Origin of the sequence: Campylobacter geochelonis (assembly GCF_013201685.1) — a bacterium.
GTDB classification, from domain to species: domain Bacteria; phylum Campylobacterota; class Campylobacteria; order Campylobacterales; family Campylobacteraceae; genus Campylobacter_B; species Campylobacter_B geochelonis.
Genome location: NZ_CP053844.1, coordinates 1,787,614 through 1,845,284, shown reverse-complemented (window position 1 = coordinate 1,845,284; position 57,671 = coordinate 1,787,614). Strand labels below are relative to the sequence as shown.

At 34.8% G+C, this 57,671-nt stretch carries 43 protein-coding genes, 1 tRNA gene and 1 pseudogene (1 of these 45 running past the window's edge); 27 read left to right on the top strand and 18 right to left on the bottom strand.

Annotation, left to right across the window (positions count from 1 at the left end; translation table 11 throughout):
* The 9 genes from CGEO_RS08460 to CGEO_RS08420 form a co-directional block, all read left to right on the top strand.
* On the top strand, positions 1–1,474 hold the 3' portion of the coding sequence (locus CGEO_RS08460; protein ID WP_075540229.1) for a proton-conducting transporter transmembrane domain-containing protein. The gene continues 494 nt to the left of window position 1, outside the view; the window shows 1,474 of its 1,968 coding nt (coding positions 495–1,968); its start codon lies off the left edge, out of view; its stop codon occupies positions 1,472–1,474.
* Between the two features lie 10 nt (positions 1,475–1,484).
* The gene (locus CGEO_RS08455; protein WP_075540230.1) at positions 1,485–2,405 is read left to right on the top strand and encodes a respiratory chain complex I subunit 1 family protein; all 921 of its coding nucleotides are present in this window, start codon (positions 1,485–1,487) and stop codon (positions 2,403–2,405) included.
* Between the two features lies 1 nt (position 2,406).
* A complete protein-coding gene (gene hyfE, locus CGEO_RS08450; RefSeq protein WP_172658133.1) occupies positions 2,407–3,051 on the top strand; it encodes a hydrogenase 4 membrane subunit in 645 nt (214 codons plus the stop codon).
* A 2-nt stretch (positions 3,052–3,053) separates the two neighbouring features.
* Positions 3,054–4,529: a hydrogenase 4 subunit F gene (locus CGEO_RS08445; protein ID WP_075540231.1), complete on the top strand. Its 1,476-nt coding sequence runs from the start codon at positions 3,054–3,056 to the stop codon at positions 4,527–4,529.
* A 1-nt stretch (position 4,530) separates the two neighbouring features.
* Positions 4,531–6,267: a hydrogenase large subunit gene (locus CGEO_RS08440; protein WP_075540232.1), complete on the top strand. Its 1,737-nt coding sequence runs from the start codon at positions 4,531–4,533 to the stop codon at positions 6,265–6,267.
* The gene (locus CGEO_RS08435; protein ID WP_075540233.1) at positions 6,264–6,803 is read left to right on the top strand and encodes a formate hydrogenlyase complex iron-sulfur subunit; all 540 of its coding nucleotides are present in this window, start codon (positions 6,264–6,266) and stop codon (positions 6,801–6,803) included. Before CGEO_RS08440 ends, CGEO_RS08435 begins: the two co-directional genes overlap by 4 nt.
* Positions 6,800–7,639, top strand: a complete 840-nt coding sequence (locus CGEO_RS08430) for an NADH-quinone oxidoreductase subunit B family protein (protein ID WP_075540234.1) — start codon at positions 6,800–6,802, stop codon at positions 7,637–7,639. The genes CGEO_RS08435 and CGEO_RS08430 overlap by 4 nt, the downstream gene beginning before the upstream one ends.
* The gene (locus tag CGEO_RS08425; RefSeq protein WP_075540254.1) at positions 7,623–7,967 is read left to right on the top strand and encodes a formate hydrogenlyase maturation HycH family protein; all 345 of its coding nucleotides are present in this window, start codon (positions 7,623–7,625) and stop codon (positions 7,965–7,967) included. The genes CGEO_RS08430 and CGEO_RS08425 overlap by 17 nt, the downstream gene beginning before the upstream one ends.
* A 158-nt stretch (positions 7,968–8,125) precedes the next feature.
* Complete coding sequence (locus tag CGEO_RS08420; RefSeq protein ID WP_075540235.1) at positions 8,126–8,986, top strand: formate/nitrite transporter family protein; 861 nt, start codon at positions 8,126–8,128, stop codon at positions 8,984–8,986.
* A 167-nt stretch (positions 8,987–9,153) separates the two neighbouring features.
* Here the strand turns inward: CGEO_RS08420 and CGEO_RS08415 are convergent, their stop codons facing one another.
* A complete protein-coding gene (locus CGEO_RS08415; protein ID WP_075540236.1) occupies positions 9,154–9,792 on the bottom strand; it encodes a Crp/Fnr family transcriptional regulator in 639 nt (212 codons plus the stop codon).
* 267 nt (positions 9,793–10,059) lie between these two features.
* On the opposite strand from CGEO_RS08415, the gene CGEO_RS08405 reads away from it, so the two are divergent.
* Together CGEO_RS08405 and CGEO_RS08400 are read left to right on the top strand one after the other, a co-directional pair.
* Positions 10,060–12,300 carry a molybdopterin oxidoreductase family protein gene (locus CGEO_RS08405; protein WP_254062600.1) on the top strand — a complete coding sequence of 747 codons (2,241 nt, stop codon included), beginning with the start codon at positions 10,060–10,062 and terminating at the stop codon, positions 12,298–12,300.
* A gap of 171 nt (positions 12,301–12,471) precedes the next feature.
* Positions 12,472–15,603, top strand: coding sequence for a PBECR3 domain-containing polyvalent protein (locus CGEO_RS08400; RefSeq protein ID WP_075540239.1), 3,132 nt, complete (start codon positions 12,472–12,474; stop codon positions 15,601–15,603).
* 739 nt (positions 15,604–16,342) lie between these two features.
* Here CGEO_RS08400 and CGEO_RS08395 read toward each other — a convergent pair.
* The 9 genes from CGEO_RS08395 to CGEO_RS08355 all read right to left on the bottom strand — a co-directional run bounded on the left by CGEO_RS08395 (position 16,343) and on the right by CGEO_RS08355 (position 32,750).
* Positions 16,343–18,223, bottom strand: a complete 1,881-nt coding sequence (locus CGEO_RS08395; protein ID WP_172658132.1) for a hypothetical protein — start codon at positions 18,221–18,223, stop codon at positions 16,343–16,345.
* Between the two features lie 161 nt (positions 18,224–18,384).
* Positions 18,385–18,591, bottom strand: coding sequence for a hypothetical protein (locus CGEO_RS08390; protein WP_075540241.1), 207 nt, complete (start codon positions 18,589–18,591; stop codon positions 18,385–18,387).
* A 163-nt stretch (positions 18,592–18,754) separates the two neighbouring features.
* The gene (locus CGEO_RS08385) at positions 18,755–20,113 is read right to left on the bottom strand and encodes a hypothetical protein (RefSeq protein ID WP_075540242.1); all 1,359 of its coding nucleotides are present in this window, start codon (positions 20,111–20,113) and stop codon (positions 18,755–18,757) included.
* A 117-nt stretch (positions 20,114–20,230) separates the two neighbouring features.
* Positions 20,231–21,469, bottom strand: a complete 1,239-nt coding sequence (locus CGEO_RS08380; protein WP_075540243.1) for a tyrosine-type recombinase/integrase — start codon at positions 21,467–21,469, stop codon at positions 20,231–20,233.
* A 236-nt stretch (positions 21,470–21,705) separates the two neighbouring features.
* A tRNA-Phe gene (locus tag CGEO_RS08375) sits at positions 21,706–21,781 on the bottom strand.
* Positions 21,782–22,354: 573 nt separating this feature from the next.
* Positions 22,355–23,548, bottom strand: a complete 1,194-nt coding sequence (murD, locus tag CGEO_RS08370; RefSeq protein ID WP_075493206.1) for a UDP-N-acetylmuramoyl-L-alanine--D-glutamate ligase — start codon at positions 23,546–23,548, stop codon at positions 22,355–22,357.
* Between the two features lie 10 nt (positions 23,549–23,558).
* The gene (mraY, locus tag CGEO_RS08365; RefSeq protein WP_075493207.1) at positions 23,559–24,623 is read right to left on the bottom strand and encodes a phospho-N-acetylmuramoyl-pentapeptide-transferase; all 1,065 of its coding nucleotides are present in this window, start codon (positions 24,621–24,623) and stop codon (positions 23,559–23,561) included.
* Between the two features lie 823 nt (positions 24,624–25,446).
* A complete protein-coding gene (locus CGEO_RS08360; RefSeq protein ID WP_075493208.1) occupies positions 25,447–25,860 on the bottom strand; it encodes an outer membrane protein assembly factor BamE in 414 nt (137 codons plus the stop codon).
* A 50-nt stretch (positions 25,861–25,910) separates the two neighbouring features.
* Entirely contained in the window at positions 25,911–32,750 is a 6,840-nt protein-coding gene (locus tag CGEO_RS08355) for a YadA-like family protein (RefSeq protein WP_075540244.1), read from the bottom strand.
* A 121-nt stretch (positions 32,751–32,871) separates the two neighbouring features.
* Between CGEO_RS08355 and gpmI the strand changes: the two genes are divergently transcribed.
* Positions 32,872–34,335, top strand: a complete 1,464-nt coding sequence (gene gpmI, locus CGEO_RS08350; RefSeq protein ID WP_075494583.1) for a 2,3-bisphosphoglycerate-independent phosphoglycerate mutase — start codon at positions 32,872–32,874, stop codon at positions 34,333–34,335.
* Between the two features lie 27 nt (positions 34,336–34,362).
* On the opposite strand, the gene CGEO_RS08345 is transcribed toward gpmI, so the two are convergent.
* Positions 34,363–35,202 carry a hypothetical protein gene (locus tag CGEO_RS08345; RefSeq protein WP_075540245.1) on the bottom strand — a complete coding sequence of 280 codons (840 nt, stop codon included), beginning with the start codon at positions 35,200–35,202 and terminating at the stop codon, positions 34,363–34,365.
* A 180-nt stretch (positions 35,203–35,382) separates the two neighbouring features.
* Here CGEO_RS08345 and CGEO_RS08340 point away from each other — a divergent pair, with 180 nt between their 5' ends.
* The 6 genes from CGEO_RS08340 (at position 35,383) to CGEO_RS08315 (ending at position 40,358) form a co-directional block, all read left to right on the top strand.
* Positions 35,383–36,330: an AEC family transporter gene (locus CGEO_RS08340; protein ID WP_075494581.1), complete on the top strand. Its 948-nt coding sequence runs from the start codon at positions 35,383–35,385 to the stop codon at positions 36,328–36,330.
* Between the two features lie 39 nt (positions 36,331–36,369).
* Positions 36,370–37,113, top strand: coding sequence for a 3-oxoacyl-ACP reductase FabG (fabG, locus tag CGEO_RS08335; RefSeq protein ID WP_075540246.1), 744 nt, complete (start codon positions 36,370–36,372; stop codon positions 37,111–37,113).
* Between the two features lie 214 nt (positions 37,114–37,327).
* Positions 37,328–37,555, top strand: coding sequence for an acyl carrier protein (acpP, locus tag CGEO_RS08330; protein ID WP_075494579.1), 228 nt, complete (start codon positions 37,328–37,330; stop codon positions 37,553–37,555).
* 25 nt (positions 37,556–37,580) lie between these two features.
* Entirely contained in the window at positions 37,581–38,795 is a 1,215-nt protein-coding gene (locus CGEO_RS08325; protein WP_075540247.1) for a beta-ketoacyl-ACP synthase II, read from the top strand.
* 3 nt (positions 38,796–38,798) lie between these two features.
* Positions 38,799–39,737, top strand: a complete 939-nt coding sequence (gene accA, locus CGEO_RS08320; RefSeq protein WP_075494577.1) for an acetyl-CoA carboxylase carboxyl transferase subunit alpha — start codon at positions 38,799–38,801, stop codon at positions 39,735–39,737.
* Between the two features lie 315 nt (positions 39,738–40,052).
* A complete protein-coding gene (locus CGEO_RS08315) occupies positions 40,053–40,358 on the top strand; it encodes a c-type cytochrome (protein WP_075494576.1) in 306 nt (101 codons plus the stop codon).
* A 1,059-nt stretch (positions 40,359–41,417) separates the two neighbouring features.
* On the opposite strand, the gene ccoS is transcribed toward CGEO_RS08315, so the two are convergent.
* On the bottom strand, positions 41,418–41,654 hold the full coding sequence (ccoS, locus tag CGEO_RS08310) for a cbb3-type cytochrome oxidase assembly protein CcoS (RefSeq protein WP_075540248.1): 237 nt from the start codon (positions 41,652–41,654) through the stop codon (positions 41,418–41,420).
* On the bottom strand, positions 41,651–44,041 hold the full coding sequence (locus tag CGEO_RS08305) for a heavy metal translocating P-type ATPase (protein ID WP_075540249.1): 2,391 nt from the start codon (positions 44,039–44,041) through the stop codon (positions 41,651–41,653). Before CGEO_RS08305 ends, ccoS begins: the two co-directional genes overlap by 4 nt.
* Positions 44,042–44,180: 139 nt before the next feature.
* On the opposite strand from CGEO_RS08305, the gene CGEO_RS08300 reads away from it, so the two are divergent.
* The 3 genes from CGEO_RS08300 (at position 44,181) to CGEO_RS08290 (ending at position 47,597) form a co-directional block, all read left to right on the top strand.
* Positions 44,181–44,564: a hypothetical protein gene (locus CGEO_RS08300; protein ID WP_075540250.1), complete on the top strand. Its 384-nt coding sequence runs from the start codon at positions 44,181–44,183 to the stop codon at positions 44,562–44,564.
* 103 nt (positions 44,565–44,667) lie between these two features.
* Positions 44,668–45,966, top strand: a complete 1,299-nt coding sequence (rho, locus tag CGEO_RS08295; protein ID WP_075494572.1) for a transcription termination factor Rho — start codon at positions 44,668–44,670, stop codon at positions 45,964–45,966.
* A gap of 8 nt (positions 45,967–45,974) precedes the next feature.
* On the top strand, positions 45,975–47,597 hold the full coding sequence (locus CGEO_RS08290) for a DNA polymerase III subunit gamma/tau (RefSeq protein WP_075540251.1): 1,623 nt from the start codon (positions 45,975–45,977) through the stop codon (positions 47,595–47,597).
* Here CGEO_RS08290 and nusA read toward each other — a convergent pair.
* Positions 47,594–48,697 carry a transcription termination factor NusA gene (gene nusA / locus CGEO_RS08285; RefSeq protein WP_075494570.1) on the bottom strand — a complete coding sequence of 368 codons (1,104 nt, stop codon included), beginning with the start codon at positions 48,695–48,697 and terminating at the stop codon, positions 47,594–47,596. The two genes, CGEO_RS08290 and nusA, sit on opposite strands and share 4 nt — an antisense overlap.
* A gap of 158 nt (positions 48,698–48,855) precedes the next feature.
* Here nusA and CGEO_RS08280 point away from each other — a divergent pair, with 158 nt between their 5' ends.
* The 5 genes and pseudogenes from CGEO_RS08280 to CGEO_RS08260 all read left to right on the top strand — a co-directional run bounded on the left by CGEO_RS08280 (position 48,856) and on the right by CGEO_RS08260 (position 52,325).
* Positions 48,856–49,098, top strand: a complete 243-nt coding sequence (locus CGEO_RS08280) for an HP0268 family nuclease (RefSeq protein WP_075494569.1) — start codon at positions 48,856–48,858, stop codon at positions 49,096–49,098.
* A complete protein-coding gene (gene miaB, locus CGEO_RS08275; protein WP_082255645.1) occupies positions 49,095–50,390 on the top strand; it encodes a tRNA (N6-isopentenyl adenosine(37)-C2)-methylthiotransferase MiaB in 1,296 nt (431 codons plus the stop codon). Before CGEO_RS08280 ends, miaB begins: the two co-directional genes overlap by 4 nt.
* A 106-nt stretch (positions 50,391–50,496) precedes the next feature.
* Positions 50,497–50,664, top strand: coding sequence for a hypothetical protein (locus CGEO_RS08270; protein ID WP_165589833.1), 168 nt, complete (start codon positions 50,497–50,499; stop codon positions 50,662–50,664).
* Positions 50,654–51,310: a lysophospholipid acyltransferase family protein gene (locus tag CGEO_RS08265; protein ID WP_075531444.1), complete on the top strand. Its 657-nt coding sequence runs from the start codon at positions 50,654–50,656 to the stop codon at positions 51,308–51,310. The genes CGEO_RS08270 and CGEO_RS08265 overlap by 11 nt, the downstream gene beginning before the upstream one ends.
* A 300-nt stretch (positions 51,311–51,610) precedes the next feature.
* Positions 51,611–52,325, top strand: a pseudogene (locus CGEO_RS08260) (IS1595 family transposase).
* A gap of 505 nt (positions 52,326–52,830) precedes the next feature.
* On the opposite strand, the gene CGEO_RS08255 reads toward CGEO_RS08260, so the two are convergent.
* Positions 52,831–53,547 carry a nitrous oxide reductase accessory protein NosL gene (locus CGEO_RS08255; protein WP_075540130.1) on the bottom strand — a complete coding sequence of 239 codons (717 nt, stop codon included), beginning with the start codon at positions 53,545–53,547 and terminating at the stop codon, positions 52,831–52,833.
* Positions 53,548–53,695: 148 nt separating this feature from the next.
* Between CGEO_RS08255 and CGEO_RS08250 the strand changes: the two genes are divergently transcribed.
* Positions 53,696–54,478 (top strand): DUF8341 domain-containing protein, encoded by a 783-nt coding sequence (locus CGEO_RS08250; protein ID WP_075540131.1) that lies wholly within the window; start codon positions 53,696–53,698, stop codon positions 54,476–54,478.
* Here CGEO_RS08250 and tilS read toward each other — a convergent pair.
* From tilS to panC, 3 genes are read right to left on the bottom strand one after another with little or no spacing between them, the layout of a single operon-like run.
* Entirely contained in the window at positions 54,475–55,440 is a 966-nt protein-coding gene (gene tilS, locus CGEO_RS08245; RefSeq protein ID WP_075540132.1) for a tRNA lysidine(34) synthetase TilS, read from the bottom strand. The genes CGEO_RS08250 and tilS overlap by 4 nt on opposite strands.
* Positions 55,433–56,734, bottom strand: coding sequence for a 30S ribosomal protein S12 methylthiotransferase RimO (gene rimO / locus CGEO_RS08240; RefSeq protein ID WP_075531441.1), 1,302 nt, complete (start codon positions 56,732–56,734; stop codon positions 55,433–55,435). Before rimO ends, tilS begins: the two co-directional genes overlap by 8 nt.
* Position 56,735: 1 nt before the next feature.
* Positions 56,736–57,557: a pantoate--beta-alanine ligase gene (panC, locus tag CGEO_RS08235; protein ID WP_075540133.1), complete on the bottom strand. Its 822-nt coding sequence runs from the start codon at positions 57,555–57,557 to the stop codon at positions 56,736–56,738.
* Between the last annotated feature and the right edge of the window lie 114 nt (positions 57,558–57,671).

Here is a 57,671-nt window from a genome sequence, read left to right as displayed (position 1 = left end):
TGGAGCATTTTGCATTACTTGTGGGTTGCTTTTAATGGCATATTATGCCGGTAGTGCAGAATTTAGCGCATTTGCAAATCTTGCCATGCCACTACCTGTTTGTGTGGCGATTTTTATTTTATTTTTGGTTGGATTTGGTAGCAAGGCTGGTATGTGGCCATTTCATGTGTGGCTTCCTCTAGCTCACCCAGCAGCACCTTCAAATGTATCTGCCTTGATGAGTGGAGTTATGATAAAGGTTGCTTTGTTTGCGCTGGTTAAATTTACGCTATTTTTACCAATAAGTATATATTTTGGGCTTGCTATATTAATCCTTGGTGCTGCAAGTTCGCTTTTTGGTGTTTTATATGCACTTTGTCAGCATGATTATAAAGCACTTCTTGCTTATCACTCAGTTGAGAATATAGGTATTATTTTGCTTGGTTTTGGAACTGGAATTTATGGCGTTGCGGCTGGAAATGCTACTCTTGGTGCAATCGGCTTTTTAGCTGGATGCTATCATGTGGTAAATCATGCGATATTTAAAGGATTGTTGTTTTTATGTGCTGGTTCGGTTTTACACGCGACTCATACAAGAGATATGGACGTGCTTGGCGGACTTGCTAAAAAAATGCCATGGACTTCGGTTGGTATGTTTATAGGAATTATGGGAATAGCAGCTCTTCCTCCGGTTAATGGCTTTGTCTCTGAGTGGTTTACATATCAAGGCATGCTTCAAGGTGCGATGAGTGAAGGAATTTTTACAAGATATATATTTACTTTATCAGTAGTTGCGCTTGCTTTAACCGGAGTTTTAGTTGGAATGCACTTAAAGCTATATGCGGTAATTTTTGCAGGAACTCCACGAGATAAGAAAATTTGGGAAAATGCAAAAGAAAGTCCAGTGGGTATGATTTTAGGAATGCTTATCTTGATGATAGGTTGTGTTGGTTTTGGTATAGGAGCAAATTTTATAGTTTCTTATATAATGCAAGCTGTAAATTCAATCACTCCAAGCACTTACTCTGCAAATTTAGGCGCTACTTTAGTGACTTCACCATTAGGTAGTGCTATCTCTACACCGCTTATTGCTATTGTGCTTTGTTCAACTATGATTTTGCCTTTTTTGATTTTAGCTGTAATGAAAGCAAACAGAACAAAACCTAGAGAGACTGATCCGTGGGCTTGCGGATTTAAGTATAGTTCGCGTATGCAGATGACTGGCGGACCTTTTACTGGTGATTTAAGAAAGGTGGTTGATTGGCTATTTAAAGGACATAAAAAAATAGTGACAAATGGGTACTTTAGCCCAGTAGAGTATCATAACCACCCACAAGATATATGGTGGAGTTTGATATATAAACCGATAATAGAATTTATTAAAATGCTAGCTCAAAAGATAGGTGTTTTTCAAAATGGATATGCAAATGTATATACGCTTTATATCTTAATCTATCTTTGCGTAATCCTTGCAGTTAGCTACTTTGTGATTTAGGAGGCTAGTTATGCAAACCATACTTTTAATGATATTTCAAGTCGTTGTTATAGTTTTAATCGCACCTTTGTTTGATGGAATGGCAAGAAAGCTAAGAGCTAAGCTTCAGTCAAAGCAAGGAAGTGATTTTTTCCAGACATATCGCGATATTATAAAGCTTTTCAAAAGAAACAGAACTGTGCCAAAATGCTCCCATTGGGTCTTTAGGCTAGCACCATTTCTTTTATTTGCTACATCATCTGCGATTTTAGCTGCTATTCCTATAACTTATAGCAGCAATATGGCTTTTGGAGCTTACTCAGATATATTTGTTATCCTTTATTTGGGTGCACTTTTAAGATTTGTCTTTGGCTCAGCATCGATGGATAGTGGTAACCCGTTTGCTGCAACTGGTGGAAGTAGAGAGCAAATGATAGGTGTTTATGTAGAGCCAGTTATGATTATGTGTCTTATAGTTGTTATGCTAGCTGCTAAGACCTCAAATTTAGTCCAAATTCAGCAAATGGTAAAAGATGGAATAATCGGATATCAAATTCCTAGTTTTGCTGTCGCGTCAATAGCCTTTTTATGGTGTATGTATGTAGAAACTGGAAGAAAGCCATATGACTTAGCAGAAGCAGAACAAGAGCTTCAAGAGGGGGTTTTAGGAGAGTATGCAGGAGCTGATTTGGGATTAGTTCAAGCAGCACTTATCTTAAAACAGTTTGCGATGATAGGGCTGTTTTTAACCATATTTGAACCGTGGAATTTCTCAAATCCATTTTTAGCAATTATTGTATTTGTTTTAAAAGCTGGAGTTTTTTATGTAGCTGCTGTGTTTATCGATAACTTTGGTCCTAGATTTAAAATCGCATCCAGTCTTCGCAAAAACGCCCTTGCTGCATTGGCTATATCTTTTGTAGCTTTAACACTTTATGTAGTAGGAGTTTGAAATGGAAATGATAGATATTTTAGCTATATGTATGATAGTTACATCTTTGGCTGTGTTTGGGCTAAGAAATTTAAAGCTTTCGGTTGGAATTTACGCACTTCAAACAATGATTTTAGTAAGTATATTTACCATGCTTTCTGTTAAATTTAGTGCTCATCAGCTTGGAATGTGGGCTGTGGTGGCATTTTTTACAAAAGTTGTATTAGTTCCTACAATTCTTTTTTGTCTTATTAAAAAACTTAGCGTTATATCTGAAGATGAACCAGTTGGTGGGTTTTTTGTAAGTCCGGTTATTGCGATGGGATTTTCTTTGGCTATTGCTATGAGTATTTATCCTATATTTTTGGAATTTTCATTAATAAAAGAAAAAATTGTGCTAATAGCTGCTGTGACTGTTTTCATGATGGGGGTTTTTGGGTTTATGCTTAGAAACTCTTTTATAAAACAGATTTTAGCATACTGTTTGTTTGAAAATGGCATCCACTTAACTCTTGCTTTAATGGCTTATAACTCACATGAGCTTGTTGAGCTTGGAATTTTAACCGATGCAATTTTTGCTGTTATTATCATGAGTATTTTAGCGATTAGATTTTATAAGGCCTATGATAGCCTTGATACTTCTAAAGCTACAAATTTAAGGGGATGAAGATGGATAGTTTAACATTGATACTAATTTTGCCGCTTGTTGGCGCGTTGATTTTGTTTTTGTCTTCGAAAAATTATGCGACTTTAAGCATAATTCATGTTATTGTTTCTGGTATTACTTCGCTTGCTTTGCTTTTTAATGTTTATAAGGTTTTAGTAAGTGGAACGTTTTTTAGCTATGATAAATTTCTATTTCTTGATAGTTTGGGAGCTGTATTTTTAGTACTGATTGCTATAACTGGATTTTTAGTAAATTTATACTCAACTATATATATGAGATGGGAATTTGAAGAAAAGCATATAAATTTAGTTGATTTAAGAAGATATTATGGGCTTTGTCATGTATTTATTTTCACTATGACTTTAAGCGTGATTTGTAACAACATAGCTTTTATGTGGGCAGCGATTGAGGCTACGACTTTAGCATCTGTGTTTTTAGTAGCCATTCATAAAGATAAAAAATCAACAGAGAGTGGATATAAATATATAGTGCTTTGCTCAATCGGACTTGCGTTTGCGCTTTATGCTACAGTTTTACTCTACTCCGTAACTTTTACAACTACTCAAAACAGCGACACTGCGATGCTTTGGACGACTATTATGAGTAGTGCAAAAGGGCTAAATGAAAATGCTATGAAGCTGATATTTGTATTTGCTTTGATTGGATTTGGTACAAAAGCAGGACTTGCTCCAACTCATACTTGGCTTCCAGATGTTCACGCACAAGGTCCAGCTCCGATTTCAGCTCTTTTATCTGGAGTGTTGTTAAAATGCGCCATGCTTGCGATTTTACGATATTACGCAGTTACTGCTAGTGCGACTTCGTTTGAATTTGTGCAAAGTATTATGCTTATTTCAGGAACTATAACTTTGTTTGTGGCTGGTATATTTTTGATTCGACAACATGATGTAAAAAGAATGTTTGCTTATCACTCAGTTGTTCATATGGGAGTTATCGCTTTTGCTCTTGGAATCGGCGGAGAGCTTGGAGTATTTGCTGCGATTTTTCACTGTTTAGCTCATAGTTTTACTAAAGCACTTGCGTTTTGTTCAACTGGAAATATAGCTAGAATTTATGGCACAAAAGATATGACTAAAATGGGCGGTATGATAAAGATAGCTCCGGTTACGACTATTATGTTTGCAGCAGCGGTTTGCTCTCTTGTTGGTGTTCCTGCTTTTGCGATATTTGTAAGTGAGTTTTTAGTATTTAAAGGCGCGATTGTTACAGGACAATACTTTGCGGTTGCTTTGTTTGCAATAGCCCTTGCTATTATATTTATAGCAGACTTTTCACACTTTAACATGGCAAGTTTTGGTGAGCCTAAAGGCGAGGTATTACATAATAAAGAGATGAAATTTATAGAAAATCTTCCACTTATTTTGCTTTGTGTTTTAATCATAGTCTTTGGTGTTTGGCATGTAGATAGCTTTTTTACACTCGTTGAAAATGGCGTAAAAATTATAATGGGAGTTTGATATGCGTGGAGATAAATTTGTTGAAATTTTAAAAACTAAAGTAAAAGTACTTGAAGTTACTAGACAAACAGATGATCAAATAACAGTTCTGGTTGATAGAGGCGATTTGCCACTTGCAGTAAAAACGCTTTATTATGATATAGGCGGTTTTATATCTACAATGATACCAAATGATGAGAGAGCGCTAAATGGAAACTATGCACTTTATTATGCACTTTCTATGGAAGGTTCAAAAATGAGTGTGGATGATGATTTTGCTAGTGAAGACAAGTGTTTTATAAGCGTTAAAACTCTTATACCAGCAAATGACCCAACATTTCCATCTGTTACGCCTTTGGTTCCTGCTTGTATTTGGTATGAAAGAGAAGCTTTTGATATGTTTGGTTTAGTAGCTGAGGGCTTGCCTGATAAGAGGCGTTTGGTTTTAGCTGATGATTGGCCAGATGGATTATACCCACTTAGAAAAGATGCGATGGATTATAGATATAGACCAGACCCAGTTACTCATGAAAATGAGCCAGATGCACAGTTTTTGTTCCCTAGCGGAGATGGTGTGGTTGATGTACCGCTTGGACCTTTGCATGTTACGAGCGATGAGCCAGGGCATTTTAGGTTATTTTGTGATGGTGATGAGATTATAGATGCTGATTATAGGCTGTTTTATCAGCATCGTGGCATGGAAAAACTTGCTGAGAATAGAATGAATTATGATCAAATGGGATATTTGGCTGAACGAGTTTGCGGAATTTGTGGTTATGCTCACGCGATTGCTTGTATTGAAGCGGCCGAAAAGGCAATCAGGCTTGAAATTCCACTTCGCGCACAAGCTATTAGAGTTATTTGCCTTGAGATTGAGCGTCTTCATAGCCATCTTTTAAATATCGGTTTGGCTTGTGAAGTTACTGGTAATTACAATGCGTTTATGCATATATTTAGAGTTCGTGAATACTCGATGGAGTTGGCTCAACTTGTAACTGGCGGTAGAAAGACTTATGGAAATGTTGTAATGGGCGGGTTAAGACGCGATATGACAAATAATGAGATTAAAAAATCAATCCAGATAATTAACAACCTTGAAAATCAAATAACTGAAATTTGGGATGCGGTTATGGAGGATAAGCGTCAGATTGAGCGTTGGAAAGGTGTTGGAATTTTAGATAGACAAATAGCGCGCGATTTTAGCCCAGTTGGACCAAATATGAGAGCTAGTGGATTTAAGCGAGATAACAGATATGACCATCCATATGACTTTTTTAAAAAGATTGAATTTAAAGTAGCGGTTGAGCATGGGTGCGATGTATTTAGTAGGGAGATGGTTAGATATAAGGAGCTTAAAAGTTCTATTTCTATCATTCGTCAATGTCTTGAGCTTATGCCTCAAACTCCTATTATGATAGATCCAAAAACTATGATAAAACCTGAAAATTTTGCTCTTGGACATGATGAAGCGCCACGAGGCGAAAATGTACACTGGATAATGCAAGGGAGCGCACAAAAGGTTTATCGTTGGAGATGTAGAGCAGCTACGTATAATAACTGGCCAAGTCTGCGTTATCAGTTTCGAGGAAATAATATCTCAGATGCTGCACTTATAGTCTGCTCTCTTGATCCTTGTTATTCATGCACTGAGCGTATAACAGTTGTCGATATAAGAAGCAAGAAAAGCAGGGTTTTAAGCGAAAAAGAGCTTAAAAAATTTTGTCAAAACGGCAAAGTAGATAAGAAGGATTTAATATGATGAAGTTGTTTGATATAACACAAAAGTATGGAAAAGCAACGTACGCATATCCGTTTGAGCCTTATAAAGTGCAAGAAAATTTCCGTGGGCAACCAACATATACTTATGAGCTTTGCATAGGTTGTGCAGCGTGCGGAGTGGCATGTCCAAGCAATGCGATTGAAGTGAAGATGAATGAGAGTAAAGATAAGCTTATCTGGCGTTTTGATTGTGCTCGTTGTATATTTTGTGGGCGTTGTGATGAGGTTTGTCCAACAAGAGCTGTTAAGCTAAGTGATAGTTTTGAACTAGCTGTTAAATTTGATAAAAGTGCGTTGATTCAAAAAGGTGAGCTAGAGATACAAAAATGTAAATGCTGTGGCAAACCTTTTGTATCTAAACGGCTCATAAATTATACTTTTGAAAAACTTAGCAGTGCAAATTTACTTCCAGATAGGCTCGAAGAGGCAAAAGAGTATCTTTATATATGTCCAGAGTGCAAAAAAGCAAATAGTGTTAAACGCATCACAAGAGGCGAAGAAAAGGGTATGAAATGAGTATTTATCAAGTTCCTAAAGATATAAGCTCGGCAAATGACTTAACAGCTAAGCTTGAGCATCTAAAAAATATCAAAAGAAGTTTTAGCGTTTATAGAATTGATTGTGGAAGTTGTAATGGCTGTGAGATTGAAATCTTTGCTGCTATTACTCCGATGTGGGATCCAGAGCGTTTTGGGTTTAAACTTGTTGCAAATCCACGCCATGCTGATATACTAATCTGCTCCGGTCCAGTTACAAGACAGATGTATTATCCGCTTTTACGGGCCTATGAAGCCACTCCAGATCCAAAGATAGTAGTTGCATTTGGTGCTTGTGGAAGTAGTGGAGGTATTTTTTATGATGCTTATAGTGTATGGGGTGGGGTGGATAAAATTATCCCTGTTGATGTTTTTATCCCTGGTTGCCCACCACACCCAGCAAGTGTGATTTATGGGCTTGGAATGGCTCTTGGCATAATAGATCAAAAACTAAAAGAGCATAGCTATGATAATGATACAACCCTAGCTCCACAAGTAAAGCAATCAATCATAGGAAATATACTCTTTGAGCGAGATTTGCAAGCTGAGTCTAAGAGGCTTATGAGCTATGTATTTGGCAGAGTGCTTTTTGAAAAATACATAAAAGCCATTAAAAGTTCAAAAGATATAAAAGATGCTTTACTTACTAAAAATGCTCTTATAGAAGCAATTCACAAAGAAGACGATCCTCGATATGCTGAGTGTATGGCGATTTTACATAATGAAATATATCTAAAATATATAAAAGCGACTGATGAATTTAGTATTGATACACAAAAAGAAATTTGGGATAAACAAAATGATACACGTTTTTAAACTCACCAAAAGGCACGTTGATACAAACAAAGATATGCCAAAAGTGCTTAAAGATATCAAGCTTTTTTCAACTTGCGTTGGACATGGAGTAGGTACGATTGATTTTAGCCAAAAGGTTTTAGAAATCAGTGATGATGAGTATGAAATGATGATTAAGCATTCCAACGATTATGTTAAATTTAAAATAGGAAATTTAAGCAAGTATTTTGAGATTGAAATTTTTCCAGAGCATGCAGCTAAGCTTTTGCCCGGTCTTTGCGAGTGTAAGCTAAAAGATGCTTTGCTAAATTTTCATGAAGGATATCTTGTGCTTAGAAAGGATTTTTAAGATAAAAATCTATATGAATTTAAAAGATTAAAAGAGTTTAAGTGTTGGCTTTGCGCGTTAGCACAAAAGCTTTGGGTATAAATTTCATTTTATTTGTAAATTTAGATGAAATTTATTTGTTGAGCAAGGCTCAACTAAGGTAAAAGAAAGGAAATAAAATGTTAAATCCTGCACAAACCGCCGAGGCGATATCGGGTTCAATGGAGCATAAGGCGCACACTCCTATGATGAGTGTTGTTTTTCTAGCCATTATGGCAGGAGCTGCTATAGCGATGGGAGATATATTTTGGGCGCATTCTACTGTAGGAATGGCTGAAAAACAGTCAATCGGTATGGCAAATTTTATAGGTGGCATTACGTTTAGTTGTGGTTTGATGATGGTTGTGTTTTATGGTGGGCATCTTTTTACAAGCTCTGTTCTTTCAGGTGTTAGTGCATATGATGGTAAAGTTGGGATAGAAAAAACTATAGCTTATTGGGTTGTGGTTTGGGTTTGTAACTTTATAGGTGGCGCGTTGATTGCTTATATGTATTATTACTCTGGATTGCCTTTTAAATTTGATGCTTATATATTAAAACATTTCGTTCCATCGGGTATTGTTAAAGTTACTGATCCGTTTCATGAACTTTTTATACGAGGTATATTTTGTAATGTTTTTGTATGTATGTCTATCTGGACTGCGACTTCAGAGAGCAATTTATCTGGTAAATTTTTTGCGATTATGTGGATGATAGGTGCGTTTGTGGCTTGTTCTATGGAGCACTGTGTGGCAAATATGTTTATAATCACAGAAGCAATCATCGCTAAAGCTCACTATATAGCTGCAGCTGGTGGAGATTTAGATGCGGTAGCAAAAATGCTTCATGTAAGTGTTGATGGCTTAAAAGAGCTAACTTGGGGAAATTTCTTATGGAAAAATTTGCTTCCTGTTACTCTTGGAAATATAGTTGGAGGTTTATTTTTTGTAGGGCTAGTCGGCTTTATGGCTAACAAATTTGATATGAAAAAAAACGCTTAAGTTTTATTTTAAATGCAATTAGAGTAGTTTAACCCTAATTGCATTTTTTGCAAATTTATTTTTTAGGCTTTTGAAGTTATTTTTATAGTAATTTTTACTTTGAATTTAGATAAATTTACTAAAGCTTGCATAAATTTAGCTTTTTTAACCATATCATACTTTAAATTTTAGTTTTTATAACTTTCAAGCTTTTTATAATCTATGATTAAAAACTCATGTTGTGTGATTTTACGAAGGATTCCATCTTTTATAAGCTCGTTAAATGCAGTTGAAGCGCTTTGTCTTTTAAGCCCGACAAACGATGAAAGCACCTTTAATGAAAATGGCAAAAAGATGTATTTATAACCATTTTGATTTAAATTTTGCTCATTTGCAAGTTCTATTAAAAAGCTTGCGATTCTGCCTTTTGCATTTTCAAAAAGTATTGATTTTATGATTTGGCGTTGCACTACGACGATGTTTGTCAGCGTTTTAAAGTAGGCGTTACTAAATTTGGCATTTTTAAACAGCTCATCTAACGACTCGATTTTCATAGAGTAAATTTCGCTATCTTCTAGGATTTCTATCGCGCATGTTTCATCAAGTATGGTTATGTTGTTTTTGGAAAGATGATAGATGATAAACTCCTCTCCATCTTCAAAAAATGAAAGTTTTGCCAAACCGCTTTTAAAAACTATGATTTTTATCTCATCGCTATAAAGGATATTTCCTTTTTTTAAAAATTCGTGATTAAATTTAGAAATTTCAATCTCATCTAACTTATCTACAACTTCAATTTCAAGTAGTCCTAAACGAGATGTTTTCAAATTTAATTTCCTAAACTAATTTTAAAATTTTATTTTATCTTGATAACTTTAAATAAAATTTAAAGTATTAATTATTTAGTTTTGTATTTAGTTACATTAAATATAAATTTTAATAAAGTATAATATAAAAAAAGCGTTAAAATAGCAAAAATATCTATAAATATTAAAATTATTTTAAAGAAAAATATTAATTTTAAAATTAAATTTATTTTTCCGGTGCTATAATTTCTAATATCAAAATTAGTCGACGAAAGGGGATGATAATAGATGCAATCAGTTGTAAAAACCACTTGCCCATACTGCGGAACGGGCTGTGGTATAGACTTATACGTGCAAGATGGCAGAATCGTAGATGCAAAGCCTACTTTACATCATCATGTAAATGATGGGGAGCTTTGCTTAAAAGGAATGTTTGGCTGGGAATTTGTAAATTCTAAAAAACGTATCACAAAACCGATGATTAGAAAAAAAGATGGTGTTTATGATAAAAATGGCACTTTAGTAGAAGTTAGTTTTGATGAGGCTTATGATTTTGTAGCTAATAAATTTAAAGACATAGTTCAAAAACATGGCTCAAATGCGATAATGGGATTTAGTTCTGCTAGATCAAATAACGAAGATAACTACACTTTTCAAAAATTTTTTCGTGCATTAGGAAGTAACAACGTAGATCACTGTGCTCGTCTTTGACACGCTCCGACAGTGGCAGGTCTTGCCAACACTTTAGGAAACGGAACGATGACAAATGATTTAGTTGAGTTTGCAACCGATACAGATGTGTTTTTCTTAATCGGAACAAATACAAGCGAATGTCATCCTATAATCGCTATGCAGATGCAGCGTGGACTTGAACGTGGCGCTAAGATGATAGTTGTAGATCCAAAATGCACAGATATGGCTAAAAAAGCTGATATCTACCTTCAAATTCCAGTTGGTGCAAACATTAAGACACTAAATACAATCATGAATGTGATAATAAGCGAAAATTTACAAGATAACGAGTTTATCGCAAACCATTCGCATGGATATGAATACCTAAAAGAAGCGGTTAAAGAGTATACGCCTGAAAAATTTGAAGCCGACACTGGTTTGAAAAAAGAGTTGATTATCCAAGCTGCTAGAATGTATGCTAAGGCGAATGCGGCTGCTATTTGCTATACAATGGGGATAACTCAGTTTACTGATGGAACTTCAAATGTGTTTTCTTTATCAAATTTAGCTATTCTTACTGGAAATTTAGGCAAAAAAGGTGCTGGAGTAAATCCGTTGCGTGGGCAAAACAACGTCCAAGGCGCATGCGATATGGGCGCGTTACCAAACTGCACTCCAGCTGGAGCAGTTGATAGCCCATATGCTAGAAATCAAGCTAGAAAAGTATGGCACTTCGAGTTAAATCCAACTCCAGGTATAAAACTAACCCAAGCTCCAGATAAAATGGATAGTGGTGAATTAAAACTTTTATATGTTTTTGGCGAAAATCCGGTTATGAGTGATCCATGGACCCAACATTTTATCCACTCTGTGCATAAGCTTGATTGTTTTATTGTGCAGGATTTGTTTTTAACAGAAAGCGCACAAAAAGCTGATGTTGTCTTACCTGCGGCTGGTTGGGGCGAAAAGGATGGAACGTTTATCAACACTTCAAGAAGAGTTCAACGAACAAGAATGGCTAGCAAGCCAGTTGGTGGCGTTGAGCCAGACTGGAAAGTGGTTTGTAATATCGCAAATCGCATGGGACTTGATGGCTTTAACTTTGGAAATGCTGAACAAATTTGGAATGAGATTAGAGAGCTTATGCCTAAATTTTTTGGTGGTATTAGCTACTACAGGCTTGATAAACTTGGCGGGATTAGTTGGCCATGCCCTGATGAAGAGCATCCTGGAACTCCAGTTCTTTATGCTGATAAAAAATCAATGCTTCCAGATACTAAATTCAGGCTCGTTCCTGTGGTCTATACAGATGATAAGACAAAGCGAAAAGAGATAGAAAAAGAATTTAGAGCAAGGACTAAAATGCCAGATGAGTATCCTTTAGGTAGTGGAACGCTAAGTGAAATTCCTGATGAAATTTATCCTTGTTTGTTTACTACTGGACGCAAGGTTTACCACTATCACACTGGAACTATGACTAGAGAATGCCCGGCTTTAGAGTATGGTGCTGGTATAGATGGCGCTTTGATAGAAGTAAGCCCAGATATAGCTAGAGAAAGAGAGCTTGAAGATGGTTGTTATGCGCTAGTGCAAAACAAACGAGGAAAAATAGCAGCAAAACTTCGCATAAATAATGATTTGCGCGAAGGGACGATATTTACGACGTTTCACTATAGTGAAGCAGATGGAAACGAACTTGCAAATGCTGGCGATACAGATCCGTTTTCTGGTATCGCGCCACTTAAGATGACTATAGCAAATATCAAAAAGCTAAATGAAGATGAATTTTTAAAATTCAGAGAGCAAAACGAGATGGATATGCACTCTGAAACCCCATATTTATCAAGAGTTAGATAATACAAAGGCTCAAATTTGAGCCTTTTAACTTAAATTTTATACGTTTATTTTTTGTGTTTGCATACTTGTGGTGCGAATGATAGTAGAGAAAAGTGCAAGTGTTTTGTCTTTGGCTAGTATTTATTTGCTTTAAAACACGCATTACTTGCTGGTCTTAAAAACTCAAAGAATATGGAAGAAGCGGTATTAAATATATCTAAAATTTCAACCGAAAATCTTGACACTCCTACCAAAGAGGCATTAAAGAATTTTAAATCTGAAATATCAAATTTAGAAAAAGAGTTTAAAAATACTACGAAAGATATAGATGAAGTCAGCGATGTAATTAAGGCTGATGAAATTAACCAAAACACTAAAGCTGATATAACCAAACAAAGCACATTAGATGAGATAGCACAAGTAGCAACTAAGCCAACATTTAAATCTAAAATTTTACAAAATCATTTAAACAACGATGGAACTTTAAAAGTTAAATCAGATGAGATAAACGGCGATGGCTTTGTGATGAAAAAAGATGGCAAGATGATTTTTACTGATAAGGTTAAATTTGAGTTAGGAGAATATCTTAAAAACAATATAGATATAAACGAAAATCCAATAACTGCAAGTCTTAATTATCTTTTTACTCATCATAAATTAGATGGAATGTTTAAAAGCCGTAGAGAGGTTAAACAAGCTATTGAAGATGTGCTTGATGGTATACCAAATATCATAAGAAAACAAAGTGATGGAACATATTATTTTGCAAAAGCTATGAAAATAGAACCTACAAATAAAAAAAGTTTTATGAAAGATATGGTTATAGAACCTAAAAGCGATGAAAACTACATAAAACACGTTAATCAAAAAGCTTTTAATAAAGAGATGAGAGAGACAATAGGCGGTGAGGGCGTCCACTCCTCACGCTTCCCTCAAGGGGCGAAGACGCTGGGTAATAACCCTGAGCTAAACAAAATTAGCTATTCGCCTATTGCTAACGATATTATACCACAAAAGACTAAATCAGATGAGATAAACGGCGATGGCTTTGTGATGAAAGTAGATAATTCTAAGCCTATGAGTGATTATAATGTAAAATTTGATGTAAGTCCAAACATTAGAGCTTTATCAAAGCTAACAACAGATGAAATTAGTGCTGATTTAGAGTATTTAGCTAATAAGCACCCTGAGATGTTTTCAAAACCTAGTGATGTATTTAGACTAATAAAAGAGATAAAGGAAAATCCAACATTTTTTTATAACAACAATAGACTTGATTATGCTTTGATAGTAAAAAGGCTTGAAAAAGTAAGTAAAGAAAAAGACGCTGGTATTATCCAAACTTTCACCCAGCAAGGTAACAAACTTGATAATCAAGGCTTGGGCTACCAAACTGATGAAATTATACCACAAAAGACTAAATTTGATGAGATAACATCTAGTATACTAAGTAGTCCGCAAACAGGGCGAGATATGTTTTTAGTAGGCAAAGATAACCTAAATGCCGATTTGTTAAAATGGAGCATAGATAATAACCGTAAAATAGCAGTTGACAAACTAGATGTAGCACAAGCTAAAGAGTTAGGATTTAAATACCCTGATGATGTTAGGCGCACAATTAATCCAGATGAGATAAAACATACTCTTAAAAATCACGGAAAAGAGAGTGAAGTTTTAAGAGGTCAAGATGTTATTACTTTTGAAGATATTGCCAAATATAGAGATTTGGTAGAAAACCCTGATAAAATTCGCATAGGAAAAACCAAACAAAATAACACAGCTATTATCAGTGCAAAGCAAATAAACGGACACTATATCATTGTTGAAGAGGTGCAAAAAGGCAATAATGAATTAGCATTTAAAACAATGCGAAAAATGAAAGGTAATGTAAATGATAGTAAGTTGTTTCAGAGTGTAGCAGACACTAAAACTAGTGAAAGTCTTGCATTTGAGGGTTATAAGCCCACCGCTCAGAGAGTCCTACACCCTGATAGTGAAATTATACCACAAACTATATCTAAAAACAACAAAAGAACGCCTGCCGGTATGATTCCTAAAAGCTTAAAACCTAATGAAGTAAAGATTTTAGAAAGATTAAGAAGTGGTTATAAAGACATTCAATCATCATCACCATTAATAAAATCTAATATTTCGCATATTAGAAGCAAAATTCAAACAGAGTTTAACATCAATCCTATAAAAGAATTTGGCACTAATTACGCTGAGTTTTACCACGATGGAATAAGTGCTATTAAAAAACTACTAAATGAGAAACAAGGACAAGTTGCAGGAGCGTTTAGTAAAGAGAACTTAGGCGATATTGATTTGGTTTGGGGCGAGATAACAGATGCTAAAACTCATAAAGGATTTGGGTTGGCTCATATTATCGATAAACATCCAGAAATTACACCTAAAATTTTCAATGATATTATAAATAAAGGCAAATTATCTACTAAATGGGATGGTGGCTATAATATAGAATTTGATGGTTATATTGTCGGTATTAATAAAGGTTGGAATAAAAATGGTAAAAAAGTTGCGAATAATAACTGGGTTGTAACTGCTTTTGATAATACAAAAGATAGGGTAAGTAGCAAGACAGCACCCTCTGCTACTTTTACAGATGGAAAGGCTACTCCATCTAACCCTAATAATAGCATTATACCACAAAAGATTAAATTTGATAAAACGCCATCGACAAATGATACAAAAATAGAAAAAATAGATGACTTTGGAGAAAAAATAGGTGGTGCTAGAAAAGACTTAGGCATAAAGCACTCCATAAAAAAGCTTACTAGTGAAGATAAAACAAACTTATTAAAAGATGAGTTAATCAAACCACAAGAACTTTTTGAATATGATGAGTATAAAAGTTTATTTAATCAGCCTATAGAACCTTTAAGTTATAAAACAACAGATGGAACTAAATCAGTCCCTCAAAATATTTATTTAACAGTTAAGAACGGCAAAATAAAACCTATCATAGGCATAAGTAAAAACAATCTAATCTTAGAACCATCAACAAAAAAAGTCTATGATTTAAAAAGTGGATTATTTACAGATGGAGCTTTTGTTGATTGGCTTGATAATAGTAAAATGATTGATTATATGAGCGATGATAAAACTGTAAAAAACTTTCAAAAACGATTAAATAAGGCTAAGAAAAATGCTAATACAAACCATTTTATATTAAATGATGAAAATGGAATATTAAAGAGTTTAAAAGATGAGATTATACCACAGGCTAAATTTGATAATAAAGAGTTTAAATCGCCACTATTAAATAAGTTGCTTAATGATAAAAAGAAGCTAAAAGGCGAGTAAAACTTAAGATTGTTTTTAGTCCCAAATGTAGTCCCATTTAGTCTTAAATTTCAATAAAATTTAAAAAAATTCATTTATATCGAAATAAACAAATATAAATTTAAATATCAGCTAAATTCAAGGACAAAAAACCATTTTAGCGGCTCTAATAAGATTTGTAAAAAGCGATGAGATGGGGATATTTTATAGGAAGTGGTGGTTAGAGGCAATCTCAAAAGTGCCACCAAATCTCGATATATCGGCATTTCGTGCTTTTTAGTCAGCTATTTTTTAAGGGTGACTAAAAATCTTAAAAAAACAGTGTTAAAATGAGTCAGAAAGGTCATAAATCCGTGAAACTTAAACAAAAAACGACTTAATTTTAAGTTGTTTAAGGTTTTAAGCTTAAATTCGTATAATCTATATACCTTTTAAAACTGACATTATTATAACGTAAAATTTTTATTTTTCCAAATTTACAGAAAAGTAAAATAATTTATTGAATGAATAAATATATAAATGCAATAAAAAGGAGTAAGTATTTTATGGACATAGCTAGGGGGCTGGAAATGAGTCACTCGTGTTATTCGCGCTTCGCGCGCAAACTCTCGCTCTCATTTCTGAGCCGCCCCCTAACCACCCCAACAGTTGCGACCAGCCGCAACTGCTTTTATTATAAACTTATAATAATATATCAAGTGGTGGGGGTTGAAACACTGTCTAGCCCCCATTCTAGCGGGGGGACAAGCAGTTGATAATTTTACATTTTAAAACCAAAACCCTTTGAATTTTGATTGTTTTTTAGTTGTTGTTGGCGTTTTTTTTCGATTTCGGCTTTGACTGTTGGCGAATTCAAGATTGATTTTGCGTCAATCCAGCTAGGAATGAGGTCGTAAGCGTCTTTCAACAAATTTAGGTCTACATCTTTATTTTTCAGACTTTCAATTTTTTCGACACAGTCTTTATTTAGTTGTTCGAGATGAGCATAGTGTTCGCGTTGGGCGCCAGCTTCCCTCAATTGCTCTCGAACCCCCGCCACGTGGGCTTTTAATGTCATTTTTTGGGAGTGAATTTCCACAATTTTTACCCTGTTTTTTAATTTTTCGTTTTCAGTTTCGAGTTCAGTTGAATTTTGAGGGAGTGAATTTGATTTTAACTCCTTGTTTTGGGCTTTTAACTCGCTGTTTTCGTTTAATAAATTCAAAGTTGAAATTTTATACATTGAGTTTTCGGACGCAAGTTTATCGACTTTGGCTTTTAAAATTTCATCGTTTTTATTCGATTTCTCGACTTTTTGGGCTTTGAGGTCGTGGATTTCATCTAAAAGCTCGTTTTTTGCTCGTTTATGCTCTTTTGAGATTCGAGATAACAACCCCGAAACCCCCTGAGCCACTGCACCCAAAATGAATATTGAGTTCCAGAGGCTCGATTTTAGGGCGTGTTCAAGGGGGTTATCGTTCCATTTTTTTTGGGAAAATTCGTCTCCCAACGTCATCAGAACGTTAGTTTTAATTGCTTCAATATCCGTTATTTTGGATACAAATTTATCGAGTTCTTTCTCGCTCAAGCCCAATATATCGACGTTTGAAAGCATTTCGAGTTTTGAATTTAGAGTGTCTGAAACTTTAGTATAATAGTGGTAATCAACCCCCTCTTTTTTCATTTCATTAATAGCCGTCTTGAAACTGCCCCAAATAGCCGATTTTAGGACGTTTTGAGCCTTATTTGACGTTATGTTTTCGATTTTTTGTTCGAATTTATCGTGTTTTTCGGTTGCTTCTTCGAGTTCTTGTTTTTTGATTTTATCTTGAATTTCAGTTTTTTTGAGTTTCAACTGCTCAATTTTGCCTTTTATCCGCTCAATGTGGGCTTTATACAGGTCGGAGTTACCAACACTGCAACCGTAGGCAAACAAATTTCTCCAATTTTTATCATTTTCAGTTAATTCATATTCGATTTTTGATAACTCTTCTTTATAATTATGCAGAATTTTTGGGCGATTTTGTAGTCGTTTTAATTCTGTTTTTAGGGCTTTAATCTCGTTTTCAAGGGGCTTTAAAGCTTGTTTCATACGTTTGTATTCTCTGTGTTCTAAACGTTTATTTTTCGAGCCGATTTCGCCCCGTTCGAGTCCGAGAATTTCGGCAACTTCGGTCTGAATTTCAGACATTAGTTTTCGATTTCGATAATTTTTTCTTGCTAAATTTCTGCCATTTTCATCTAATACAAAAAAGCAGATGTGGGCGTGCAAATTTGGGATAAATTCACCGTTTTCATAATGCCCCTCGTCCCTGTGAATTGCCATTTGAATGGGGGTATAGCCTAGTTTTTTTGAAACTAAATCTGCAACTTTTTCGACATCTTTGAGGGTGTTTTTGCTCGATAAATTTAGAACACACTCCCAAAAAATGTTTTCATCTTTCCCTTGAAATTTTTGATTAAATTTTGCTTCATAGTTTGAAATTGCATTTTTTTTGAGCTGGTTCGCCTTTTTTCGGGCTTCGGTGGCGGTTAAATCGCAGTCGTTTAAGGGCGTAAATTCAGTAAAAACAGTTTTTGATTGAAATCCCTCTCTTGCATTATGCCAAAAAGCTGAAAACAGCATTTGCTTAAAATTTATGGATGATTTTGGTTTACTCATTTTTGACTCCTTTCTTTTGCCTTTTTATGCCCCTTGTGGGCTAAAAGGCGATAGGTAGGTTTATCGTACTGCGTCCCGTAGGGCGCTTAGTACGCCCATTAAGCACCCTGTGGGGGCGCGATGGGGTTTGTTTTTGCCCCACAAGGGGGCAAAAAAACGATTCAGTAGGATTCATCATTTTGGCTGTTTTTTGGCTGAATTTCGGTGATTTTTTGGCTAAATTTTAGTGTAATTTCTTCATCGATTTTTTGCATTTTTTGCCTGATTTTTCGGGCTTCAGACTCGAGCTTGATTGCTTCATTTTCGAGATTTGCGAACTTGTTTAGTAGATTAATTAAACCACTTGCACGATAAGTTAAATTTTGCATTTTTGACTCCTTTTTATGTAATTTTACTTACATTAATTATATTAAAAATTTTAGTTAAATCAAAATAAAACCAGCAGTAGAAAAGAAAGCCTACTGGCTCATTGAGCCAGTAGCCCTTAATGCGCCCCATAAAACATCGTTTTATGGGCTTCTTTTTCTATTGCTAACCATTATCATCGAACAAATCGATATTAAAATCATCAAAATTTTTGCGACATTTTTTGGCTTTTTTTAATTCGTCGATTTCTTTTGCCCGCTGGAAATTAGTACATAGTGCAGTTTCAACTTCTGTTTTGGTCAAATATTTAAAATTTGGCATAAATTTTAAAACAACCGTATCAAAATCGTGCTTTAAAATTTCATAAAATTTTCTTGCTTTTTCAAGAGTTTTAAATTCATTAAATTTGGCTTCCAGAGCCGATTCTAGGGCAGTTTGCATATTAGTATTTAGATAGCCATTTAGTTGCAAATTCAAATCAATAAAATACCCTTTTTTGCCGATTTCAATACATTTGGAAACACTGCAATCTATGGTTGAAACATCCCTGATGGTCATTGTCACTAATTGCCGAATGGTTGCTTTTTTGTTAAATTTTCTACCCTTTTTTCTTATTATTTTTATCACTTTAACCCCATTTTTTGGGGTTAGGGGCTTAATTAAAGCGCGATTTATGTGTATTCGTTTACCATTTTTTGTTTTCACTTGTAAATCAATTCTGTTTACGCTTCTAGGCTCGATTTTAGGGGGGTTTGAAGTGGCAGGAGTGAGAAAAATGTCCGATTTTACCACACGGTCAATCACTTTTTTTCGCTCTTTTTTATTTCGTTTTTCGTGTCGAAAGTAGGGTTTAAAATTTTGCTCCAAAATTCTACCAATCGCGGTCCATCTTGTTGAAACTTTTCGCGGTCGATGGCTCAGGAAGTGCGGTATTTTGGTATTTTGAACGCCCGAAACCCGTGCTGTGTTATACTGTTTTTGGTGACTTTCCGAATCTTTGCTCATCGTTTTTGTTAGATATTGAATTTTGAATTTTGTCCCAACTGCTTTCTCATTCTGCCATTTTTCTCTGGCTTTTTGTTCTACGATTTCGTGGCACTTAGCAGGAAAGAAAATAGCCCCGTGCAGGTGTGGAATCCCCGAAAAATGGCGCTCGCACACGTAAATGGTGTGACTCGGAATATGCTTTATATCGGATTTTATGAAATCCGTTAAATTTTGAACGAGCAAATCATAAATTTCCTTGTTATTTTTTGTTCTGAATGTCTGTTTTTTACGATTTTTGGCGTTGATTTCCACCCCAATTTCACTGGCTTTGATACAAAAAGTGATGAAACTTAGCCCCAATTTTGGGAGAAAGTTGGCGTCGGCGTAGGTTTCCTTACAAATTTTGATACCATCTTTATTTTTAAATTCAGTTGAACTTATTTTTGTCATTTCGGTATCGATTGAGTGGTGCAAAAGTTCCGATGGGTTTAGCCAAAGCCCCTCTAAATGGGAGTTTAAAGCGTTGTAGTTAATCATTTTTGCCCCCTGAGAGGACTAAAAAACATAAATATAAATTTATCAAAATATGGTATAATTTTGTCGAAACTAATTGAGAGTCCCACTACAATATATACCTTTCGGGACTCTTTTATTTTATTCCAAAACATCGATTTCTCCCACCTTGCAAATATAGCCCAGCCAAAATTCAAGCACTTTTCGAGTGTCATTTTCATATGTGCTTTTATCGTAGGTGCCGTGTGTCGAGCTTCCTAAGGTGCTTGAAATGTCGTGAAATAGGCACTTCTCGATGGCTAGTCTCGAATTTAAACCTAGCTCTTTTCCGCAAAAACTGCTCAAAACCTTTCTAAATGAATGAAAAACGAACCTTGAACCCTCGTGAAATTCCAGATTTGAATAAGGTCTAAGGGCGTTGCTTAGACTGCCGTCGCTTAGAATTTTGCCCGTGGCACCGGTAAAAAAGAAGTCGTTGTTTGTTTTAAGTGAATTTAGCCAAAGTGCCAATTTGGGGGGGATTCCCAATTTTTCGGCTCTATTTGCTTTTGTTTCGTTTGCTGAAAATTCAAGAAAATAACCGTTTTCATTTTGATGTAACTGGCTTTTTTTCAGCTCTCTTACGTTTTTACTTCGCAGCCCCGTTAAAAGTCCCAAAATAAGGGCATTTCGGACACTTTTTGTGTTGGAATAATTATAGATATATTTAATTAAAGAGCATAAGGCAACTGTATCCTCTGTTGGCAAATAGCCATATTCGCCTTTCGTAATTGCGAAAATTTGGCGAAATTTGACATCTTTTAATGGGTTATCAGATAATAGCCCAGTTGCAACTGAAAATGACAAAATTGAGCGTGCAAGGTTGAACGTTTGCTCAGCCGTATTATATTTTTGTTGTTTGTAATAAGTGTTGCAAATCTCGATAAAATCGGACTTCTTTATTGATTTTAGCGGTTTATTATGAAAAGCCATCAGAGTTTTAAACAGTTTGTCATTTTTTGTAATGGTGCTTTGTTTCAAATTCGAACATAGTTGTATTTTAAATCGCTCATACGCCGATTTTAGAGTGGTTTGCTCGATTTTAGGGGCAACTGTTTTCAAATTTTCAACTGCTCTTATTGCGTTTCTAAATTTTAGTTCTGGAAATTTGCCCAAAAGCGTTAATTTTTTGTCTTTTCCAACAAAATAGAATGTTTTTGTATATTTTTGACCTCTTTTTTTATTTTTTTTAACCCTAATTTGCAAATTTGGGTACAAAATTTCTCGATAAATTTTGTTATAAAATGTAGGAAGCTCGAATAATTCGATAACGACGTCGGGTTGGACTTTGAATCCAGCACGTTCTTTTATTTTTTGGATATCGACAGTACAAATAATCATCATATACCTTTCGTTTTTTATTCTAGGTATAAGTAATTATAAGTGATTTGATTATTTTCTAACTGACTAAAAATTTTTTAGTCAATTTTTTAGTCCTAAATCTTACCAAATTTTGGTCAAATTCAACTTTCTGCATTGACATTGCAAGAATTTAAAAAATTCAAGGACAAAAAACCATTTTAGCGGCTTTAATAAGATTTATGAAAAGCGATGAGATGGGGATATTTTATAGGAAGTGGTGGTTAGAGGCAGAATCGAACTGCCGACACGCAGATTTTCAGTCTGCTGCTCTACCGACTGAGCTATCCAACCACCAAAAAAGTGAAATGTAATTCTATAGCAAATATTCTTAAAAATAGGTTAAATTTAGGATATTTTTGAAATTATTTAAAATTTACTATTTTCTATCTATTACCATGTTGGCTAAAGTATCTTTATGCAAATATTTATTTAAGATATAGGCAAATACCGTTAAGGCGCTATAAATAATATAAAAAGCAAAAGAGATTAACTTTTGGCCAAAACTCAAATAACAAACCATTGTAGCTATAAATGGTGCAAATTATAGCTGTAATTAATCAAGCCTTTAGTTACAAAACCGCAAACCAAATATAAGATTATCAACGAAATTTTAGACTTTCAACTGCTGCTAAATCTAAATTTTAAGATTTTTCTTTTTTAAAAAAGCCTTAAGTATTTTAACAGTAAACAGCTAATTAAGTCTATTTAAAAATCCTAGATTTTGCAAATTTGCTAACTAAGATTTTATAGAGAGTATTTTACAAGGTATTTTACACGTATAAGGCATTTTAAATTTAGCCAAAATTTCACTCAAATTTATAAATTTGTCAAAAACTCTTTAAATTTAGCTCAAATTTAAAAAGATTATAAATTCGCTACAAATTCCTTAAATTTATCTCCACGCTGTGCGTATGAGCTAAACTGATCTAGGCTCGCGCAAGCTGGGCTTAGAAGTGCGACTTCGCCAGAGTTTGCTAAATTTAAGGCGATTTTATTCACTGCAGTTTCTAGCACTTCGCAACGAGTGGCTTTAAAGCCGTATTGGTTAGCTAAAGCCATAAGTTTATCTGTGTTTGAACCGATAGCATAAATTTCTAAATCAAGCCCTAAAAACGAGTCAAAAAGCTCGTGCAAGTCCACGCCTTTATCATCGCCACCTAAAATCAAGCGAATTTTTAACTCTTTATATCTTCTAACGGCTTGGATTGTCGCGTCTAAATTCGTAGCCTTCGTGTCATTTACCCAAAGCCTTGAAAACCTATCGTGAAATTCTTCTATGCGGTTTTTTTCTATCTCAAATTCATTCAAAAGCGCCACATCAGCCTCGCCAACAAGCAGTTTTTGCACGCAAAGCGCCATTAAAGCATCCATTAAAAATGGGATTTTAAATTTCACGTTATCTATATCAATGCCACAAATTTTAGCTAAGTCTGCGTCGTTTTCATAGCTTAAAATTCTCGCGCGAGATGGTGTGTTAGCATAGATTTTAGGCACGATTGCGGTGCAGGTGCTATCCATCATAGAAAGAGGTTTAAGCTTAGCTTTAACATACTCGCTCATATCTCCATGCCAGCTTAAGTGATCTGGCGTAACTGGAAGCAGGGCGTAAATTTTAGGATAGGCGAATTTGGTGTAGTGGATTGTAAATGAGCTGGTCTCTAGTATCCAAATTTTTGCGTTTTTATCTAGTGCGGCTAGCGGAGTCCCAACATTTCCTCCCATAACCGAGCCAAAGTTTTTAAGCAAAAACTGGCTCATCTGCGTGGTTGTAGTCTTGCCATTAGTCCCACTTATCCAGACTTTTGTAGGCGATGTGTTTCTAAAAAAGTCGTATTCGCTTATGAGATTTTTAGCTTCTTTTGCTAGCCTGTGAGTGCGTGGAAAGCCTGGGCTTGGGATTTCAAGTTCGCTTTTTTGCGCATCAAATTCACTTGGAGGTAAAAGTGAGTTTCCAAAGTCATCTTTTGCCATGCTTTTAAATTTATCATCATATATGCTCCAACCGCCGCTTTTTGCGATGGCTTTTGTTGTCAAACCATATCCAAACAAACTTCTCATTTTCTAGCCTTTATCTTAATTTTAAAGATGTTAAAGCGATGATATTAACTATCAAAGCAATTATCCAAAAACGCACTATTATCTTGTTTTCAACCCAACCTTTAAGCTCAAAATGGTGATGAATAGGCGCCATTAAAAATATCCGTTTTTTAAAAATTTTAAAGCTTCCAACTTGCAAAATCACAGAGAGCGTTTCCATAACAAAGACAAATCCGATGATGATAAGCAAAAGTTCATTTTTGCTTATAACGCCACAGTATCCGATAAACGCACCAACGCTCAAGCTCCCGCTATCGCCCATAAAAACTTCAGCCGGATAGCAGTTATACCACAAAAATCCAAGCATAGAGCCAACTAGCGCACCACAGATTATACACACTTCGCCGATACCTACAACTTTTGGCAAGAGTAGATACTGGCTTAAAACAGCATGCCCGCTAAGATATAAAAAAACGCCAAGAGTAGAGAGTGAAAATACCGATGGAATGGTAGCTAAGCCATCAAGCCCATCGGTTAAATTTACTGCATTTGAACTAGCTGTGATAACCAAAGTCCAAAAAACTATGGCTAAAAAAGACATATTAAAAATAGGATGTTTGTAAAAAGGTAGATAAAAGTTGCTATCTAAATTTGTAAAAGTATAAAGAACGATAGCGATAAGCAAAGAAAACGAAATTTGATAGCCAAATTTGACTCTAGCGCTCATCCCATCGTGGTTCTTGCCACAGGTGATTTTCGCGTAGTCATCTTTAAAGCCGATATATCCAAAGCCAAGTAAAATCAAAAGCCCAGTAAGAACGAAGATGTTTGTTAAATTTGCACTTAAAAGTGTCGCAACAACAGCACTTAGAGCAAAGACGATTCCGCCCATTGTGGGTGTTGAGTTTTTACACTGATGAGTTTTGGGTGCGAGTTCGTAGATAGGCTGGTTTGCCTTTTTTTCTTTCGCCCAAGTTATAAATTTAGGCATAAAATATACGGAAAAAATAAACGATAAAAAAAACGCCAAGCCCGTCCTAACGGTGATGTAGCTAAAGATATTTATACCAAAAGTTTCATATAAAAAATAAAACATAAAAATTCGCCTTTAAAATCTAAAATGGCAATTTTACAACAATATTGCTTAAATGTGCTTATATTTATAACTATGGCGCTTTTGTTTTGACTAAATTTGACTAGCTTTAAACCTAAATTTGAGCTTATATTTATCTGGCTTTAGTTTAAACTTTGGATTAGTAAATTTAGTATTTTAAAAGGGAATTTGGCTGGCTGTTTTATGAGATGTTATTTATTTTATTTATAATTTTAGTGAAAATATAATAATTTTTTTATAAATTTTTATAAGTGAAATCGCTTACTTTATGGCACGTAAAGCAACTAAACTTTTATAAACTGCTTCTACATATGCCAAATGCAACTGTTATCTTTGATAAGACTATAGGCTATATTTAGCGGTGTGGGCGATGAGCGTGGCAGTAGGATAGATAAACTAAGTCTTTACCGACTCAAAAAATCTATAGTAGCGTGCTGTGTAGCCGACATAGATAATAAGCTAAGCCTTTGTCAGCTTCATTTAAAGAGTAGTTTATACAAAATCATCTGATTTGGCTTTTGTATTTGTTAAAACTGTGATTGTTTTTGCTGTTGTATCTAAATTTGTTAAATTTATCTAATTTATATGTCATAAGCAAATTTTACTTTTTGTAGCATAAATTTATACTAAAGATGACTTATCAAAATACGTTAGAATCTAGCTTTTAAGCTTAATTGTCGTTGGATTTATTATACTAAGTGTTGTTTAAAATCGCATAGCCTAAACTCTTGATAGAAATGCCTAAGCTATGCGAAGTTAAAAGTAAAAAAGCTGTAAAAAAAGCAAATTTAAAACGCCAAGCTCGTTATAGAGCTTGAGCGTTGGCTAGTTTTTCACACTCAACGCTTTTCCAAAAAAAGCTTTGAGCTATGTAGTCTTTATCAAACACGACTTTATACTGACACTGTTTTACACCATCTTTAGTTCTAAAGTTAAACAAATAGTCCCACTCGCGCACGCCAAGTAGCCCAGCTGGATAGTGTGGATGTCCGATAAGTAAGCGAATGTTGTCCTTATCCATACCGGCTTTTATCTTTTTTAAGTCGTTTATCCTCGGGAATGCGCCACGCTCTATCCACGCATCATCAAATTCTGGAAATTTCACTTCATCGGCGCTTAAAATGCCATTATCTGGAACATTATCACTTGTTTTTGTTACACAACCTTGAAGCGCAAACATTAAAATCACAGCCGAAATTATAATCAATCTTTTTTTCATTTATTATCCTTTTTTTATAGGGGCGGTTTTGCCCCTACGTTAAATTTATCCTAGAAATGGAAGTTTATAGATGCGCCTGTGCCGATGTTTCGCTGTGAGTCATATGACGCACCTGCTTTAAAGACCCATTTGCCATCATCAGACATCTTTGACACACCCACAGATACAGCACTTTGTCCTTGATATGAGCCACCGCCCACACCAAACATACCTTTACCAGGGATTGTTGCTTGACCTAAACTTCCTAAAGCGATAGCAGAAGCTGTTCCAGCTCTAGCTTCGTCTTGATACTCGCCGATTTGGTTATATACGTTTTGAAGTCCAGCGTTTAGTTGGTTTAGATTAACCGCGTCGGTGCCGTAAACTCCGGCAGCTACGTTGCTTATGGTTCGTTCTTTTCCAGCTGAGCCAACTGATACTGTGTTAGCTCTGCCGCCATCGTTTGAACCAGCTCCAAGTGCGACTGAGTTTTTGCCACTTGATGTTGCGTTTGTGCCAAGTGCGACTGAGTTGTTGTTGGTTGTTTTTGCTCCCATACCAACTGCTAAGCTATCATCGCCTTTGGCTGTTGGCGCGGTTTTTACGCTAACTGGATTTGTAGCCACTGCGGTTGATGAAGTGCCGATTTGGTTTTTAACCTCTTGTAGTTGAGAGTAGTTAACTGCGTCGTTTGGTTTTTCTCCATCTGCTAAGCCTGTTATCTTTTTGTTGCCTTTTCCATCATTGTTTAATTTTATACCGCCATTATCCAAGACGATGCCAGCGGTTGTAGTAAGACTAGCAATCTCTGTTATGTTTTTAGCAAGGGATACTTTGATCTTTTTGCCATCGTTGGTAACTTTTATGTTCTTACTATCGCCATTAATTGTTACAGTATCTCCCATAGCTATGTTTTCTGTTGTACTACTGTCAGTTTGGATATTAAAGCCTGCATTGACTTTGTTTTCTAAATTGGTAATGTTAGTGTTGGCAGTAGCGCTTATAGAAGCTATAGCTAAATTTGTAGCGTAAAGCTGAGAGCCATTTATCGCATCTGTTGAAGAGGCTGAAATACGACCAGCTGCTACATTTGTTATAGTTCGCTCTTTGCCACTGCTACCAACGCTTACTGTTGAAACTGGGTTTGCTCCTGCAAAATTATAAGTCTTACCGTTAATTGTCACACTTTTTGTTGCAACTGCTTTTTCAACAGTCGAACCATTTCCTAAGACAACTGAACCTTCAACTTCGTTTGTTACACCGCTTCCTAAAACAAAGGCATCGTTTGCTTTTATAGTGTTGTTATTACCTATAGCATAAGAACCTGTTCCACTCACTTCATTTGGATCTCCAAATGCGCCTGAATTTTTACCACTTACTTTATTGCCAGTTCCTATGCTTATAGAATTTTCAGCTGTAGCTTGTGCGCCTGTTCCGATAGCGATAGCGTTTGAATTTTCCGCTAAAAGTTTATTCAATTCATCTGTTGCTTTTTTAATTTTATCATTTTGCTCTCTTAATTTAGCAGAATAATCAGCCGCAGTTTTGTCAAGTCCATTTATAGCTATCTTTGCAGCAACTATTTCGTTATTGTAACCATTTACAATATTTTCATCGTATGCACCAGCTATAGCGCCTTTTCCAAATGCTATAGTTAAATTTCCTTTGGCGGTTGCATTTTTACCTATAGATATAGCTTCGTTAGCACTCAATCTATTTGTTGTAAATCCTCTTCCGGCAAATTCTCCTATAGCAATGTTGCTACTTCCAACAACATTACTACCAGCATATCTACCAATAGCAGTACTGTTTGAACCAGTTACGCCAAATCCTGCCGAAGTACCAAACGCAGAGTTTCTATCTCCTATCACATCAAGACCAGCTGAAGCACCAAACGCAGAGTTGTTTCCACCAACTACACCTTGTCCAGCGCTACCTCCAACCGCAGTGTTATCTGTGCCTTGCACTCCTTGTTTTCTAGAACTTAAGTTAGAACCAGCACCATAACCTATGGCAACATTTCTTTGTCCAAGAATCATACCAATACCAGCATTTGTTCCTATAGATACGCTATCATTTCCACTTAGAAGGTTTGAACCTGCACCAACACCGATAGCTATATGATTTCCACTTGTTACAGTGCCTTTTGTGTTGACATTTACTCCAGCATTAACACCTATAGCCAAGTTATTAGCTGACTTTACAAGATTTCCGGTACCAAAGCCTAAAGCAATATTTTTTCCATCTTTCACTTCTCCTTTTTCACTTAAGGATAATCCAGAAGCTATTCCAGAAGCAAAACCTATAGCTGTGTTATAGTTAGCAGTTACTGCAGAACCAGAAGCAAAACCTATAGCAGTGTTATAGTTACCTTTTACTTTTTTAGTTTCATCAAGAATGGTTTCATTACCATTAGTAATTACTGCTTTTCCATCAGGATTAAGCTTAATATCTATCCCAGCATATACACCTAAAGCAATATTACCATCTCCCTCAGTATATACACCTGCTTGATAACCTGAAGCGAAGTTCATGTTGCCCTTAGTGTTTTTTCCAGCTTGGAAACCTTGAGCTATATTTGAACCTCCAGTTGTTAAAATACCAGCTTCATTACCCAATGCTAAGTTGTTATTACCTGTTGTGCTTGCACCTGCATTATATCCAAGCGATGTATTTCTAAAGCCATTTACTTTATAGCCAGCTATTGAACCTACAAAGGTATTTGAATTCCCTATAGCTTCTTGTCCAGCACTATCTCCTATAGCTACGCTATATCCAGTGCGCGTTTGTTTGTTTGTTACATCAACAACACTTGAATCTGATTTAAATCCAGCATGGTCGCCTATATATGTGTTGTTATTACCTTTTGCTTGACTTCCAGCATATCCACCAAAATAATTATTATATTTTCCTTCTTCCGATTTATAGCCGGCGTTGCTACCTACTGCTACACTATAATCCCCATTAACCATAGCCGCAGACCCTATAGCAATAGCTCCCTCACCTGTTGCTCCATTGTTATCATAATTTTTATCTTTTTCTGTTGCGCCTTCTTTTATACTAACATAGTGTATTTTGCTACTTTCTACGGCTGTGGATATAGATGTATTTAAAGCTTTAAGTTGTGCCACGTTTACCGCGTCTGTATCGTTAAATCCAGCTGCTACGCCTGTGATTTGTCTAGTTATAGTTCCATCTGCTTTACCGATTGAAACTGCACTATGAGTTGATTTCCAAGTTGCTGATTCGTATGTTGAAGCTTTTTTAGTTGCTACATCGTATCCAACTACTCCTTTATCTACCGAAGCGACTGAACCGCTACCAAGAGCAACGCCATCAGCTACAGTTACATTTGTTTTGTTACCAAGCGCGACTGCACCACTAACAGAGTCTCCATCTGTAAATTTACCCAAAGCATCTTTAGTTCCGCCTAATACTACGTTGTTTCCTAAGACAAATACATTTTCAGATGTTTTTCCTATAGCGTTGTTGTTACCAACTGAGTATGAGTTAGCCGCATTTATGATACTTGGATCTCCAAATGCGCCTGAGTTTGCTCCGCTTACGATGTTGCCAGTTCCTATTGAAATAGCGTTTTTAGCAGTTGCTTGTGCTCCTGTTCCTATGGCTATAGTATTTTCAGCACCAAGTTTTACATCTGTTCCTATGCCGATAGAATTCTTTAAGCTTTCTGATAAATTTCCGTTATCTTTTTTACTATTAAATCCGATTATGACATTATTTTCTGCTCTAGCAGTTTCAGTCCCTGCTAAATTATAGTTATTTCCTAATACAAAGTTATTATCAGCATTTGTAATTTTATTATTTGTTCCAATTGATACTAAACGATTTACATCATTTGCTGTATTTTCAAAACCATTTATATAGTTAAATGTACTATATCCTGGATAAATACCATCTTTATTAAATTTTAAATTTTTTGTGCTACCTTTACCATTTAATATATTTCCAACACCTTGAACTTGAGAAAATAGTGCTGAGTCGGACTTGTTTGATCCGCCCATAACAAGAACTGAACCAAGTTTTTCACTTTGAGCATATTTCATCAGTTTATCTTGTAAGTCTTTAGCTGATGATGCACTGGTTAAGTCGTCTATAGGTGGGTTATTATCAACATCTAAATATGAATTTGTTATCTCATTTGCTGTTCCTATTATAACAGAAGCATTACTTAAGTGAGTTTTGTTTACAAATCCTACTATGCTATTTCCTATACCTGAATATTTTTTATTTTCATTGCGATTTTCAATACTATTTAATGATCCTGAGATTGTTGCGCCTAGCCCTTGACCTGCGATACTTAGATTATATAGTCTATTTATCAAACTACTTGTTGGTTTTTGATCAAGTTTTGATATAGATGAATACGAACCATTAATCGAAGCAAACATTCCACTGTTAAATGAATTTGCACCAACTGTTGTAGTTCCTATAGAATTTTGAATATCTTCTATCCTTTTTCCTGTATAATCTGCATCTCCGATTAAACCTCTATAATCTCTTTGTCCTATATCAACAGCTCCAGCTCTTGTTATTGTTCCATATCCTATGGCAACTCCAGCTATTTGCTCTTTTCCAAATGACAACATTTTATCTTCACTTTCAGGCATTAGTCTTGCATATGCTCCTCTTCCTATAGCAACTCCACCTTTACTTGCACTTCCTGATATCGCTACTGCTTTTTCATTAGCGACTGAACTATTTCCTATTGCTATTGAATCTAAACCTATTGCATTTGAAGCATTTCCTATCGCCACTGAATTTTCTTCTAACGCTTTTGCTTCTTTTCCTAGAGCCGTTGCGTTCTCTTTTAACGCTTTTGCTCCATTTCCTAAAGCTGTTGCACTTTCTGAATCAGCCAATGAATTATTTCCTATTGCGACTGCATATTTAGCTCCAGTTGTAGCTAAAGCCCCTAAAGCTATTGCTCTTTCTGAATTTGCATCTAATGTAGTTATTTCTTTTCTAGCTGCATCTATAATATCATTTTGCTCTTTTAGCTTTGTTTTATAATCAGTTGCTTTTCTATCTAATTTGCTTATTGCAGTTTGAGCTGCTTTTATTTTATTTACTTCTGCAGTATATAAAGTATCTGTTGCTTTATCGTATGTTTTTGCATTAGCACCAATTGCTATCGAATAAGTCCCTCTTGCTCCATCATTTTCATAATTAGAGTTGTTTGTTGTACCATTTACGCCTACAAATCTTGTTTGTGCTGCTTTTAACTGACCGACATTTACAGCATCTGTATCTTTACTACCTGCTGCTACTCCTATTATTTGTCTTGTACTGCTATCTGTTCCAATAGCAAAGGCTGCATTTCGAGATGTAAAAACTTCAGTAGATCTAAGCCATGTAGATGCTTTTCCACTTCCATCATATCCTATTTCTCCTTTTTCTCTATTTGCAAGTGAGCCTGAACCAAGAGCAATTCCACCTTCTACAAGCGCTCTTGTATTAGTTCCTAAAGCAAGTGTATCTACTGCTTGTGTTCTTGCATTAACTCCTAAGGCAAGTGCATTTTTATTTGTGGCATAAATTTCTTTTAGTTTAGTGTTTGCCGCTTTTATTATTGCATCTTGTTCTGCCTTTTTATCTTTATAATCAGCTGTAGTTTTATCTAAGCTCTCTATCGCTTTTTGAGCATCTGCTATTATTTTATTTTGAGTTGTGTATTCTTTCTCATCTGCTTGCGAACCTATTTTAGCAGCATATCCATTTGCTAGTGAGTTATCTCCTAAAGCATTAGCACTAACTCCTATTGCTACTGAATTTAATCCTTTAGCTCCATCGTTATTAACATTTCCTCCACTTGCTGAGTTTACACTTACAAATTTTGTTTGCGCTGCTTTTAGTTGAGCCACATTTACTGCATCATTATCTTTTGTTCCTGCGCTTAGCTGAGTAATTTGTCTGCTTCCAACATCAACAGCTCCTTGTCTTGATGTCCAAATACCTGAAGCTTTTTGAGCATCTGTTAATTTCTTGCTTGGATCATATCCAACTTGACCTTTTCCTACACTCGAAACCGAATTAAAACCAAGAGCTACTCCACCTTCTACTTCACTTCTTGCACTTGTTCCTATTGCTACAGTATTTGCACTAGCTTTATAGATATTTTTTAACTCATCATTTGCTGTCTTTTTTACCGCTTCTAACTCTGCTTTTTTAGTAGCATAATCAGCTGCATTTTTATCTAAAGCTGCAATAGCTGCATTTGTATCTGTTATAATCTTATTTTGTTTATTGATATTTGCTGTATCTGCAATTTTACCAGTTCTTGCACCAGAACCAAGTGCTATAGAATTAGTTCCGTTAATAACCGAGTTTCTACCTATAGAAATCGTGTCAGTTGTTTGAACTCCAGTACCAGCATTCTCTCCTATGGCAATATTATAAGAACTAGTTACATTTTTTCCTGCATTTCTACCTATGGCGGTATTGTTTGAACCACCAACGTTTTGACCGGCATTTTCTCCTATAGCGTTGTTATAATTACCGCTAACAGATTGACCTGAATTTGCACCTATTGCAGTATTTTTAGCTCCAGTTGTATCATTTCCTGCACCTGTTACTATGCCTACATTGTTTCTATTCAATGCTATTTGTTTATTTGTAGTGGTGTTCATCCCTGTTGTTGTTCCATCACTATAAAAACCGTCTGCATAAGTAGTAGCTGGCAAAGTCGATATGCCAAGAGCTAGTGCTGCTACAAAAGATAGCGACTTAAGCGAGCTAAGTGTGCTGCTAAACGATGTTTTAAGTGTTTGGACAAATCCCAAACCAACTGCTACAGAGCCTTTGCTCATCTTAGAGCGTCCACTTGAACTCTCTGAAACGGCAACCCAGCCAACGCCCTCTTTATAGATATGTTTATAAGCTTTATTCATAATTGACCCCTCATTATATTAAAAACAATGTTATTATAATAATATAAACTTTAAATTTACTTTATTTTGCTATAAATATTTACACATTATTTAAAATTTTTATATTTAAAGAGAAACTTTCATGAAACAAAAGACAATTTTAGTGATAACAGATGGCATAGGATATAACCCAAGTGATAAATTTAACGCTTTTGCAGCAGCAAAAAAGCCAACTTATGAGTGGCTTTTTAAAAATACTCCAAACTCACTTTTACGCACTAGTGGACTTGCTGTGGGCTTGCCTGATGGACAGATGGGAAATAGCGAAGTAGGGCATATGTGTATAGGAAGTGGGCGAGTGCTTTATCAAAATTTAGTTAAAATCGATAAAGCCATAGAAAGCGGTGAGTTAGTAAAAAACGATAAGTTAAAAGAGCTTTTTAAAAAGTGTAAAACTATCCATGTTATCGGACTTTATAGCGATGGTGGTGTGCATTCGCATTTACGGCACTTTGACGCGGTTTGTGATATCGCACAAAATGCAGGTTGCAAGGTTTACGCTCATGCGATAACTGATGGGCGTGATGTAAGTCCAACGAGTGGAGCTAAATTTATCAAAGATTTGGAAGCTAAATTTAGCGTTGCGACTGTGTGCGGAAGATTTTATGCGATGGATAGAGATAAACGGTGGGAGCGAGTCAAAGTAGCATATGATGTGATAAAAAATGGCGAAAACAGAACCGGCTTAAAACCAAGCGAATATGTAGAACAAAGTTATGCTAAAGATATAACCGATGAGTTTATCAAACCTGCTAGTTTTGGCGAGTTTAGCGGGATAAAAAAAGATGATGGCGTTGTTTTTATAAATTTTAGAAACGATAGAGCAAGGGAGCTTGTATCTGCGTTATCGGTGAGTGAATTTGATGGATTTGAGCGCGATGAAGTGGTAGAGAATTTAGTAACGATGACAAACTACGATGATAAATTTAGCTTTGATGTGTTGTTTGCAAATGACGATATAAAGGAGACTTTAAGTGATATTGTAAGCAAGGCTGGGCTAACTCAGCTTCATACTGCCGAGACTGAAAAATACGCTCATGTAACATTCTTTTTTAACGGTGGAAAAGAGGAGCCAAAACTAAATGAAACAAGAGTTTTAATCCCAAGCCCAAAGGTCAAAACATACGATGAAATGCCACAAATGAGTGCTTATGAAGTGTGCGATGCGGTTATAAAGGGCGTTGAGTTTGGGCATGACTTTATCGTAGTAAATTTTGCAAATGGCGATATGGTCGGGCATACGGGCAACTTTGATGCGGCGGTTAGGGCTGTTGAGGCGGTTGATGAGTGCTTGAGCAGGATTATAAAAGTAGCAAAAGAAAATAACTACGCTTATATACAAATCAGCGATCATGGAAACTGCGAAGCTATGCAAAGCGAGAGCGAAGGAATGCTTACAAATCACACGACTTTTGATGTTTTTTGCTTTGTTATGGCTGATGGCGTTAGCAAAGTCGCAAATGGCGGACTTAGTAATGTCGCACCAAGCGTTTTAAAGCTCATGGGGCTAGAAATCCCAGAAATTATGGATAAGCCACTGTTTTAGTGGCTTAAATTTTAAATTTAGCAGCTGCTAATCGTTGTATTCTTTATATAATATTTCAAAATGTAAATTTATGGTTTCTGTAATGTATTTTTTTGCCTCTAAAAGATTGACATTTTGATTAAAAATATAAATTGCTTTTTTGTGTATATCATCAATTGGCAATAGTTGTTTTGCTCTTTTCCCCATATTAGCAATGCTTTTTTCAACAGTAGCTATATCTTTTTTTACGATATTAATATTTTTCTCTAAAGGAATAATCTCATTGTCTAAATTTTTTAAATTTAACTCTCTTTGTTCTTCAAATTTATGATTTTTTATAACAATTTCATCGTTTTGTTCTAATGTTTGGGCTTGGTTATTACTATTTTTAACCACTAAAATATCTGGTATAAAAGGATTTTTTATATTTTTAATTTCATCTTTTTTTGATTTTAGTTTGTTTAATCTTGCTATCGAAGCATCTATTTGAATACTAGCAGAACCTAGTTTTGACATGTAGTCCTTAAGGGTATAAAATTTTTCTACTCTATTTATTTCCACATCTATAAAATCTTTTATAGCTTCTAAAGAATCTTTGTCTAATTTATTATAAAAATGATGACAATATCCAAGATATACTAAAATAGTCGAAGATGTTAAAAATATTATAAGTGTTGTCATTAATGATGTGTCTGTAGATTCGCCAATAAATGGCAAAGTAAAATTAAAAATTATTATAATAATGACAATTTTAACTAGTCGTGATATAATATTTCTAGAAAAAATGTTATAACTGAATTTGGCGACAAAGTATATTGTGGATAAATAACACGTTATGATTAAAACAATTTTGATAATTACGGTTAAGTAATCATAAAGACTTGGCATAATAGCTCCTACTATAGTTTTATTAATAAGAAAGTATAATATCAAAAAAAAATAATTCAAGCTTATAACACTTTCTAAAACAACACTTATAAAATAATTTTAAATATTTTATATTTTTGATTTTAAGTCTAAATTTGATAAATTTAGACAAAATTTGTCAAATTCAGGAGTCTAAAATAAATGGCTGGCTTTTTAGCACTATTTAACAGCATTGTTCCGCTGTATCTTTGTATACTTTTAGGGCTTTTTAGCACCGCAGTTTTAAAATGCGACCGCGAAACTGTCGCTAAAATCTTGCTTTTCATACTCTCGCCTTTAGTCGTGTTTAACTCGGCGATGAGTGTTGAGTTTAGCTTTGCGATTTTTGCGATTCCTATTTTTTCATATATTATGGGAGTTGTTATTTCGTTGTCTTGTTTGCCGTTTTTTAGGCGTATTTTTAGAGATAACACGGCAAATTTGCTAGCTTTTAGCGTAGGAAGTGGAAACTCGGCAAATTTAGGTATTCCGATTGCACTTTTGCTTTTAAGCGATGAACTGGTTGAAATTTTTATTTTTAGCACGATTGGCGCGGTGATGTATCAAAACACGGTTGGCTACTACATCACAGCAAAAGAAAGTTATGGCATAAAACAAACACTTATAAAAGTCGCACTCTTACCCGTTCTTTACGCACTCTTGCTTGGGCTAGCGTTAAATTATTTTGGTGTGAAAATGCCACCAAATTTAGCTGAAGTTTTTGTCTATGTTAAAGGTACTTTGGCGTTTTTGGGTATGATGATGGTTGGCATGGGGCTTGAAAATATCAGAGCTGAACGTGGGTTTGATACTAAATTTATCGCTCTTGCAAGCTTTGTTAAATTTATCATCTGGCCGGTTTTAACGCTGATTTTTATAGTGCTTGATGTTAAATTTTTCCATATTTTTACACAAGATTTATATATTATTTTATATATTTTAGCTATCGTTCCACTAGCAGGAAACTGCGTAACTATCGCAGCTTTGCTCGGTGTGCAACCTGCAAAAATGTCTATGGCGGTTTTTGTAACTACGGTTATATCATTATTTAGCATTCCGCTTATGCTTTATCTTTATAGGGGCTTTGAAGGAGTTTTGTTTAAATTTTAAATGTTATAATGGCGCTTGATTTTAATTTAAGGAAAAAGAATGAAATTTAGTGGAAAAAATGTCTTAGTAACTGGTGCTAGTCGTGGTATCGGTGCTGAAATTTGCCGAGTTTTGGCTGGATATGGGCTAAAAGTTTGGATAAATTACCGCTCAAAACCAGAAATCGCCGACGCTTTGATGAAGGAAATTATAGCAAATGGCGGTGAGGCAGCTGTTGTGAAGTTTGATGCGACAAATGAGGCTGAGTTTATAGAAGCTATAAATTTAATCGTTCAAAGCGATGGCGAGCTAAGTTATTTAGTAAACAACGCTGGAATCACAAACGACAAACTTGCTTTAAGAATGAAGCTTGAGGACTTTACAAACGTGATTGATGCGAACCTTACTTCAGCATTTATCGGCTCAAGAGAAGCGCTTAAAGTGATGAGTAAAAAACGCTTTGGTGCGGTTGTAAATGTCGCTTCTATAGTCGGTGAAATGGGAAATGCAGGGCAAGTAAACTACTCAGCAAGTAAAGGTGGTATGATAGCGATGAGTAAGAGTTTTGCTAAGGAAGCAGCTAGTAGAAATGTGCGATTTAACTGCGTAACTCCGGGCTTTATCGCTACAGATATGACTGAAGTTTTAAGCGAAGAAGTTAAAAAAAGTTACACCGATGCAGTCGCTCTAAAACGTTTTGGAACGCCAAATGATGTAGCGCAAGGCGTTGCGTTTTTGCTAAGTGACGCATCTTCATACATAACTGGAGATGTGCTTAAAATCAACGGTGGATTATATATGTAGGTTTGGTGATTTAGCTAAGGTAGCTAAATTTAAGGTATTTTAGTCTGGTTTTGCGATTTTGTTTATAGTTTATTTTGTTTTGTGCATTTTATTTAAATTTACTTTTGCCCAAAATTTTGGCTTAAATTTTATGATATAATGGCGAACAACTTTTAACTTAAATAAAAGTTTAAATATTGTAAAATAACAGACATTTTATATAAGGAGTGCTGAAATGGCAGTTTTTGAAGACGTAAGAGATGTAGTTGTAGAACAACTTAGTGTAAGCCCAGATGCGGTTAAGTTGGAGTCTAAAATTATTGAAGATTTAGGTGCTGATTCTCTTGATGTTGTTGAGCTTATAATGGCTTTAGAAGAGAAATTTGAGATTGAAATTCCAGATAGTGATGCAGAGAAACTAATAAGCATCAACGATGTTGTAAGTTATATCGAAAAACTATAATTGTAGTTTTATTTAAGGAGATATTTTGAAGAGAGTCGTAGTAACTGGCATGGGTATGATAAATGCGCTTGGACTTGATAAAGAGAGTTCTTTTAAAGAAATTTGTGCAGGAAAGACCGGTGTCGATAGGATTACGCTGTTTGATGTGGAGGATTTTCCGGTTCAAATAGCAGCAGAGGTTAAAAACTTTGACCCACTTAGCGTCATTGAAGATGGTAAAGAGGTTAAAAAGATGGATAGATTTATCCAACTAGGATTAAAAGCTGCTGCAGAAGCTATGGGTGATGCTAAATTTGGCGAATTTGATGCTGATGAATTTGGTGTAAGTTCAGCTGCTGGTATTGGCGGACTTCCAAATATTGAGAAAAATTCAAATGTTTGTGTAGCCAGAGGCCCTAGAAAAATATCTCCTTTCTTTATACCTTCATCGCTTGTAAATATGCTTGGTGGAATGGTTTCTATAGCTCATGGCTTAAAAGGACCAAATTTATCGAGCGTTACAGCATGTGCTGCCTCAACTCACGCAATCTGCGAGGCTGCAAAGTGTATAATGATAGGCGAAAGCAAAAAGATGTTAGTCGTAGGAGCAGAGTCTGCTATATGCGCTGTTGGCGTTGGTGGGTTTGCTGCTATGAAGGCATTATCAGATAGAAATGATGATCCAGCGACTGCTTCAAGACCATTTGATAAAGGTAGAGATGGCTTTGTTATGGGCGAAGGAGCTGCGGCGTTAGTGTTAGAAGAGTATGAAGATGCTAAGGCTAGGGGAGCTAGAATTTATGCAGAGATTATAGGATTTGGCGAGAGTGGAGATGCTTATCATATAACATCGCCAACACTTGATGGTCCAACAAGAGCTATGAAAAAAGCTTTAGCTATGGCTGAAAATCCTAAGATTGACTATATAAATGCTCACGGAACATCTACATCGGTAAATGATAGAAATGAAACAAATGCACTAAAAGAGGTGTTTGGTGATAAAACGCCACCAGTTAGTTCTACAAAGGGTCAAACTGGGCATTGTTTAGGTGCGGCTGGTGCCATTGAGGCTGTTGTCTCTATAATGGCTATGCAAGATGGAATTATGCCACCAACGATAAATCAGATAGAAAAAGATGAAGAGTGTGATTTAGACTATGTGCCAAACGTTGCTAGAAAAGCGGATTTAAATATCGTAATGAGTAACTCTTTTGGTTTTGGTGGAACAAATGGTTCTGTAATATTTAAGAAATTGGATTAAGACATGGCTAGCTATTTGGATTTTGAAAAGGGAATTAAACAGATTGATGAGGAAATTTCAAGCGCTAAAATCAGAGGTGATGAAGATGCGGTTGAAATTTTAGTAAAAAATTTAGAAAAAGAAGTTAGTAAAACTTATAAAAATCTTTCAGAATACCAAAGATTACAGCTTGCTAGACATCCAGATCGTCCTTATACGCTTGATTATATCAGAGCTTTACTTAGCGATGGATATGAAATTCACGGCGATAGAGCGTTTGCTGATGATCCGGCGATACTTTGTTATATAGGTTATATAGGCGATAAAAAAGTCGTTGTTATAGGCGAACAAAAAGGTCGCGGAACAAAATATAAGCTAAAAAGAAATTTTGGTATGCCAAACCCTGAAGGCTATAGAAAAGCCTTAAGAGTTGCTAAAATGGCTGAAAAATTCTCTCTTCCTATACTGTTTTTAATCGACACTCCAGGTGCTTATCCTGGAATAGGCGCTGAAGAGAGGGGACAAAGCGAAGCCATAGCTAGAAATCTTTATGAGTTAAGCACTTTAAGAACTCCAATAATATCTATAGTTATAGGTGAGGGCGGAAGTGGCGGTGCTTTAGCTATCGGTGTTGCTGATAAACTTGCCATGATGCAAAACTCTGTTTTTTCGGTTATCTCGCCAGAGGGCTGTGCGGCGATACTTTGGAATGATCCTACAAAAAGTGAACTTGCGACAAAAGCGATGAAAATCACAGCAGGCGAACTTAAAGAACACAATCTAATCGATGATGTTATAAACGAGCCTAAAATGGGAGCGCATCGTGATAAAGATGGTGCTGCTAAAGAGCTTGGTGAGTATTTTTTGAACAATCTTGAAGAGTTGGAAAAACTAAGCATAGATGAGCTTTTAGAAAAAAGAATGGAAAAAATTCTAAAAATCGGTGCTTTTAAAGAAAAATAAACACTATTTATAGCAGATAAAAACTACTAAATTTATATCATCAAGATATAGAATCTAAAATAATGATATGCTTGTATTATCATTTTAGATTTTTTTCTTTACAAAAGATTAATTATTTGTGTGTATAATTATGGTTTGTGTGTGTAATTTGGATTTTATACTGCTATAAAAAAGCGGTTGGAAATTTAAAATACGCTTTATTTACGTTTATATTGATATGATAAAATAAACGTAGATTGCAGTTTTTGGAGAGAAGTTTAAGCCATTTTTGGGCTTTTAATTAAAATTTAAATTATCTATTATAAGAGGTGAAAAATGAAAAAACTTTTAGTTGTTTCTACTTTTGTTGCGTTAGCATGTACTAGCGTGTTTGCGGCTGATGGTGCTACCATCTATAAAAAATGTATAGCATGTCATGGTGCTAAAGCTGAGAAAGTTTATCTTAACAAAATCCCAGCACTTAACACATTAGAAGCTGCAACAATGGTTGAAGATATGAAAAAATACAAAGCTGGCGAGCGTAATGAGTTCAAAATGGGCGCTATTATGAAAGGTCAGATGGCGACATTGAGTGAAGATGATATGAAAGCAGTAGCTGAGTATATCCAAACTTTAAAATAGTCTTTATATTGATAAACAGGGGTTGATTTCCCCTGTTTAGCCTATTTCTTATTCATAAACTATAACTTTTTCTTAATTTTAATAATCAAAGTTGCAATATTTAAATTTATATGCTTGTTAAATTAGTTTTTAAATTTATCCATTAAGATTAATTAAATTTAACTTTTGAATTTTTAAACTGCTTTTAAAAGCCTTTTTATAGGCTTTATAGCATTTATCGCAAATAACCAAAGTAGCCTAAAGTGGCAAATTTAACATCTTTGTCTTTTACAAAATCAACTTTATTTTACTATCGCCATGTTTTAATTATCGAGTAAATTACAACTTTTAGCGCGTTTGTTTTAGATTTGCGGTAATGTCTTTGCTATGCAAACATATGAAAATGGTAAATTTATGAAATTTTACTTCAGTATAATGGTTGTTTAGAATATAAAAATGATTAATTTAATTATAAAAATTTAGCTTTTAATTTGACATTTTTCAAACTTTATTATTTGATGGTTTTGTTAAATCGGCGAAATTAAATTTATTACCAGTTTTGTTAAATAAATTTGGCTAATACTAAGTAAATTTGCTCTTTAACTCTTGCTATTTTACTTGTTGAGTGAGTTAATATTTCTGCTTATACTTTTAGCAGACTAAAGAGTCTAAGGCTTGTTGTATTATGCGCAAAACAAGCGTCCAGAAGAGACTATAGTAGAAACTTTAAAAGTCTAAGGCCTGTTATTTTTGTGTATATAAATTTGAAGCGCTTTTAGTGGCTAAAACCGCCACCGCCGCACGAGTTGTTTTATATATAAATTTTAAATCAAACTACTAGCGCAAATTTATAAATTCAAAACTATTTTATCAAATTCTAAATCAACTATAAATTTTAACACTTTCATTATAAAAACTTATTTTCTATCCATCATATGGCTTGAATTTAGCTATATTCTGATTGTATTTATCTAAAAAGTGATATAAATTTTTACCATAAATTTAAGGCTTAAAAGATTTAAAATTTAAAAAAGATTTCTAAAACCTTTTTTAAAATTATCTAAATTTTATAAATTTAGCCTAATCAGGCGGTCTATAACCACTATTTTTATCTTCTCTTTTTTTAAGAGCCTCTTTTTTCTTTTGCTCCATTTTATAAGCGTCATTTAGTGCATCTTCACTATCAAATTTTGTCCCATCAAGAAACTTTGAGTAGTCCTCAAACTGCCTAGTCTTAAGCCCCCAAAGAAGCCCAAAAAGCCCTATAAGACCCATGAAAATCGATACAACAAGCATTATAGTTAGTATAGTACTCATCTGTTTCCTTTAAAGATATTTTTAATTTTTAAGCTATTTAAGACAACGCTAATCGAGCTTAAGCTCATGAAAAGTGCCGCAAATAGCGGTATTATGAAGCCCAACATCGCAAGCGGTATGGCGATAATGTTATAAAGAATAGATAAAGCTAAATTTTGTTTAATTGTCTTAAGCGTTGCTTTTGAGATTAAAATCGCCTCATAGAGTTTTGTTAAATTTTCATTTACTAAAATCACATCGCTTTTATCCACGCTCACACTCGCGCCACTTCCAAAACTTATGCCAACAGTCGCCACGCTTAGTGCAACTGAGTCGTTTATACCATCGCCTACCATGATGACATTTTTACCATTTTTACTTAGGTTTTGAACGAATTCTGCCTTGCTAGATGGTAGAGAGTTTGCTACGAAATTTGTGATATTAAGCTCATTTGCTATCTTTTTTACCACTTTTTCGTTATCGCCACTTAGGATATAAATTTCAAAGCCTTGATTTGCTAAATTTAACACCACATCTTTAGCCTCATCTCGCAAAATATCTTCTAACTCAAACTTAGCCACGACTTCATCATCTATAGCGAAAAAATAGCTTGTCATATCGCTATTTGGGCATTTTAAGCCAAGTTCTTGCATAAATTTATAGCTTCCGCCTCTTAAGTGGGTATTGCTAAATTTAGCGCTAACTCCTTTTGCTTGTATGTTTTCAAACTCACTTAAATTTAGCGACTTATAGTCGTGATTAATGTGTTCAAACACAGCTACACTAACTGGATGGTTTGAGCTTTTTAGCAAATTTGCTAATAAATTTATATCAAATTTGGTGTAAAATTCGCTATTTACAACCTTAAGTTTTGCTTTTGTTAAAGTCCCTGTTTTATCAAACACGATTGTGTCGCACTTTGCCATGCTTTCGATGATTTTTGTCTCTTTGTAAATAATTCCTTTTTTAAGCCCTGTACTAAGCCCAACAAGCGTAGCCACTGGAGTTGCAAGACCAAGTGCGCAAGGACAAGCAACGATGATAACAGAAACTGCGACAATCAAAGCTTTTTCAAAACCAAAATCAAGCCCAAACCACGCTAAAAAGGTAAGCAAAGCAAGAGAAAGTATGATAAGTGAAAAATATCCTGAGATTTTATTTACCGTTTTTTCGATTTGTGGTTTTTTAAACGAAGCATTTTCGAGTAAATTTATGATTTTACTTAAAATTGAACTTTGAAAATCGCATTGTGCCATATACTCGACTCGCCCATCAAGGCAAATCGCTCCAGAGCTTATCTCATCGCCATTTTGTTTAAAAACCGGAATGCTCTCGCCACTTAAACTCGCATAATCAAAGCTTCCATCTCCACTTATAATCTTGCCATCGATTAGCACCATTTCGCCGCTATTTACTAAGATAACATCGCCGATTTTAACGCTATTTGCGCTTTTTAGTTCAAATTTATCGCCATTTTTTACTTGAATCTCTTTTATAACCAAATTTGATAAAGCATCAAGGCTATCAACTGCCTTTTTTTGGCTGATAACTTCGAGGTATTTTCCTATAAAAACAAAGGTTATAATCATACAAACCGAGTCGAAATACACCTCGCCAGAGCGCGAAAACATCGCATAAAGCGAGTATATATAAGTAAGCGTGGCGCCTGAAAAGATTAGCAAATCCATATTCGGCATTTTGGTTTTAACTGCAGTTATCGCCCCTTTTAAAAAGACATTTCCGGTATAAAAAAGCACCGGAGTTGCTAAAACAAACTCAGCAAAGTGAAGCACATCTTTTATGCTCTCATCCATTCCACTAAAATACCCACTATACAAAGCAACTGCTATCCACATGATATTCATCGTAGCAAAAATGCCAACTAAAAGCCTAGCGTAAAAATCGCGCCGTTTAGCATCAGAGCGAGTTTGCGAGCGAACGGGATCGTAAGGATATGGGTTGTAACCAATGCTTTGAATGATGTTAAAAATTTCAGCTAAATTTATCTCGCTTTCATCCCAGACGATTTTGGCTTTGTTGGTTGAAGCATTGATTTCAGCTTCTATGACGCCTTTTGCGTTAAATAAAACTTTTTGATTTAGCCAGATACAAGCCGCGCAGTGGATTCCTTCGATGATGATGTAAATTTCGTTAAATCCATCGCTATTTTGTTTGACATAGTTTTTATAAATACTTCGCGCGGTTTCATCTGAAATTTCTTTTAAATTTGAAGCTGGATTTAGTGTATTTTTTCCAAGTTTTTTGTAAAAATCATCAAGCCCTTCGTTTTTTAAAAGATAAAAGACCTGTTTGCAGCCGTTACAGCAGAATTTATTACCAAATTCATCATCTATTAGCGCATCTTTTTCAAAACTTAGTTGGCAATGGGAGCATTTCTCTTTTGACATTACATTTTTCTTTCAGATTTATATTTATGGTTATTTTATAATAATATCCTAAAAAAAACGTTAATTCCCATTTTAGGATACTTAGCGATATAAAATTTAGCTTATGATATAATGCTAGATAAATTTAAATAGGATTTTTATGGGCGCTTTAGCGATACTATTTTTACTTTTTGAAATTTGCGATATGGTTTTAAACCCAAGCACTAGTTTTAAAGAGCTTGTTTTTGGATACGCACGCAGGTGGGCAAAAAGCAAAGCGTTTTTTTTGCTGACTCAATTTAACTTTATATTTTTAACATTTTGCGTGTTTGGACTAAATTTACAAAGCACGATAATCATCTTTTTGTACCTTTTTTACGCTCTTGATAGTGCTTATAAAATTTATCTATCAGACAAGATAGTAAAAGATGAGCTAAATGATGAGCTGAAAATGCTATTAAATGGCGATATTAGGATAACTTTATGGCAAAGAGCGCTCTTATCATTAGGCGCTGCTTTGTTATTTTTTATGGGCGTTGTGTAAAATTTTATATTGACAGATAAGTTAAATTCTACTAAAATGCTATCTAAACAACTTCAAATTATTGAAAAATCTACATAAATTTCCAAATTTACAAAGAGGATAGATGGAAAACAACAAAAAACAACACACAAGAACTCATGTTCCAGTTGATGGGCACAAAATAGAAGAGCTTAGAACGCTAGATCTCGATTCGCTTGTTAAAATCGCACTTGATATGGGCGTTGAAAACCCGCGTGAATTTCGCCGTCAAGAGCTTGTTTTTGAGATACTTAAAACTCAAACCAAACAAGGCGGCTTTATACTATTTACCGGTATTTTAGAGATTACAAACGACGGATATGGCTTTTTAAGAGGGATTGACTCAAATTTAAGCGATAGCGTAAATGATGCTTATGTAAGCTTATCTCAAATTCGCAAATTTGCCCTTCGTGTTGGAGATATCGTAACTGGACAAGTTAGAGAGCCAAAAGATCAAGAAAAATACTACGCGCTTTTAAAAATCGAAGCGATTAACTATAAAACCATTCAAGAGGCAAAAGAAAGACCACTTTTTGATAACTTAACTCCACTTTTTCCAACACAAAAACTAAAGCTAGAGTATGATGCAACGCATTTAACTGGAAGAGTGCTAGATCTTTTTACGCCGATTGGAAAGGGACAGCGTGGGCTGATAGTTGCTCCTCCACGAAGTGGTAAAACAGAAATAATGAAAGAGTTAGCTCATGGAATCGCGCGAAATCACCCAGAAGTTCAACTTTTGGTTTTGCTAGTTGATGAAAGACCTGAAGAGGTTACTGATATGCAAAGAAGCGTTAAGGGCGAGGTGTTTAGCTCAACTTTTGACCAACCAGCGCTTAACCATGTTAGGGTTGCAGAGCTAGTCATAGAAAAGGCAAAAAGATCTGTTGAGATGGGAAAAGATGTTGTGATTTTACTTGATAGTATAACAAGACTAGCAAGAGCGTATAACACAGTAACTCCAAGCAGCGGCAAAGTGCTAAGTGGTGGCGTTGATGCAAATGCGCTTCATAAACCAAAACGCTTTTTTGGTGCAGCTAGAAATATCGAAAATGGCGGAAGCTTGACTATCGTTGCAACTGCGTTAATCGAAACTGGCTCAAGAATGGATGAGGTGATTTTTGAAGAGTTTAAAGGCACTGGAAACAGCGAAATCGTGCTTGATAGAAACATTAGCGATAGGCGAATTTATCCAGCGATAAACATCTTAAAAAGCGGAACTAGAAAAGAAGAGTTGCTTCAAGGACCTGATAATCTACAAAAAATTTGGGCGCTTCGTTCGGCGATTGCGACGATGGATGATGTTGAAGCACTTAAATTTTTATACTCAAAAATGCTAAAAACTAAAAACAACGAAGAACTTCTTTCTATCATGAACGAGTAGGATAAAATTTGCAAGCTTTAGCACTAAAATATAGACCAAAAAATTATGAAGAGCTTATCGGACAAGAAAGCGTTTCAAAAAGCCTATCTCACGCGCTCGATAGCAAAAGATTAAGTCATGCTTACCTTTTTAGTGGGCTTAGAGGAAGTGGTAAAACTTCAAGTGCTAGGATTTTTGCTAAGGCTTTAGTTTGTGAGCATGGACCAACTAGTAAGCCGTGCGAAGTCTGTGCAAACTGTAAAATGGCAAATGAGTCAAGACACATCGATATCATAGAAATGGATGGCGCAAGCCACCGTAAAATCGATGATATAAGAGACTTGATAGAACAGACTAAATACGCACCAGCTGTTGCAAGATATAAAATTTTTATCATCGATGAGGTTCATATGCTAACAAAAGAGGCGTTTAACGCTCTTTTAAAAACGCTTGAAGAGCCGCCAGAGTATGTTAAATTTATCCTTGCGACAACAGATCCGCTAAAGCTTCCTGTAACGGTGCTTTCAAGAACCCAACACTTTCGTTTTAAACCGATTGCTAAAAATATGGTTATAAAACATCTTGCTTATATCTTAGAAAACGAGGGCATACAGTATGAAACTCCAGCTCTTGAGATTATCGCTAGAAGCGGTTCTGGTTCACTTAGAGATAGCATAACATTGCTTGATCAAGCGATAATTTTTTCAAGCGAAAACATAACACAAAGCGCAGTTGCTTCTATGCTTGGACTTCTTGATCCTTCAAAAATAGATGAAATTTTAGATATCGTGCTAAAACAAGATAGAGATAGGGCGATTGTAGTAATTAAAGAGCTTGAAAACTACGATCCAGAGACAATCATCGATGAGATGATAGCAAATATCAAAAACCGTTTTTTAGCCAAAGAGCCTAAATTTAGCCTTTTGATGTATGAGAGGTTTTTTAGAATTTTAAGTGAAGCTAAAGGAATGCTTTTCGTAGGCGCTGATAGTGGATTTGCTTTGGCTATGACGCTGTTTTTGATGATGGAGGCAGTGAATTTAAGAAGCATTGATGATATCATAGAAAGTGCAAAAAGTCTAAATTCGGCCGATACAGATAGCCAAAACGTAGCAAAATCTAACAACCAAAAAGAGCAAGATAGCATAAAAGCAGTTATCGCACCGTTAGATAGCATAAAAATAAGCCCATATGATAAATTCTTAAGTGGCATTTATGATAGGGATTTTGATTTGGGAGAGTGCTTTAAAAAAGATATTGAATTTATCAAATTTCAAGATAACACTCTTTTTGTTATCTCTCATGCAAAAGGTGCAAACAAGGAGCTTTTGCGTGGCGCATCTAAAGCGATAATGAGTGTTTTAAAAGCCACTTTCAACCAAGATACAAAGATAAAAATCGACCCACCAAAAGAAGAGAACGCAAGCGAACCCACAAAAGATGTAAGTATAAATTTAGATAAAGATATGCAAAATCTTGATAAGCTAAATGTTCTTATAAGTGAGGATAGGGGTGTGGACTTAAAAAAAAAGAGCAGTGAGCTTTTTAACGAGCTTAAAAACTCAAACTCATTTGTAAAAGAGTCAAAAGAAGAGAGTGTTTTAAAGGAGCTCGAAAAGCTTTTTGGAGCTCCTAAAGTAGAGGATAACTAAATATCTCCAAACAAAGATTTTAGATCTTTTACAGCCAAGCTTGTTTCGCCATTTCTCTCATCTGCTGTTTTTGACTCAACAAGTTCGATTTCATAACCAGTTAGCATCGAAGCTAAGCGGATATTTATACCATCTTTTCCAATTGCCTTGCTTTTTTGCTCACTGTTTATATAAATGGTTGCTTTTTTGCCATTTACTTTAACTGCATTTACGATTGCTGGGGCGATAGCGCGAGATACCATAAGCTCTGGTTGGCTTGAGTACTCAATCGCATCTATGTTTTCGTTTTTAAGCTCTTTGCTTACTGCATTTATTCTAACGCCTTTTGTTCCAACGGTAGCTCCTACTGGATCGACATTTGGAGAAAGCGCAAGAAGAGCGACTTTAGCGCGTTTTCCAGGAATTCTAGCACATGATTTTATGATGACATTTCCATCTTTAATCTCAGGAACTTGAACCTCAAGCATAGCTTCAAGAAATTTTGGAGATGTTCTTGAAATTTCAATTTTAATCCCTTGACTTTTATCGACAAAAACGCGTCTAATAACAGCTCTTGCGATATCGCCGACTTTAAATTTCTCATCTTTTATTCTATTTTTTCGTGGCATAAAGGCTTTTAAGTCATCAATCTCAACAAAAGTTGTCTCATCAGAATCAACATGAGTAACTGTTCCAAAAACCAAAGTCCCAACCTTGCTGTTGTATTTCTCAAAAAGTTTTTCTTCTAAAAGGCGTTGTATGTGGTAGTTTAGCTCGCGAGATAGAGTCTCAGATGCAGTTCGCCCTAAATTTTCTAAATTTATATCATAGCTAAGCTCATCGCCGATTTCTATACCACTATCAATCTCTTTTGCCTTGCTTATATTAATGATATGTTCGCCTTCATGAACTCTTTCATCATCGTTTGCAACTACAAGAATTTTTTGAAAAAGCTTGATGTTTTTTGAACTAGCGTCTAAAACCGCTTCATACTCATAGTCCTCACCAAAGAGTTTTTTAGCTGAATTTATAAACGCTCTTATGACTCTTTCTTTTACTTCTTCGATTTCTAGCCCTTTTTCGTTTGCGATGGATTCGATGATATCGCTAATCTTTTCCATTACTTTTCCTTATTTTAAATTTGACAATGATAAACCATTTGGATTTATAATTACGAGATGTTGGCATTATACTATTTTTACTCTTTTATTTTGTTTAATCCAGATTTTACATAATTTTTGCTATAATCACAAATTCAAAAAAAGGCAAAGGATTAAAAATGGAGTTAAAGTTAGCGCGAACTGAGCTTGATAAAGCACCAAAAAACATAGCAATAGAGAAAATCGAAGAAGATTTAGAAAAAAGTGGGCAAAAAATTTACTATTTTGATAGAGAAAATTCTCATAAAGATTTGATTGCCTTGATTGAATTTTTTGAAAAAAAAGGTCTAAGCGTCTATCATCGCACCGTTAAATACGGTCTTGATGATAATGAGTATATGTATGAGGTTCATATCCTTTGAGCAAACGGCTTTTTATACAAACTCTTGGCTGTGCGATGAATGTGCGTGATAGTGAGCATATCATCGCAGAGCTTAAAAAAACTGATGATTATGAACTTACAGATGAAATTTCCGATGCCGACTTGATTTTGATAAATACTTGCTCAGTTAGAGAAAAGCCAGTTCACAAGCTTTTTAGCGAAGTTGGAAGCTTTTTTAAACATAAAAAAAGTGGAGCAAAAATTGGCGTGTGCGGCTGCACGGCTAGCCATTTAGGAGATGAGATTTTTAAACGAGCGCCATATGTAGACTTCGTGCTTGGCGCAAGAAATGTTTCTAAAATCACAACCGCAGTAAATACTCCAAAATTTATAAGCACAGATATAAATTTCGATGAGAGCGAGTATGCTTTTGGTGAATTTAGAAGTTCACCTTATAAATCTCATATAAATATCATGATAGGTTGTGATAAAAAATGCACCTATTGTATCGTTCCGCAAACTAGAGGCGATGAGATAAGTATACCAAGTGAGCTTATTTTAAAAGAGGTTGAAAAAGCTGCAAAAAATGGCGCTAAAGAGATATTTTTACTAGGACAAAATGTAAACAACTATGGCAAACGCTTTTCAAATTCTCACGAGAAAATGGACTTTAGCGACTTACTAGTTAAGATAAGCGATATAAAAGAAGTCGAGCGAATTCGCTTCACTAGCCCGCACCCTTTGCATATGGATGATAAATTTCTTGAAGTTTTTGTAAATAACCCAAAAATTTGCAAATCCATGCATATGCCACTTCAAAGCGGCTCGACTAAAGTGCTTCGTGATATGAAACGAGGCTATACAAAAGAGTGGTTTTTAGACCGTGCTTTAAAACTTCGCCAAATGTGCCCACAAGTAAACATAAGCACAGATATCATAGTGGCTTATCCAAGTGAGAGCGAAGAGGACTTTGCTGATACGATGGACGTGCTAGAAAAAGTTAGATTTGAGCAAATTTTTTCTTTTAAATTTAGCCCACGACCGCTTACTCCAGCGGCTAATTTAACTTTGATTGATGATGAGGTAGCAAGTGCTAGACTTAGTGCTTTGCAAAACAGACATAGCGAAATTTTAGATGAAATTGTGCTTAAGCAAGAGGGCGAAATTTTTGATGTGTATTTTGAAGAACTGCGCGCAAATGGCGCTGTGGCTGGGCGAAGCTTTAGCAACTTTTTGGTTCAAGTTAATGGAAGCGAAGAGCTTTTAGGCACAACTAGAAAAGTGAAAATCAATGAAGCCAAGCGAATGGTGCTTTATGGACAACTTGTTTAAGTTTAGAAATTTTAGCTCTGGGTTTAGCTGGTTTGGCGGTTTTAACTTTGCATTTTGCTTATCAAATTTGGCTAGGCGAATTAAGTTATCAAATTTAGGATAAATCTTGCAAGATATTAGTTTTAAAAACCAAATTTTACTTAGCCTTTTTGCTTTGAAAAGTTGTAAATTCACAACTGCTAAATGGCTAAATTCGGTTGCTTTTAAATCCGGCATTTTTTTTAAAAACCTAAATTTAGCGACATTTTATAATGGAAAAAGCCATGCAAGATAAACCGCTTAAAAAAAGAGTTTTGCTTAAGGTGGCTGAGTGGGTTATACTTGTCTGTATTTGGCTGATTTATCTAACTTGTAAGAAAAATTTCACCCCAACGAATTTGCCGAAATCCCCTTGTGTCGTTGTCTTTTGGCATGGACGTTTGGCTATGATGAGTTTTGCGTATCGTCACTGGTGGAAAAAGGCGCATAGTGGGCAAAAACGTGGCAAAGTTATCATAAGCGATCACAAAGATGGCGAGATAATCACGCGAGTTATAAGTCACTTTGGAATCGGCGCGATTAGAGGAAGTAGTTCAAAAGGTGGCGCAAGGGCTTTGATAAATGCGTTTACTGAGATAAAAAACGGCGTTGATGTCATCATCACGCCAGATGGCCCACGAGGTCCAAGACACAGCGTGGCTGATGGTGCGGTTGTTATAGCGCAAAAAAAAGAGCTTGATATTTATACTCTAAATTACGAGGCGAGTCGCTTTTGGCAGTTTAAAAGCTGGGATGGTATGATACTTCCAAAGCCATTTTCTGCGATAAACTTTAGTTTAAGTGCTCCGTTTTCGGTGCGTGATTTAGAACTTGAAAGTGCTAAAAGCAAAATCCAAAATGAACTTTTTGAGGCTGCAAAAATAGATAGTAAATTTAGCTAAATGGTGTAAATTTAAAAACTTTCTAATCTAAAATTATCATTTAAAAACTTAAATATATTTTAACACTTAAAAATATAAAAATAAAATATTACTAAATTTAGTAAAATAAATGCAAATTTTTCCAATTTCTTTAAAATAATTTTATATGTTTTTAGTATATTTTAACCAGTTTTTTAGCTTGTATATTTTATAAAGCGCTATAATTTAATCACAAGCGCAAAGTATCTGTAAAATAAATTTATAATTAAATTTAAGCTCAAGACAAATTAAAAACTTTTAAAGGGGTTTTTAACTACTATGCTGTCGATGAAAAACAAATACATATACCGTTTCCTAATTTCTGAAAAGAAATTTCGTGAAATTCTCAAGTATTTTTGCCTTGATTTAGAAGCTGTAAAGATAGCTGAAATTTGTAATATTTCTAGAAATTCTATCAATAAAATTCTAAAAGAGATAAGAATTTTAATGGCACAAGAATGCGAGAAAATTTCTAAATTTGATGGCGAGATAGAAATAGATGAAAGCTACTTTTTACTTCGCTTTGCTTGTAACTGTAAACAGAAGGAGCTAAAAGAGTAAGAGGCAAAAGAGGCATAGGTGCAGCTAATAAACAACTAGTATTTGGTATGTTAAAACAAGATGGTAAGCTATACACAAGTAGTTAAAAACTGCAGTGCAAGTGAGCTAGTGTCAATATTAAGAGAGTTTAGTGAGCTAAATGAGAGTATTATTTACTCTGATAGTTGCAGAGCTTATGATGGTTTAGTGGATTATGGAGCAAAAGCTCATTACCGTGTAAAACACTGCAAAAATGAATTCGCTAATGGTAAAATTACATAAATGGTATAGAGAATTTCTGGGGTTATGCAAAGCATAGGTTAAGTAAATTTAAAGGCATAAAAAAGATAATTTTATATTGCACTTAAAAGAGTGTGAATTTAGGTTTAATAACAGAGAAAACTTATATCAAATTTTACTCAAATTGATAAGAGAAAATCCGCTTAACTTGTTTTGAGCTATATTTAAATATGCTTTGTTCTATATTTATATAAATTGTTATTATAAATTTAATATAGATAAAATTTTGATTATAAAAATATAACTTAAATGAAACTATTTTAGATGGATATCTCTTATAAAACTGTTGATGATTTTGCTTAGATGAGATAAGTTCGATAAAATATGCTTAATAAAATTGGTTGTGCTAACTCTATAAATTTAACATTTTTGTTTGTGAAAATTAAAATCACTATTTTTTAAAACCAACTTTGGCTATCACTTTTATCTAAAATAATACTTTTCAAGCCGCTTAGTCGCAACTCATATGTGTAAATAAAATTTAATTAAAAATTTGCAAGTTATAAAATAAATTGAGCAAATTTTATAAATCTACTCAAAAAAATAAATTTGAATAAATGTAGCCAAATTTAGATAAATTCAACTACATTTCAAAAAAATTCTAAATTTAGAGCAAAAAATTTGGCAACTTTTACCAAATTTTTAAAACCCAAACCCTAAATTTAGCGTCTATTTAGGTAGTGCGCGACTTGTGAAAGCTCCATTTGACTAAGCTCTCCACACGGTTTGTGCTTTATAAGATATGCTTTAGCTTGTGCTGGGCTTTTGAACTTAGCATCGATTTTAGCGCAAGTTGCTTTGTAAATTTCCTCGCCTTTTTTAGCAGCCATCATCTGCCTTTTATCTATGAGTTTGATATCGTTTTCTAAATTTTGCTCTGTTTTTTCTGAAATTTGAGCGTAAGTTAAAACTTCTCCGCCAAATTCATCACAAAATTTACTAGCTTCTTCTTTTGTAGCAAAGGCGTATGAGCTAACTGATGCCATGGTTGCAGGTTTGCTTGAGCCATAAACATAAAAAGATTCGTTTGCATTTATAAATTTTAGCGATGTGTTATCAACTGCTTTTGGCTCTTTTGGAGTGGATTTTTTCATCATCGCTTCTTGAAACATACAGTGTATAGAGCAGTACTGATGAAGCTCGTTATCTACCGTTGCAGCGTGGTTTGTGCGGTAAAACATCTGAAGTGACATACCGCAAACTTGACAAAAATCCTTGCTATCGCCATCTTGTAAAATAATCATTTCATCTTTTTTGACTGCTCTAAAGTCCATTTTCATAGGCATTGCAAACAATGATGTGTTAAAACTTAGGTTTGAGGTAACGCCAAGCGCCATTAAAGCGGAGGCTTTTTTGATAAAATTTCTTCTGTTTTGCATAAAAACTCCTTTGCGAAATTTGTGTTAAAAGCGGATTGAAAACTAATTTAATTATATAAGAACTTAAATTAAAGGCAAATAAACTTATAACCTTAGTTTTTAAGAATAAATTTGATAGAATAATATAATTTTAATCAAAGGTTTAATAATGAGTCTTTTTAAAAAATCTCCAAGCATGTTTTATAGTATTTTTTTAAATAATGAGGTTTGTAAAATTTACTTTAGGGAACTTAGCTTTCAAAAAACGGTTGTCAGAGAGGCAGAAGAAAAGATATCTTTGAAAAATACCACTGATTTATCTGAAAAAATTTCTCTTTTTCTAAGGCAAACTGATAACAAAAAAGGCTTTGTATCGGTTCTTTTAACTTCGTCTAACCAAGGTCTGCTTGATGATGATGTAAATTTAGATGATGATATAGTAGTTCAAGAAATAGATGATGATGTTATAGCATACTGCGCTAAAACAGACATTGAAAAAACGCAAGAAGTTGTTGGCGTAAATGTAAACGAATTTATGAACGCTTTTAAAATGCTATATTTTTTATATAAAAATCAAGATTTTAAAGGCACATCGATGTTTGTGCTTAAATTTGATGATAATGCGGCTGTGATAGTGGCAAATAAAGATAAAATTTTCTTTTCAAAAATGCTTGATTTTTCCGCTCAACTAGATGAGCTTGTAAAAGCAAAAAGTGTTGATTTTGCAGTAGATGATACCGATGAAATACTTTGTCAAATTTTTAAACAAAATATAATTAAAATTTATCAAGATAGCGATGAATTTATAGAAAACATATATATTTATGATGAAGATAGCCTAAGTGCAGAGGTTGGATATTATATATTTACTAGAATTTTTATCAAAACAAGCGTTGTTCCTATAAATATGATTGATTTGATAAATAAAATAAATATTAAAGAAAATAGCTAGAAAAACTCAAGCAGCTTTTGCCTTGTTGATATATATCCACGAAGTAGTTTTGGGACTTTTTTGACTCTGCAAGTTTCTTTGAACTTTTTTGTCATCACGGGCGTTATATATGGTGCTATAAAAACTCTATCTTTTGTGTAAGAGATACTAAATTTAGCACTTATAACGCACTCTTTTTTAGCTTCAAGACGCTGTTTTTGGCTCATGACAACGCCAAATTTTTTAGCCGCTTTGTCTATTAAATTCATCGCATTTGGACTATTTTTTACGATAAAAAACTCCGAGTCTTGATATATAAACTCGCCTTCTAAAATATCCTTTTCGCTTCTTAAAAACTCAAAACTTTTTTTAACTCCACTGCTAAATTTAGCCACAAATTTATCGCTAAAACTCTCTCTTATAAAGTTTCTTTCAAATTTGGTGTTTGAGTTTGAACTGTCGATGAAGTATTTTAGCTTTTGGCTATGTAAGAATGCCTTTATCTCATCTTTTGAAGTGTCTAAAAGCGGGCGAACTATGGTGTAGTTTTGTCTTTTATCAACCACGCTCATACCGACTAAATTTACTAGCCCAGAGCCTTTTGAAAAACGCATTAAAAACCACTCAAACAAGTCATTTAGCTGATGAGCGGTTATAAGATGAGTGTAGCTAAACTCTAAGCAAATTTCATCAAAAAACTGATATCTTAAATCGCGCGCTGTTTTTTCAAAATTTGATGAGTTTTGTAGGCTTAAATTTAAGCTTTTTATATAAATTTGCTTGTTAAATTTAGCCGCTAAGCTCCTAGCTTCAAGCTCTTCGGTTAGTGAGTTTTTTCTTGAGTTATAATTTACTAGTGCTAAGTCAAACTCGACGCCTTTTTCTTCTAAAAGATAAAAAAGCGCAGTGCTATCAACCCCATAAGAAAAGGCTAAAAGGGCTTTTTTGCCCTTTAGTGCATCTAGCGCTTGTTGGTTAAGCAACTATCTCTCCTATGAGTTTTTCACCGCTAAATTCGCTGATGTGGCACTTGTAGGTTTTGCCAACTTCTAAATTTTTAACCTCGCTATCATTTATCAAAATTTCCCCATCGATATCTTTATCCCACAACGCCTCTTTAGCGCCAAAAAACATCTCGCCCTCGCTGCTTATGCCATCTATTTGACAAAGTACTGTTTTTCCAACTTCGTTTTCAAAGCTTTGATTTATCGCTTTTTTTACTATTTTTTCGATTAAATTTAGCCTTTTAGTAACTGTTTTTGGAGGAAGTTGCTCCATAGAAAAACTCGCTGTATCCTCTTCTTTAGAGTATGCAAAGACTGAAATTCTATCAAATTTAAACTCTTGTAAAAACTCGCAAAGTTCGTTAAAGTCCTCATCACGCTCTCCTGGATGTCCGACTATAAAACCACTTCTTAAAAATGAGTCTTTTGCTTCTCTCATCAAGTTTAAAAGCTCCATTATGCGAGCTTTTGCAGCTCCTCTTTTCATCACTTTTAGCATATGGTCGCTTATGTGTTGAATCGGCATATCAAAGTAGTTTAAAAAGACTTTTGAGTCTATTATCCGCTTGATTAGCTCGTTTGAAGTCGTAGTTGGATAAAGGTATAAAATTCTTGCAAATTTAACCCCACCGATTTGCTCGATTCTTTCAATCAACTCAACTAGCCCATCTTTAGCGCCAAAGTCTTTGCCAAAGCTACTACTATCTTGCGATATAAAGCTAAAGTCATAGTATCCTTTTTGCACCAGCTCTTCAACCTCTTTAGCGATATCTTCTACGCTTCTACTTTGAAGTTTTCCTTTAAAAGTTGGTATAGCACAAAAGCTACATTTTTGGTTACAACCCTCAGAAAGCTTGATATAAGCGTGATAGTTTGAGCCGGTTATAACTCTTGAAGTGTTTTTTTGAAGATAAGTTTTGGGTGAGAAAAGATTTTGTTTTTTAAGTATCATCTCATCAATTTTATCATAATCCCCAACCCCAGAAAAGATATCAACTTCAGGCAATTCTTTCATAAGTTCATCGCGATATCTTTGCATTAAACAGCCAGTTACGACTAAAACGCCATTTTCTTTTTTATGTTGTGCTAGTTCAAGTATGGCTCTAATGCTCTCTTCTTTAGCCGAAGCGATAAAGCCACAAGTGTTTACTATCATCACATCGGCATCATCTGGTTTATCTACTACTTGGTAGTTTGAGAGTCTGCCTAGCATGATTTCGCTATCGACTAAATTTTTATTACAGCCTAAGGATAAAAGATATAATTTTTGCATGTTAAACCCAGATATTATCGATTAATCTTGTGTTGCCAACATAAGCTGCTACTAAGATGATAGTGTTTTCAAGCTCTACTTTGCTAACTTCGCGAAATTCTCTATCGACAATGGCTACATAATCGACCTTTAAAGGCTCTAAGATTTTTTTCATTTCAAGCTTTATGGCATTACTATCCATTTCGCCAGATTTGATTAAATTTCCAGCTTTAAGCAAGGAGCGAGAGAGTTTTAAAGCGCTTAGTTTTTGCTCTTCATCAAGGTAGACATTTCGTGAGCTAAGTGCCAAACCATCGGCTTCTCTGATGATATCGCAAGGGACTATCTCTAAAGGCATAAAAAATGTTTTAACTATATTTTTTACAATTGCTACTTGTTGAGCATCTTTTTTACCAAAATACGCACGAGTTGGGCGAACTATGTTAAAAAATTTATTTAAAACTCTAAGCACTCCATCAAAATGCCCTGGTCTTGTAGCGCCTTCGAGTATAGAAGCGATTTTTGCTGGCGCTTTGATGAGTGGCTCATCTTCAAAATACATCTCTTTAGCCAGTGGCATAAAAAGAACGTCTACTTTGCAAAGCTCACAGACTTTTTTATCGCCTTCTTCGTTTCTTGGGTATTTATCTAAATCCTCATTTGGCAAAAACTGCGTTGGATTTACAAAAACAGAAACTACTGTAAAATCGTTCTCTTTGACAGATTTTTCTATCAAAGAGATATGTCCTTTGTGTAAAGCACCCATAGTTGGGACTAAACCAATGGAGCCTTGAAGCGTTTTTAAATGCTCTTTTAGCTCGCAAATTGTGGTGATAACTTGCATATAAATTTCCTAAGTTCTAAATTTACGCGATTATAGCTTAAATTTTATAAAAGAGTCTTTACAACTGTTTGTTATTTTAATGCTTAATTTGATAAAATAAGATAAAAAAAGGAG

Bases quoted from the DNA above. Each gene is read 5' to 3' on its own strand.
- CGEO_RS08455 (WP_075540230.1), top strand. From the start codon at position 1,485: ATGCAAACCATACTTTTAATGATATTTCAAGTCGTTGTTATAGTTTTA.
- hyfE (WP_172658133.1), top strand. From the start codon at position 2,407: ATGGAAATGATAGATATTTTAGCTATATGTATGATAGTTACATCTTTG.
- CGEO_RS08445 (WP_075540231.1), top strand. From the start codon at position 3,054: ATGGATAGTTTAACATTGATACTAATTTTGCCGCTTGTTGGCGCGTTG.
- CGEO_RS08440 (WP_075540232.1), top strand. From the start codon at position 4,531: ATGCGTGGAGATAAATTTGTTGAAATTTTAAAAACTAAAGTAAAAGTA.
- CGEO_RS08435 (WP_075540233.1), top strand. From the start codon at position 6,264: ATGATGAAGTTGTTTGATATAACACAAAAGTATGGAAAAGCAACGTAC.
- CGEO_RS08430 (WP_075540234.1), top strand. From the start codon at position 6,800: ATGAGTATTTATCAAGTTCCTAAAGATATAAGCTCGGCAAATGACTTA.
- CGEO_RS08425 (WP_075540254.1), top strand. From the start codon at position 7,623: ATGATACACGTTTTTAAACTCACCAAAAGGCACGTTGATACAAACAAA.
- CGEO_RS08420 (WP_075540235.1), top strand. From the start codon at position 8,126: ATGTTAAATCCTGCACAAACCGCCGAGGCGATATCGGGTTCAATGGAG.
- CGEO_RS08400 (WP_075540239.1), top strand. From the start codon at position 12,472: ATGGAAGAAGCGGTATTAAATATATCTAAAATTTCAACCGAAAATCTT.
- CGEO_RS08395 (WP_172658132.1), bottom strand. From the start codon at position 18,223: ATGAGTAAACCAAAATCATCCATAAATTTTAAGCAAATGCTGTTTTCA.
- CGEO_RS08390 (WP_075540241.1), bottom strand. From the start codon at position 18,591: ATGCAAAATTTAACTTATCGTGCAAGTGGTTTAATTAATCTACTAAAC.
- CGEO_RS08385 (WP_075540242.1), bottom strand. From the start codon at position 20,113: ATGATTAACTACAACGCTTTAAACTCCCATTTAGAGGGGCTTTGGCTA.
- CGEO_RS08380 (WP_075540243.1), bottom strand. From the start codon at position 21,469: ATGATTATTTGTACTGTCGATATCCAAAAAATAAAAGAACGTGCTGGA.
- murD (WP_075493206.1), bottom strand. From the start codon at position 23,548: ATGAGAAGTTTGTTTGGATATGGTTTGACAACAAAAGCCATCGCAAAA.
- mraY (WP_075493207.1), bottom strand. From the start codon at position 24,623: ATGTTTTATTTTTTATATGAAACTTTTGGTATAAATATCTTTAGCTAC.
- CGEO_RS08360 (WP_075493208.1), bottom strand. From the start codon at position 25,860: ATGAAAAAAAGATTGATTATAATTTCGGCTGTGATTTTAATGTTTGCG.
- CGEO_RS08355 (WP_075540244.1), bottom strand. From the start codon at position 32,750: ATGAATAAAGCTTATAAACATATCTATAAAGAGGGCGTTGGCTGGGTT.
- gpmI (WP_075494583.1), top strand. From the start codon at position 32,872: ATGAAACAAAAGACAATTTTAGTGATAACAGATGGCATAGGATATAAC.
- CGEO_RS08345 (WP_075540245.1), bottom strand. From the start codon at position 35,202: ATGCCAAGTCTTTATGATTACTTAACCGTAATTATCAAAATTGTTTTA.
- CGEO_RS08340 (WP_075494581.1), top strand. From the start codon at position 35,383: ATGGCTGGCTTTTTAGCACTATTTAACAGCATTGTTCCGCTGTATCTT.
- fabG (WP_075540246.1), top strand. From the start codon at position 36,370: ATGAAATTTAGTGGAAAAAATGTCTTAGTAACTGGTGCTAGTCGTGGT.
- acpP (WP_075494579.1), top strand. From the start codon at position 37,328: ATGGCAGTTTTTGAAGACGTAAGAGATGTAGTTGTAGAACAACTTAGT.
- accA (WP_075494577.1), top strand. From the start codon at position 38,799: ATGGCTAGCTATTTGGATTTTGAAAAGGGAATTAAACAGATTGATGAG.
- CGEO_RS08315 (WP_075494576.1), top strand. From the start codon at position 40,053: ATGAAAAAACTTTTAGTTGTTTCTACTTTTGTTGCGTTAGCATGTACT.
- ccoS (WP_075540248.1), bottom strand. From the start codon at position 41,654: ATGAGTACTATACTAACTATAATGCTTGTTGTATCGATTTTCATGGGT.
- CGEO_RS08305 (WP_075540249.1), bottom strand. From the start codon at position 44,041: ATGTCAAAAGAGAAATGCTCCCATTGCCAACTAAGTTTTGAAAAAGAT.
- CGEO_RS08300 (WP_075540250.1), top strand. From the start codon at position 44,181: ATGGGCGCTTTAGCGATACTATTTTTACTTTTTGAAATTTGCGATATG.
- rho (WP_075494572.1), top strand. From the start codon at position 44,668: ATGGAAAACAACAAAAAACAACACACAAGAACTCATGTTCCAGTTGAT.
- nusA (WP_075494570.1), bottom strand. From the start codon at position 48,697: ATGGAAAAGATTAGCGATATCATCGAATCCATCGCAAACGAAAAAGGG.
- CGEO_RS08280 (WP_075494569.1), top strand. From the start codon at position 48,856: ATGGAGTTAAAGTTAGCGCGAACTGAGCTTGATAAAGCACCAAAAAAC.
- CGEO_RS08265 (WP_075531444.1), top strand. From the start codon at position 50,654: ATGCAAGATAAACCGCTTAAAAAAAGAGTTTTGCTTAAGGTGGCTGAG.
- CGEO_RS08255 (WP_075540130.1), bottom strand. From the start codon at position 53,547: ATGCAAAACAGAAGAAATTTTATCAAAAAAGCCTCCGCTTTAATGGCG.
- CGEO_RS08250 (WP_075540131.1), top strand. From the start codon at position 53,696: ATGAGTCTTTTTAAAAAATCTCCAAGCATGTTTTATAGTATTTTTTTA.
- rimO (WP_075531441.1), bottom strand. From the start codon at position 56,734: ATGCAAAAATTATATCTTTTATCCTTAGGCTGTAATAAAAATTTAGTC.
- panC (WP_075540133.1), bottom strand. From the start codon at position 57,557: ATGCAAGTTATCACCACAATTTGCGAGCTAAAAGAGCATTTAAAAACG.